35 protein-coding genes and 1 pseudogene (1 of these 36 running past the window's edge) are annotated in these 57,671 nt (G+C 49.1%); 22 read left to right on the top strand and 14 right to left on the bottom strand.

Annotation, left to right across the window (positions count from 1 at the left end; translation table 11 throughout):
- Positions 1-196: 196 nt before the first annotated feature.
- Positions 197-1,987: a hypothetical protein gene (locus tag JW984_04930; GenBank protein ID MBN1572525.1), complete on the bottom strand. Its 1,791-nt coding sequence runs from the start codon at positions 1,985-1,987 to the stop codon at positions 197-199.
- Between the two features lie 12 nt (positions 1,988-1,999).
- On the bottom strand, positions 2,000-2,800 hold the full coding sequence (locus JW984_04935) for an outer membrane lipoprotein-sorting protein (GenBank protein MBN1572526.1): 801 nt from the start codon (positions 2,798-2,800) through the stop codon (positions 2,000-2,002).
- 381 nt (positions 2,801-3,181) lie between these two features.
- Here JW984_04935 and JW984_04940 point away from each other — a divergent pair, with 381 nt between their 5' ends.
- The 13 genes from JW984_04940 to JW984_05000 all read left to right on the top strand — a co-directional run bounded on the left by JW984_04940 (position 3,182) and on the right by JW984_05000 (position 32,655).
- Positions 3,182-4,267: an aspartate carbamoyltransferase gene (locus JW984_04940; GenBank protein ID MBN1572527.1), complete on the top strand. Its 1,086-nt coding sequence runs from the start codon at positions 3,182-3,184 to the stop codon at positions 4,265-4,267.
- 182 nt (positions 4,268-4,449) lie between these two features.
- On the top strand, positions 4,450-6,174 hold the full coding sequence (locus tag JW984_04945) for a sulfatase-like hydrolase/transferase (GenBank protein MBN1572528.1): 1,725 nt from the start codon (positions 4,450-4,452) through the stop codon (positions 6,172-6,174).
- A 203-nt stretch (positions 6,175-6,377) separates the two neighbouring features.
- Positions 6,378-7,832 (top strand): 4-hydroxyphenylacetate 3-hydroxylase family protein, encoded by a 1,455-nt coding sequence (locus JW984_04950; protein ID MBN1572529.1) that lies wholly within the window; start codon positions 6,378-6,380, stop codon positions 7,830-7,832.
- A gap of 196 nt (positions 7,833-8,028) precedes the next feature.
- A complete protein-coding gene (locus tag JW984_04955) occupies positions 8,029-8,532 on the top strand; it encodes an HXXEE domain-containing protein (GenBank protein MBN1572530.1) in 504 nt (167 codons plus the stop codon).
- A 240-nt stretch (positions 8,533-8,772) separates the two neighbouring features.
- Positions 8,773-10,251 (top strand): MerR family transcriptional regulator, encoded by a 1,479-nt coding sequence (locus JW984_04960; protein ID MBN1572531.1) that lies wholly within the window; start codon positions 8,773-8,775, stop codon positions 10,249-10,251.
- 61 nt (positions 10,252-10,312) lie between these two features.
- On the top strand, positions 10,313-12,001 hold the full coding sequence (locus JW984_04965) for a thiamine pyrophosphate-binding protein (protein MBN1572532.1): 1,689 nt from the start codon (positions 10,313-10,315) through the stop codon (positions 11,999-12,001).
- 790 nt (positions 12,002-12,791) lie between these two features.
- Positions 12,792-15,107, top strand: coding sequence for a hypothetical protein (locus tag JW984_04970; protein ID MBN1572533.1), 2,316 nt, complete (start codon positions 12,792-12,794; stop codon positions 15,105-15,107).
- A gap of 65 nt (positions 15,108-15,172) precedes the next feature.
- The gene (locus tag JW984_04975; protein ID MBN1572534.1) at positions 15,173-15,415 is read left to right on the top strand and encodes a hypothetical protein; all 243 of its coding nucleotides are present in this window, start codon (positions 15,173-15,175) and stop codon (positions 15,413-15,415) included.
- 120 nt (positions 15,416-15,535) lie between these two features.
- Complete coding sequence (locus JW984_04980; protein ID MBN1572535.1) at positions 15,536-17,431, top strand: DUF11 domain-containing protein; 1,896 nt, start codon at positions 15,536-15,538, stop codon at positions 17,429-17,431.
- Positions 17,432-17,451: 20 nt separating this feature from the next.
- Entirely contained in the window at positions 17,452-30,621 is a 13,170-nt protein-coding gene (locus JW984_04985; GenBank protein ID MBN1572536.1) for a DUF11 domain-containing protein, read from the top strand.
- A gap of 909 nt (positions 30,622-31,530) precedes the next feature.
- Positions 31,531-31,950, top strand: a complete 420-nt coding sequence (locus tag JW984_04990; protein ID MBN1572537.1) for a MerR family transcriptional regulator — start codon at positions 31,531-31,533, stop codon at positions 31,948-31,950.
- Positions 31,951-31,984: 34 nt separating this feature from the next.
- Entirely contained in the window at positions 31,985-32,329 is a 345-nt protein-coding gene (locus tag JW984_04995; GenBank protein MBN1572538.1) for a hypothetical protein, read from the top strand.
- Between the two features lie 74 nt (positions 32,330-32,403).
- The gene (locus tag JW984_05000) at positions 32,404-32,655 is read left to right on the top strand and encodes a hypothetical protein (protein ID MBN1572539.1); all 252 of its coding nucleotides are present in this window, start codon (positions 32,404-32,406) and stop codon (positions 32,653-32,655) included.
- Between the two features lie 153 nt (positions 32,656-32,808).
- Here the strand turns inward: JW984_05000 and JW984_05005 are convergent, their stop codons facing one another.
- A complete protein-coding gene (locus tag JW984_05005; protein ID MBN1572540.1) occupies positions 32,809-33,336 on the bottom strand; it encodes an isoprenylcysteine carboxylmethyltransferase family protein in 528 nt (175 codons plus the stop codon).
- Positions 33,337-33,495: 159 nt separating this feature from the next.
- Here JW984_05005 and JW984_05010 point away from each other — a divergent pair, with 159 nt between their 5' ends.
- From JW984_05010 to JW984_05020, 3 genes are all read left to right on the top strand, one after another.
- Entirely contained in the window at positions 33,496-35,109 is a 1,614-nt protein-coding gene (locus JW984_05010) for a cobalamin-dependent protein (protein ID MBN1572541.1), read from the top strand.
- Between the two features lie 99 nt (positions 35,110-35,208).
- Positions 35,209-36,630: a radical SAM protein gene (locus JW984_05015; protein ID MBN1572542.1), complete on the top strand. Its 1,422-nt coding sequence runs from the start codon at positions 35,209-35,211 to the stop codon at positions 36,628-36,630.
- A gap of 61 nt (positions 36,631-36,691) precedes the next feature.
- Positions 36,692-39,019, top strand: coding sequence for a glycosyltransferase family 4 protein (locus JW984_05020; GenBank protein MBN1572543.1), 2,328 nt, complete (start codon positions 36,692-36,694; stop codon positions 39,017-39,019).
- 31 nt (positions 39,020-39,050) lie between these two features.
- On the opposite strand, the gene JW984_05025 is transcribed toward JW984_05020, so the two are convergent.
- Both JW984_05025 and JW984_05030 read right to left on the bottom strand, forming a co-directional pair.
- Entirely contained in the window at positions 39,051-40,016 is a 966-nt protein-coding gene (locus JW984_05025) for a GDP-mannose 4,6-dehydratase (protein ID MBN1572544.1), read from the bottom strand.
- A gap of 71 nt (positions 40,017-40,087) precedes the next feature.
- Positions 40,088-40,675: a winged helix-turn-helix transcriptional regulator gene (locus JW984_05030; GenBank protein MBN1572545.1), complete on the bottom strand. Its 588-nt coding sequence runs from the start codon at positions 40,673-40,675 to the stop codon at positions 40,088-40,090.
- A 200-nt stretch (positions 40,676-40,875) separates the two neighbouring features.
- On the opposite strand from JW984_05030, the gene JW984_05035 reads away from it, so the two are divergent.
- Positions 40,876-42,009 carry a glycosyltransferase family 4 protein gene (locus tag JW984_05035; protein ID MBN1572546.1) on the top strand — a complete coding sequence of 378 codons (1,134 nt, stop codon included), beginning with the start codon at positions 40,876-40,878 and terminating at the stop codon, positions 42,007-42,009.
- A gap of 754 nt (positions 42,010-42,763) precedes the next feature.
- Here the strand turns inward: JW984_05035 and JW984_05040 are convergent.
- The 3 genes and pseudogenes from JW984_05040 to JW984_05050 form a co-directional block, all read right to left on the bottom strand.
- Positions 42,764-43,099 (bottom strand): LysM peptidoglycan-binding domain-containing protein, encoded by a 336-nt coding sequence (locus JW984_05040; protein ID MBN1572547.1) that lies wholly within the window; start codon positions 43,097-43,099, stop codon positions 42,764-42,766.
- A 537-nt stretch (positions 43,100-43,636) separates the two neighbouring features.
- Positions 43,637-44,839 (bottom strand): annotated as a pseudogene (locus JW984_05045) (serine hydrolase).
- A gap of 73 nt (positions 44,840-44,912) precedes the next feature.
- Positions 44,913-45,626, bottom strand: coding sequence for an NAD+ synthase (locus tag JW984_05050; GenBank protein ID MBN1572548.1), 714 nt, complete (start codon positions 45,624-45,626; stop codon positions 44,913-44,915).
- A 525-nt stretch (positions 45,627-46,151) separates the two neighbouring features.
- Between JW984_05050 and JW984_05055 the strand changes: the two genes are divergently transcribed.
- The 3 genes from JW984_05055 to JW984_05065 are packed head-to-tail and all read left to right on the top strand — an operon-like array spanning position 46,152 to position 51,287.
- Complete coding sequence (locus JW984_05055) at positions 46,152-47,990, top strand: diguanylate cyclase (protein ID MBN1572549.1); 1,839 nt, start codon at positions 46,152-46,154, stop codon at positions 47,988-47,990.
- A gap of 20 nt (positions 47,991-48,010) precedes the next feature.
- Positions 48,011-49,099: a flavodoxin-dependent (E)-4-hydroxy-3-methylbut-2-enyl-diphosphate synthase gene (gene ispG / locus JW984_05060; GenBank protein ID MBN1572550.1), complete on the top strand. Its 1,089-nt coding sequence runs from the start codon at positions 48,011-48,013 to the stop codon at positions 49,097-49,099.
- Between the two features lie 37 nt (positions 49,100-49,136).
- Entirely contained in the window at positions 49,137-51,287 is a 2,151-nt protein-coding gene (locus tag JW984_05065) for a bifunctional (p)ppGpp synthetase/guanosine-3',5'-bis(diphosphate) 3'-pyrophosphohydrolase (GenBank protein MBN1572551.1), read from the top strand.
- Positions 51,288-51,724: 437 nt separating this feature from the next.
- On the opposite strand, the gene JW984_05070 is transcribed toward JW984_05065, so the two are convergent.
- A complete protein-coding gene (locus JW984_05070) occupies positions 51,725-51,913 on the bottom strand; it encodes a 50S ribosomal protein L28 (GenBank protein MBN1572552.1) in 189 nt (62 codons plus the stop codon).
- A gap of 86 nt (positions 51,914-51,999) precedes the next feature.
- Between JW984_05070 and rsmI the strand changes: the two genes are divergently transcribed.
- Both rsmI and JW984_05080 read left to right on the top strand, forming a co-directional pair.
- Entirely contained in the window at positions 52,000-52,857 is an 858-nt protein-coding gene (gene rsmI, locus JW984_05075) for a 16S rRNA (cytidine(1402)-2'-O)-methyltransferase (protein ID MBN1572553.1), read from the top strand.
- A gap of 156 nt (positions 52,858-53,013) precedes the next feature.
- Complete coding sequence (locus JW984_05080; GenBank protein MBN1572554.1) at positions 53,014-53,241, top strand: hypothetical protein; 228 nt, start codon at positions 53,014-53,016, stop codon at positions 53,239-53,241.
- Positions 53,242-53,406: 165 nt separating this feature from the next.
- Here the strand turns inward: JW984_05080 and JW984_05085 are convergent, their stop codons facing one another.
- From JW984_05085 to ligA, 5 genes are all read right to left on the bottom strand, one after another.
- Positions 53,407-53,958, bottom strand: a complete 552-nt coding sequence (locus tag JW984_05085; GenBank protein ID MBN1572555.1) for an RsbRD N-terminal domain-containing protein — start codon at positions 53,956-53,958, stop codon at positions 53,407-53,409.
- 65 nt (positions 53,959-54,023) lie between these two features.
- Positions 54,024-54,644: a hypothetical protein gene (locus JW984_05090; GenBank protein ID MBN1572556.1), complete on the bottom strand. Its 621-nt coding sequence runs from the start codon at positions 54,642-54,644 to the stop codon at positions 54,024-54,026.
- Positions 54,645-54,651: 7 nt separating this feature from the next.
- A complete protein-coding gene (gene amrS / locus JW984_05095) occupies positions 54,652-55,641 on the bottom strand; it encodes an AmmeMemoRadiSam system radical SAM enzyme (GenBank protein MBN1572557.1) in 990 nt (329 codons plus the stop codon).
- 9 nt (positions 55,642-55,650) lie between these two features.
- The gene (locus JW984_05100) at positions 55,651-55,926 is read right to left on the bottom strand and encodes an acylphosphatase (protein ID MBN1572558.1); all 276 of its coding nucleotides are present in this window, start codon (positions 55,924-55,926) and stop codon (positions 55,651-55,653) included.
- A 7-nt stretch (positions 55,927-55,933) separates the two neighbouring features.
- Positions 55,934-57,671: the 3' portion of an NAD-dependent DNA ligase LigA gene (gene ligA / locus JW984_05105; GenBank protein MBN1572559.1), read on the bottom strand. It continues 275 nt past the right edge of the window; only the last 1,738 of its 2,013 coding nucleotides appear in the window; the start codon falls outside the window, past its right edge; its stop codon occupies positions 55,934-55,936.

Below are 57,671 nucleotides of genomic sequence, written 5' to 3' on the forward strand. Positions count from 1 at the left end.
TAACAGGCCAAGAAAGTGTCTTGATTTTAAGACGCCTATAGAAGTATTCTTTAATCAACCTGTTGCACTAAAGAGTTGAACCCGCAAGATTTTATTATCCATCTACATAAATGAAAGATGACCTCATAATTTCCAAATATCGGCGTTACAGCCCATTTCCGATCAATCCAATCTTAGAGCGGGATTGATGGAGCGTCTAAAAGTAGTATTTTATCTCGAAGAAGAGTTGGTTATTGTTGGAAAAATACCCGAAGATGGTGTAGTCGTCCCCCTCTAATATATTCATTCCGATGGTAAATTCAAGGTTGTCGGTGTATTTATATGACGCCTTCGGCGTAATGAAGACATCCCCGTCGTTGAGGTTGTAGAGGACCCTCATCTCCAGATTCAGCTTTTCGTTGAAAAACTTCTTGTAGGTAAAGAGGGTCATGGCGCTCAAGACCTCGTCTTCCAATATCTCGTGGTCGTAATTGAAGATTATCTTTTGAACAAGCTGGAGATTTACGTAGAAATTCCCCTTGAACTGCCTGTCTATCCCGAATGCGTAAAGAAGGTAGTCCCTCTTTATCGCCTCGAAGTTTTCGGTGTACGTGTATCTGTTGAAGAAGAGGGCCGCCTCGCCGCGGAGGCCGTACTTCCCTATGTTTGACGCGAAGTCGAATCCCGCCATGTGGTAGCGGTTATATTTCAGCTCCATGATGCCCGGAATCTCCCCGGGTGAGAGGCCGGCGATGTACCCCTGAACCGTGCCGTTTTCTATGGCATCTATGAGATCGTCGGATATGTGAAGCGTAGGGAATTTGTCGAAGGCGTAGATGTAGGAGAGGGAGAAGTCGAATCCCTTGTAGGTAGAGGATATTCTCAGTCCACCCTGGGTGTTCTCGGGGCTGTCCGTGGGTTGTATGGGGGAGTACAGGCTTAGCGTCAGCTTATTCAGTATCTTTTGGGTTTCATCGTCCAGGAGCGAGGCGTAGGGGAAATATCCCCCTACGATATTAGTAAAGAGGCCGTGACGTAAAATGGCCCAATCGGAGCCGATCAGGTCGAACCTGTTTTCCTGAAAAAAGGGAACTACGATCAGCTCGAAGGTCGTGTTGTTCATGTAGTAGTCGAGCTTGACGGCGAACGTGGGGATTATCTCATCTCCTATATCTCCGGTGATGACGTTGTTGAGATACATGGCGTTCAGGTTGTCCGTCGGGTTTATCGAATCGGTCTTCCCCCAGCCGAATATCTGGTTTCCTATTCTTATGTCGAATTTGTCAAAGAAGATGTCGAGGTAGGCCTCGTCCAGCTCCACCTCGTGATCGTAGCGGGTGCTCCCTCCGGTGTAGTAGTCGAGCTTTCCGTAGGCCGAGATGAAAAAAGAGAGTTTGTCCCCGATCGGGTATTTCAGCTTGACGTAAGCCTTGGGGTGTGCCTCGAAGAGGTCTTCAAAATCGTTGTCCTTTTGAAGGTCCGCCGCAAACCTCGTCCTTATGTACCCTCCGAACTCCGGCTCCGCCCCGAAGACGTCGAATAGCCCTTTAGACGCGAGCAATCGGGACGGATTAATAAACTTCGTGTAATGTTCTTCCGGGGACTCGTTTACAAGGGACGCGAGCTTCATCTGGGCGTCCTTTACCCTCAAGTCGGCCACCTTTTGAATTGCGTTAGTGGCAATCTTAAGGCGCTCGTCCTCCAGAGACGTGAGAAGTCCCATCAGCCGCTCCCTCTCGTCCGTGTCCTCCGATTCCACTATCCTCCTTTTGACCCTTTCTATCTTGCCCGAGATCTCAGATAATCTTCGGTCGTGCTCCTTCTTTATCAGGTTTATCTCTTTTTTTGTCTCATCAAAGTGGACGGGGGGATTGAATGGATCGGGACCCTCCCTTAATATTCCGTCCTGGGCGAAGATCGGAGACGATAGGAGAATTACAAAAAAAACGAGGAGGGCCGACCAAACGATCGGCTCGACCCTCCCCTTGTCTGTCTTTAATGCCAACATCTAACCCTGAATCTAACCCTGCTTGAGGTATCTCTCGGTGAAGTAGTCGTCCTTAATGTCGAGGTTGTACTGGATGTCCTCGATGTTAAGAATGGTCTTGTAATCGGTCTGTACATTGTGCATCTCGCTGTCCTTTGTAGTCCAGATGTTCTGAATCTTTTCGATCTTCTTTACCTTGAGGACCTTGAGCAGCGCGCCTTCCTCGTCGTAGAACTCTATCTTAACGGGGACCCATATGTCCGCCCTTACCCAAGAGATGAATTTGCTGTATTGTGATTCCTCCCCATCCTTCGGGACGCTCTCCACTTTGTAGCACTTGTTTCCGTCTATTGTCTCCTCACCCAGAAGCTTGTGGACATCCTTTTCCACCTTCCTGTTCTCCATATCCTCGTAGGTGAACTCGGTCCCCATGAAGCGCTCGCTCTTGCTTGAGGACGTGATCCTTCTTACCTTTCCCGTCGCCGGCATGTAGAGGAACTGGTCGTCGTCTACGTCCTTGTTCTCCCAGATTAAAAAGCCGGTTCCCTTGACGTCGGCCGGGGCGAGAAATCTGATCAGGCTCTTGCTGAGGTCGCCGTAATCCTTCCTGACCGCCTGAACCTCCCTGACCCTCTCCTGGCCCTTGTCGTTTATTATCACCATCTTCGTCTTTGAAGCGGAGGATTTTCCGGTGTCCCTGTCGTGGACGTTTTGCATAATCTCCTTTCCTGTGAGTGCCAAAGCCATACCAGAAAGGGATATGAGGAAGAAGATTGTCGTGAACGCAAATATGGGTATCTTCCCATATGTTTTAGTTTTTCCGCCGTTTTTCATGCTATTCTCCTTGATAGTTCTTTACAATGATTCCTTGAAAGGCCCTTGAGGGGCCGATGAGCTTGAGGAGTCTACTATATAAGAAAAGACCGTTTCACTATGTTTATTTGGCCCAATTTATCTGGATATTTGCCCCCTCAAGTATGTTATCACACATCGTAAAAAAGTCAAAAAGAAATCACCATTTTTGGGAACCGAAATATATGCAATGGTAGTTTAAGCGGCTTGCGGGCCGATGGTTTTTGGGGGCCTTGTGATTTCGATAAAAATATCTTTTGACAAGGAGTGGACTTTTATAGTCTAATTATGTAAAGTATTGTATATGGTGATAATGTTATTAGGGTCTGTTCGGGGAATAAACTCACGGAGGTAATAAAAACTATGGAGGGTAAAAGAATCAGCAGCTGGAGCGAGTTTTCATCCTTGACTCCCAAGGAGAAGACGCCGTACCTCGCCACTCCCGAGGGCTACATGAAATGTTTCATATTCACTCAACAGCTGAACAGAGAGATATTGGAGGATATTTTCAGTCTCGGGGAGGTTATAAGGGGGTCGGTGGAAAATGTCGGATTTATGAGGTATCTGAAGACAATTCTCTCCACAAAGTCCTGTGTGCTCTATTTCACACAATGTTCCACAAGGACCTACACCTCATTTTCGCTCGCCTCCCAGGCCCTGGGGATGATGGTGGAGGAGATAAGGGACGCAGAGCTCTCGGCCATGTACAAGGGGGAGTCGGAGATCGACACCCTCATCACCCTTTCGGAACTTTCGGATCTGATAGTCATGCGCCAGATGGACTACAGCCTGATAGAGCAGATCGCCTTTGAGATCTATCGCCGCGATCTGCCCACACGGATAATAAACGGCGGCAGCGGGCCGGATCAGCACCCCACCCAGGCGCTGTTGGAGCTCTACACGCTCTACTCATATCTTGATATATTCGATCCTAATAAAAAACTTAAGATAGCATTTCTGGGCGATCTTAAGAGGTCGAGAACCGCAAGGTCGCTCTCCTATCTCTTGGCCCTCTATCCTCAGATAAAGCATATCTTCATCGCGCCGGACGAGCTTCAGATGGAAGAGGACATCCTCAACTACCTCGATGAAAACTCCATTCAGTACGAGCTCACAAGCTCCCTCGACGAGTATCTCCCTGATGTGGACGCGATATATTCGATGCGGATACAGGACGAGTACAGCGCCACCTCGGAGAAGGTGAGGAGGGAATACCAGAAGTACCACCTCTCGATGAAGAAGGTTAAGGAGATGAAGGAGGACTCCTGTATTATCCACCCGCTGCCGAGGCGGGACGAGCTCCCCATAGAGATAGACACCGATCACAGGGCCAAGTACTGGGAGGCGGTATACCGCGGCAAGATCATAAGGATTGCGTTGATCCTCTACATGTTCGGGTTCGGCGATGTTAAGGCGCTTCAAGAAAAGGCGAATGAGCTTAAGGGGTAACCAGTGGCTCTGGTTTGTTCTGTGTTGTCTAAGTTGACGTAAGGTTTCTCTGTTCCGATATGGTGGTTTTTCCTGGAGATTTTATTAGCGCAGATAGTGTTCAGCGATTCTTTTCACAATAAACCTTCGTGTAACAGCTTTGCAGGGATTTCTCAAAATATCTTTTTTACAGGAGGGGGAAAATGAAGGGTGAAAGGGGATTAAATCTCTTAAAAAGGATAGACCGCCGGGAATTTATCAAGGGGGCGGCGGCGACCGGGACAGCTGCGGCATCCGGCTTCATGAGTCCCTCCTTGATCTTCGGGGCGAAGAGGCCAAATATCCTGATGATCACGGTTGACGAGGAGCGCCGGAGGGTCGGCTTTCCAAAGGACGCGAGGTTTAAGAACCACGACAGGATAGCCGAGAGGGGGGTCACGTTCAACAACTACCACGTGACGTCTCCCCTCTGCGGCCCGTCCCGGTCTTCCATGTACACGGGGCTTCACGTTCCGGACACAGAGATACACGAAAATCTAATAAGCCCCGTCGCCTCGGACCTGTCCCTGGATATCCCCCCCCTCGGCCGCATGTTGAGGGATGCTGGATACTACACGGGCCACAAGGGTAAGTGGCACTTGAGCAGGCCCCGGAGGGGAAGGGGATACGACCTCGAGCCCTACGGCTTTGCCAACAACATCGAGGAACCGTACCTCTACAGGATTCAGTACCAGTCCGGTTACGAGAAAGACTCAATCCCCGCCCGGGACACCGCGAGGTGGCTTAAGGAGACGGCGCCGGAGATCGCAAGGACGAGGCCGTGGTTCATGTCTGTCGATTTCATCAACCCCCACGACATAATGCACTTCGACACGGACGGCTACGAAGGGAGGGTACAGGAGGAGGCGGAAGGGGACGAGCAGAAGACGGCGCCCGCCCCGAACGATCCCATTTACAGGAAGGTATGGAACGCGAGTCCGCCTAAAAGCTTTTTTAACGACGACCTCTCGACGAAACCGAACGCCCAGAGGGAGTACCTGAAGATGCTGAATTACGTCTACGGCGAGATACCGAGAAAGAGGGACGACCTATGGCGGGCCTACATCGACTACTACATCAACTGCACTCTCGATGTGGACAGGCGCATAGGGGAGGTGCTCGACGCCCTCGAGGAGTCGGGACAGGCGGACAACACGATCGTGATCTTCACATCGGATCACGGCGAGATGGCGGGCGCCCACGGGCTGCGCCAGAAGCTTCCGGCAATATACAGGGAGAACACGAACGTCCCATTGGTTATCTGTCACCCGGATGTATCCGGGGGTTTTTCGACGGACGCGCTTGCCTCCGGGGTTGACCTCGTCCCCACAATCATGGCGATAGCCGGGATATCGGAGGAGAAGCTGAAAGGTCGCTATGGAGACCTTCCCGGCTACGACCTCACGGGACAGATGGAAAGCCCCACGGGCGCGGGAAGGAGGGCCGAGAGGTCGGGAGGACTGATCGTCCTCTGGAGCGCCCTTCACGGCGTCGACGGCGACTTCCCCGAGAAGGTGCAAAAGCTCAAGGAGGCCAGAAGGTCGGGATCGAGGATGCCCGGCGACTTAAGCCGGGACTGGTCGAAGCGGGGGATCATGAGGGGCATGTTTGACGGCCGCTACAAGTTCGCCCGCTACTTCTCGCCGCTGGAATTCCACACGCCGACCGATTTCAAGACCCTCGTGAGAAAGAACGACCTGGAGATCTACGACACGGCAAGCGACCCGGACGAGATCGTAAACCTCGCCCACAGCCCCGAGGACAACAGGGAGCTTGTCATCGAGATGAACGGTAAGCTCAACGGACTGATAAAGAAGGAGATCAAGGACGACAAGATCGGCCCTTTCCCGACGCCGATGAGAAATCAAAATAGGGGTCCGAAGCGATAATCTTTTTTGAAGGCTTCTTTTTAAGGCGCGGCTACGAACTGTCAGGGGGGAAAGGGGAATATATGGGAAAGCAAGTTTTTTGCGCTAAAGACGGAAGCCGCTTTGGGGCGATGTGAACCGTATCTTATAATTGGGGAGACAAAAAGGGGGAGAGCGGGCGATCTTAACGTGTTTTAAAACGGGCGGTATAAAGGAGGTTAATTATGGCAATGATGGACGCAAGAGGCTACGAGGAGTCCTTGAGGAAGCTGAAGCTGGTGGTCTACATGTTCGGAAAGAGAATAGAGAACGTAGTGGACGACCCGATTATACGCCCCTCGATGGAGGCGGTTGCCGCCACCTACGAGCTTGCCCAAGCCCCGGAGCGCGGTGAAGTAATGACCGCGACATCCCACCTCACGGGCGAGAGGATAAACCGCTTCTGCCACATCCACCAGAGCGTCGACGACCTCGTGAACAAGAGCAAGATGGGAAGGCTTCTGGGCGCCCACACCGGCTGCTGCTTCCAGCGCTGCGTGGGGATGGACGCCCTGAACGCCCTCTCCATGACGACGTACGATATAGACCGGGAGCTGGGAACCGAGTATAACAAGAGGTTTTTGAAGTACCTCGGGTACGTTCAGGAAAACGACCTCACATGCGACGGGGCGATGACCGACCCTAAGGGCGAGAGGGGTCTTCCCCCCCACAGGCAGGCCGATCCGGATATGTTTCTCAAGGTTGTTGAGGAGAAAGCGGACGGGATAGTGGTCAGGGGGGCCAAGGCACACCAGACGGGCGCCGTAAACTCCCACGAGGTGATAGTCCTTCCGACGATGTCGATGAGGGAGGACGACGAGGACTACGCCGTCTCGTTCGCCCTTCCCAGCGACGCGGAGGGGATAACGTACATAATCGGCCGCCAGTCGTGCGACACCAGGAAGCTGGAGAATGGGTTAATAGATCGGGGGAATATCAAATACGGCGGGCACGAGGCGCTCGTTGTCTTCGACGACGTCTTCGTCCCCTGGGAGAGGGTCTTCATGAGTGGCGAGTTCGAGTTTACCGGAAGCCTGGTGGAGAGGTTCGCCTCGTACCACCGCCAGAGCTATGCCTGCAAGGTGGGCGTGGGGGACGTCCTTATAGGCGCCGCCCAGACGATAGCGGAGTACAACGGAACTGACAAGGCCTCCCACATAAAGGATAAGATTGTGGAGATGAACCACCTGAACGAAACCCTCTACTGCGGGGCGATAGCCTGCGCCGCGGAGGGACACAGGGAGCCATCGGGAACATATTTCGTGGACACTCTTCTCGCCAACGTCCACAAGCAGAACGTCACCCGGTTTCCCTACGAGATAGCGAGGCTCGCCCAGGACATCGCCGGGGGTCTTATGGTGACGCTTCCCTCCGAGGCGGACCTGAGGTCTAAAGAGGTGGGTAAGTGGATAGAGAAGTACTTCAGGGCGAAGGCGGACGTATCGACGGAAAACAGGATTAGGATATTGAGGCTCATAGAGAACATCACCCTGGGGGCTGCCGCGGTCGGTTATCTCACCGAGTCGATGCACGGGGCGGGCTCACCTCAGGCCCAGAGGGTCATGATAACGAGGGGGGTGAACCTGGAAGAGAAGAAGAAAAGGGCAAAGGAGCTATGCGGAGTAACCGGGGATAATTGAAAGACGATTTTAACTTCGTTTGGTGGAAATAGAAAAGTCCATTGCATTAAGGTTGTTTGTTTATACAGTTAGGCGTCAAAGCTACCTTCCAAATAGGAATCAAGGATTGCTTTGACATAGTGTCTGCATAGTATTGAAATGGTCAATTTGTAAGTAGAAGGTACTACTTTCTAATTACAATTAAAGGTAATCTTATATGTTCAAGAAAACTGTTTTTGGAAGGCTCCTATATCTCTTTCCCGTGATCTTTACCGTCCACAACATGGAGGAGGTTGTCTCCGACCTCCCGGGATGGTCTGAGAGAGCGGGCCTGTTTCATCCCATTGTGGGAACCTTTGAGTTTATATTTGCCGTTATTGTCATAACAATACTCGGTTATCTGTTTACATACCTTGCCGTAAAACGGGGGAAGGGGAGCATTCCCGCATATCTCCTTTTCAGCCTGATCCTTGTAGTCGACATAAACGTATTCTTCCCCCACCTGCTGGCAACGATAGCCACGAAGTCCCTGGCCCCAGGGACGGTGTCGGCCGTTTTGCTTAACCTGCCTATATGCACATATCTCCTGATAAGGGGTGTAAAAGAGGAGTATATCCAATTGAAGAGGCTCCTCATTATACTTATCCCATTTCTGATAGCCTCAATCGTTACGATTGCGGGCCTCTTTTTCATTGGTAAAACGATGGAAGGCCTCATTTAGGGAGCGGTCTGGCAGAAGGTTGGGAATGTAGAAAGGGATTATCTATAAAGACTGTGGCGGCATATCGTTGTCTGCACTGAAGCCGTAGGTATATAGCTGTTCTCCATATCTCGAAAAGCATCGAATACACCCCAAAACCTGCCTCAAGTTTTTTCTTGACATGATATCCGTATAGTGCTAAATTTCTCTATTGGAAAGTAGAAGGTATAACTTTCTAAATAGACAATGGAGAAAAATACCATGTCACCCGAAGAGAAGCAGAGGCCCAAGGGACTCAGGATAAGCCAGCTCGCAAAGCTCGCCGATGTGTCAATACCCACCATTAAACACTACCTGAAAGAGGGACTCCTGCCCAAGCCGGTAAAGACCGGAAGGACCATGTCCTATTACGACCAAGAGTGTGTGGATATAGTAAAGCTCATCAAGAGGCTCCAGACCGAGAAGTACCTCCCGTTAAGCGTCATCAAGGGGATTATAGACCAGGTAGGGGCAAACGAGGATGACACTATGCTGGGGGAGTCCTTGGCCGGGGTCTTGGGTCAATCGGCCGTAGGGAGCGCGGTTTCAAGAGGCGAAATAGAAAGAAAGACGAGATACCCCATATCGAAGATAGATTCATTGGAGGAAGGAGGGTTTATATACCCGAGGGTTTTGGGCGAAAAAAAGGAGTACGACTTCATAGACTGTCAGATAATATCCCTCGTTAAAGAGAGGGAAGAGGCGGGAATACCCTTTGACTATTCCGTAAAGATGCTGTCGATCTTCAAGAGGCATATTAACGGCATTGTGAGAGAGGAGGCGGGCCACTTTTTGAACAAACTGCTAAAGGAGAAAGATATCGAGGAGGTTCTTACAAATACCATAAGGGGGGACAGGGCCCTTATTCAGTTCATGCCGTTGATAAGGACAAAGCTCACCTTGGAAAACACCAAGAGGATGATAGACAGGGTAAACAGGGCGCCGGAGCTTATCAGGGAGGCCTTTGACTTCACCCTCACTTCGCAGAACAGGGGAGGTTTTTTTATCAGGAAAAAACAGCACGACGTAGAATCACCTCTATTAAAAGTCATTGAAGGAGCGCTCAGGAATGAGGGGATGGACTCGCCGAAGAGGGGCGACAACCTGCCGCTGATCTTCGAGAAAGACTCCGATAAGCTATTGAGGGGCTTTGCGGCGATTGTCGAGGGGGAGGGTGCTAAGGCCGAGGCGATATTCAACGAGGTGAATATTCCGAGTCGATTTTCATCTCTCAAATCCGCCTTTCTTGGGATTTGTGGATTGCTCAAGACCTCCGGTGCATCAGGCCCGCTTCAGATGATCGATGAGACGAGAGATGTTGTAAAACACCTGAGCGCCTCCATAGGGAAATCGGGAGACGAGAAGGTCGATCTGATCATATCCTACCTGAGGGGGGTGGGTCTTTCGCTGATACCTGAATTGTCCAATATCCATGAGCGGGCGGAGAAGGACCTCTGGTCTCTGATCTCGCCGGATGCGGAGCTGAAAAAGGAATTTGACGGCATGGAATCATCCCCCTTCGAGGAGCTCTCTCTGAAATCGCTCTATTTCCTAGCCCTGATGCAGACGGCCGACGGCAGGCTAGATGAGGCGTTGTCCACCCTCGAAAGGCTGAGGGAGAGCGGGGGCGAGGGAAATTACGGAGATGTGGCGGAGAGAGTGCTCAAGGAGGTAAGGGAGATGATCGAGAGGGGAGAGTAGTGTTTATAACAAGATCGAGTCTTTATGATGTAAGACAACGTTTTTTTAAGGAGGATATTTGATGCCTAAATCGACTGATATTGTGGCCGATACCCTGATAGAAGCGGGGATTGACCACGTCTTCGGAATGCCCGGGGGCGCCATGATATTTTTCTACAATTCCATCCTCGAGAGGAGCGACAAGATAAGGTCGGTTCTGGCCAGACAGGAGGGGGCGGCGTCATGTATGGCCGATATGTATGGCAGGCTTACCGGAAGGCCGGCGGCCGTGGTGGGGCAGGGGGCCTGGATCGGCTCTAACGCCGCCTTCGGCATAATGGAGGCGTACCTCGCCGGAAGCCCCATGCTGATCATCACCGACACCTCCGACTACGCAAACCTCTCCCTTCACGGCCCCTACCAGAACGCAACCGGAGACTACGGCGCCTTCGACCTGCCGTCCATCATGCGTTCCATGACGAAGTTCACCACGGTGGCCACAAACGCCAGCGAGTTTATCCACGGGGTCAGGCTTGCCGTGAAGCACTCGATAACGGGAAAGCCGGGGCCGACCGCCGTGATATGCAGGTGGAACGCCGTCGGCGAAGAGATCGAGCCGGGAAGTGTGACGCCGAAGCTCTTTCCCCTCAAAGGCCACCTCAACGTATCGCCCCCGTCCATATCCGATGAAGATGCGGATAAGGTCGCAGATATTCTCATCGGGGCGAAAAACCCCGTAATTATAGCAGGCAGGGGGATCCACGCCGCCAAGGCCTATGACCAGCTCCTTGAGCTGTCCGAGACGCTGGGAATTCCCGTAGCGACCAGCTATATGGGAAAGAGCGGAATACCGGAGACTCATGACCTCGCCCTTGGGACGATGGGGATCGTCGGCCAGAGGGCGGCAAACGGGAGGATAGCCGGCGCCGACGTGATTCTGGCCGTCGGAACGTGTCTCGCCCCCGAAAACACAAAGATGCTGGCGACCGATTTCATAAATCCCGAGAAACAGAAGATCGTTCAGATCGATATTGAGCCGCTGAACGTAGCCTGGACGTACCCGGTCAATGTGGGTATTACCTCGGATGCAAGGTTCGCCCTCTCCAAGATAGTCGAAAAGATAAGGGAAAATGGGGCAAAAATCGACGTTGCAAAGAGGATTGAAGAGGTCAAGAAGTTTAAGTCCGAGAACGGCTACTTCGCCCATGACCTCTTGACCTCGGAGGAGACGCCCATATCCCCCGCAAGGGTGGTTAATGATGTGGACAAACTGGTCAAGGAGGACGACATAGTCGTGCTCGACACCGGAAACAACAGGATTTTCTTCAAAAAGCTCCTCAAGTCAAAGAGGGCTGGGCAGGTCTTCGCCGGGGGGGGCGTTGCGGGAATGGGCTGGGGAATTCCGGCGGCCCTGGCGGCGCAGATGTTAAATCCCAAAAGGCGCGTAATCTGCGGCACAGGCGACGGCTGCATGATGATGATGCTTCACTGCCTCGAGACCGCCTCCCAGTACGAGCTTCCGGTAAATCTTGTGGTTCTGAACAACTCGCTTCTGGGAAACATCAACGACTTCATGGGACAGAACAAGGAGCTGATCACCGAATACCCGGAAGTCGACCTTTCCTCGACGGCGAAATCGATGGGGTGTGTGGGGATAAAGGTAAAAGAGCCTAAAGATCTCGAGCCGGCCCTGAAGGAGGCGTTCGAGAGCGACAGGCCCGCCCTCGTCGACGTGACCACGGCCAGGACGCCGCACTTCACGATGATGTGACATCTGCGGCTGAGTGGATAGACCGCCTTTATGACAAGAGCGCCGTTCTTAAGGGACGGCGCTTTTTTTTAGCTAAATCCAGACCGATAAGCCTGCGGCACCGCTAAGGAGCGGTTGAAAGTCGCTGATCCCCTGCAACGCAATTCCTGAAAATCTCGGGGCTTGTTCCTTTTTAGTGGTGTTTGTCATGTCAAATGCCCCGCTATCCTTATTCTATGCATATCTGCAGCTTTTTTCTTTTTTGTGACGCAAATCAAAGTTTCTTTTATCCATAAAATTTACGATTCATGTACGTTTTGGAGGGTTTTTAATGCTGTGGGTATTATAGAAATGTTCCGACTTGATCGGCTTATAAAATGCGGTAATGATAATCCTTTAAATTAATTTCATATCATATTGAGATTTTTATTGTACAAAAAGAGAAAATGTGCTAAATAGGCAAGTCGTAATGAAAACATCTCTGATTCGCTCGAAGTCGTTATTTGGTATGTGGTTAAGAAATCTTGAAGCTGGAAAGAGAGTTTATTCATTTTATAGGATTTTTATTAGTTTTTTTGATAAATGTGGGAAATTTTGCATTAAATATCTTGACATAATACTTCACTATGTTATATTTATGCATAAATTATACATAATAAATAATACTTTTGTAGAGTATCTTACAGAATTTTAGTTGGTGCCTATGAAATTCAGAATCCTTCAAAAGATACTTCTTTTCTCATTAGTGTTTTTTTTGATTCCCTCCTTGGCCCAATCGAAAAGAATTCAAGATGAAGATACGGAAACCGATTTGATGATTCTCGGCCTCGGGATCTTCAGGGAAGATTACGCCTCCGTAGGTGGAAACCGAAAGAGCTTCGAGGAGAGCGATCGCCAGCTTCCCGCCGAATTTTCAAACTCTACACAGCTCGACATAATGATAGACGGCATGTATCACGGATACGAACTGAACGGGTACGTGCGCTATCGGGATATCACGTACAACTACGAGCCGAACCTGAGCTTCTACCTCAAGGCAAAAAAGGACCTTAACTTCCTCTCTGTCGGAGACCACGTTGAAGGGGCATTTATGGACACCCTCTTCACACGCTTCGAGCCGGAGTTTCGCGGGGGGACGCTTCACCTGGAGGATGATTATTACGGCTTCGAGCTTCTGGGGGGGGTGGTCCGGGGAGAGCAGGCAGAAGAGGAGATAGCGGCGGACGGTTCATCTGGACCGTACACCCTGTCCAATTTCCCGGCGATCGAGGGGAGCGAAACGGTCATAATCAGGGTCAGGGATAAAAACAACCCGTCTCGGATCATAAAGGACGAGAAACAGGTAAGGGGAAAGAGCTATAAAATCGACTACGAGGACGGCGAGATAAAGTTCGCCTATCCCGTGGACGACACGGACTTTCGGGGAAACCCGGTCTATATACTTGTCCGCTACCAGTATGACGACAGCGAGGGCGGGTTCAACAGGTATATAGCGGGAAGCAGGCTGTGGGTGAAGCCGAACGAGTACACCCAGCTCGGATTTACCTATCTGACCAGCGCCCCCTTTAACGATGATACTTTTGCTGGAAGCTGGAACCGCCGGATTCAGGTCTACGGCACCGATCTGAACATAAAGGTGGAGGATACCTTCTGGCTTGGGGCGGAGTTTGCGGCAAGCAACTACCCCGACATAGAGGATTACAACAGCTACGCAGGTCGCCTCAACTTCATGTGGCATCCCACGGATGACCTGAAAATCTGGGGCGGCTATTTCAGGGTCGAGAAAGATTTCGTCACATTAGGAAACACGAGTCTCTCCCTGCAGACAATCGTGGATGAGGTTAGTTTTGCAAATCCATTCTCCTTCAAGTCCGGAAGCGACATTTACGACCTCAATCCCGATATCAGCGTCGGACTCGGCACGGACGAGGAGTCCTGGGGAATAGCCGCGGAATACGAGATCGCAAAGGATCACACCCTTTCGATGGGCTACAGGGAGATCAAGGACAACATCCCTCACGACGCCTCGATTCCGACGACGAGCACCAGAGATATATATATGTCGTACCGCTACACGCCGGTTGAGGGATTCAACTACTTTGCCGGAGCCGAATGGCTGAGGGCCACCGACGATTTCACGCCTAAGCTCACCGATAACGAGACGATGCGGATTATCGCGGGAATGAAGGGGGCCCTGGGAGAGACGAAGGTTACCGGTCCCGTCAAGATGGAGGCGGCATATGTTATGGACAACTACAGGGATTACGCCTACACCGAGGAGAGCGAAATCGCCCATTATGTTCTGGTCAGGTTGGATGCAAAGCCCACGCCCGATCTCACAATCTATCTGGAGCAGGACGAGGCCCTGGTGTCGGGAACCGAACGAAACGGCCTTACCGGAAGGGTGGATACAACCTATTTGGGAGTGCTTTACAGGAAGCCGAAGTTTGTGACAGATGTCACATACAAATTTTCCAATGAAGATGATTATGTTGCGGGAGGGAGTATATCGAGGGAGCATCTCGTTTCAACCAGCGTTACCTACAACCCAGTGGAGAACATCACGACAAGATTGAGATTTGAGGTTGGAATAGAGGATGATATGGAGGAGGATCCTAAAACAAGGTTTAACAATTACCTGGCCGAGGCCGAGTTTTCATGGGACATCACCCCCAACCTGATTTTTTCCATACTTTATGAACTCGAATATGAAGTTGAGACTACAGAACCAACCACTGATGAGACCCTTGAAGACGAGGGGATCATCAGGATCGATTATTCACCGGAGGGCGGGATTTGGGCGGTCTATCTCGAATACAGCCACGAGAGGAGCAGGGTCAGGACGTATCCCCTCTCCAACTTAGAATCGAACACCGACAACGTCCTTTTCGGAACAAAATATAATTTCGTAGAAGATTGGGAGTGGTTATCCGGATTTAAATTCTCGAGGAGCTACGGCGCCTCGGACAGCCATGATATCGACGGGTACACTGAGGTAGGCTATCAGATGTGCGAATATCTGAAATTCTCCCTCGGCTACGAATATCAAGAGTTCTACGATCATTACGACCCGGAAAGCGACTATCAGGCGCATATAGGATATTTGAAAATAACAGGTAAGTTCTAATATATATAATCTTATCTAAGCAATTTCACAATTTGAAGTATTTCCTTAATTCAAGGGTACTAAAAATGAGACCTCTAAGAAAGATCATCACATCCTTATTAACATTATTGCTGCTAATCTCCGCTTTCTTTTTAGCTGGCTCCGATTCCCTTCCCATCCTGGGAGATGTTACCACCGCAAGCGCAGTTGTCAATCAGGGACTTCGTATAGATGCGAGTCCTGATTCGATAACCATAAAACCGGGCGAAACGGCGGTATACGACATAGCGGTCTACTTCGAGGGATACACGGGCGAGGTAAAGCTCTGACTGGCGGGTAGACTTCCCGGGGGGGCCTCGGGAAAGATCGTCCCAAGCAGCGTATATTCCTACCAAAATCCGGATGAAAAACATTCGACCCTGACGATTACCACCAACAGCACCATTGCGGTGGGCAGGTACGATATAGGCATCAAGGGGGTGTGCGGTGGTAATGAAGTCACTACGTATGTGGAGCTTGTGGTTGAGCCCGATCTCGGTGACTTCGGGGTATCAGCCGCTCCGCCAACGCGTACCATCAACGCAGGGGAAGACACCTTTTACACCGTTATAACAAAATTTGAAGGGAGCTTCGGCGGGCCTGTATATCTATCCGTTTCGGGTCTGCCGGCCGGTGTTACGGGAACCTTCGACGACAACCCCGTCTCGGAGAATGGCGGCAGCGGAAACAAAGAGACGAAGCTTAGGATCTCGTCGAGCTCGAGCGTGCCCGAGGGCCACTACTATCTCACGATAACCGGCTCGAACGATGATCTGGGTGAGAGGAGCACAAAGGTCAAGCTGATAATAAACGGGGTGGCCGGATTCGTGCTTGATGCCGATCCGTCATCCGTATCAATCTTTCCCGGGGATACCGCCGCCTATGAAATAACGGGAGACTTTGAAGACAACTTCAACGACAAGGTGAAGCTTACGGTTTCGGGGGTTCCTGCGGGGGCCACAGACGAGATCACTCCCTCAACGATTGATCCAAAGAATAAAAAGGCAAAACTCGTCATAAAAACCAATTCCACGATTAAGGATAACAATTACACCATAACGGTTACCGGGAAGGGGGAAGGGACAGGCGTGGAGTCAAAGGTGACCGTAGACCTCGCGGTGGGTGTCCCGCCCGTTGTCGAGCCTGGAAGGCTCTCGGTTTCAAAATCTGCCCATCCATCCAAGTCGAAGATTGGAGGTTTGGTCTCCTATACCCTGAGAATAAGAAACAGCGGCGGCGGAGATATAGATAACGTCATCGTAAGGGACGATCTCCCAAACGGATTCGGGTATGTCAGGGGAAGCACGATCCTCTCCGGGAAAAAATACAAAGATCCATCTGGTACAAACAACATCACTTGGAATATCGGGAAATTGTCCGGCGGCTCTTCAGTAACGTTGAAATATATAGTGGTTATAAAGGGGAACGTCAAGAGGGGAGCAAATACGAACAGGGTAAAGGTCTCAGGCCGCGACGGCAGGGGGGTGAATCTGACTGCCACGGCCAGTGCGGATGTATCTATCTCTTGGGACTCCATTGAGGATTACGGAAAGATAAAGGGCAGGGTATTTTACGACAAGAACAAGAACGGGATCAAGAACGTGGATGAAGAGGGAATCCCGGGAATAACTATTTTGATGGAGAGGGGAACGAAGATAGTAACGGACAAGGACGGCCTGTTCCTCTTCGAGAAGGTGACGCCCGGAAACCACCTGGTGGCTTTGGATGAGAGGAAGATCCCGGGAAACTACTTCTTGATCTCCGATTCCAGCAAGATAGTCTCGGTCTTCTGGGGGGGTACGGCGAGGACAAGCTTCGCCCTAGGATACAATCCCCCGGCGCCTCCGGTAAAGCCGGTTGACAAAGAGGAGGAGAAGAAAAAGAAAGAGGCGGAGGAGCTTGCCAAGAAAAAGAAGGAGATGATCGAGAAGCTGAAAAAAGAGAGGGAGCTTCTCCTCAAATCGGGGGTGGTGAGCGGCCTGGTCTTTATAGACGATAATGATAATGAAAGATATGATAAGGGAGAGGAGAAGATAGAGGGAGTGATCGTAGTCTTGGACGACTCCAAAACCAGTAAATCGAACAAGTTTGGAAAATACAAGTTTGAAAAGGTAAAAGAGGGAAGACACACTATCTCGGTAAAGGAGACCAAGGAATTCAAGAAAGAATACAAGGCTCCGGAAGAGAAGATAAAGATATCGGTGAAGAGAGGGGTCAATAATCTGGCCAACATTCCCCTTGTATATAGCAAGGAAATCGGGGGCATAGTAATAAATATAGAGCTTACGACAGAACAAGAAAAATAATTCTATAATTCGGTGCTTTCATGAATAAGATAAACTTTAAAATAACGATTATCTTTCTGCTTTTGATCTGCGGTGTTTTTTCTCTGGCCCAGAATACAAATGTAACTCCAAAAAACCCTGTCATAAGTATTTGTGGGGAAGATACTTTCACAATCTCGGTCGCAAATACCTCAACAACCACACCTGTGACCAATGTGGTGGTGTCAGCCGTCGTGCCCACGGATTTTTCTTTCAGGGGCGCCACAAACGGGCTTCCCCACGGAAGTACGTATTCCGGGACATCCACCGTTACATGGAGCTCTTTTACGCTTGCCGCGAATGATTCTACTCCTGGAGGTGATGACGAGTGGTCCGCCACTATAACCATCAGCCCTAACTGTGACGCTATTGTGGGCAGGGAGTTGATAGTTACGGTAAACTATGACGGCGGAGGGCCTGACACGGCAAGCTCGGGCCCGATTACCGTTGAAAAGCCAAACCTCGTTATTAATCTGGAAGATTCTGGCGGTGGCTCTGCGATGAAACAGGAGCGCGCTGTAGGCGATACCGCCGAGTGGTATGTGAAGGTAAGAAATACTGGCGTCGGCGACCTTTATAATGTAAAGCTGATTGTTGATAAAGGCGCAGGCCTCACAAATATACGATTAGGTGCAGCACCTGGAGTACCAATCACCACGCCATACACTATTGACGTTTGTGATTACGCAAACCCAATGGCTACCGGCGATGAAGAAACTTATAGAATAACCGCTGATGTAAGTGCCTGCAAAGATATCTATTTAAATCTAAAGGGGACTTATAACGGCTGTGGCGCCGCCTACGATGTTGTCTGTGGTGAAGAGGTAGTGGAGGGAGGCATTGAATTAAATTACAAGACGCCAAATCTCGACTACAATTTCACGACTTCGGACGGAGATGGTACTGTGGATATTGAATTCTGCAGCTACGATACCGTTACCGTGAACATTACGAACACCGGAACGGATTCCGGGAAGATAAATAACCTCTATTTCGATACGTATATTCCTTCCGAGCTTAGCGTTTCAAATGTGACCAACGGCATTACGTATAATTCCGGCACGGGCCGATTTGAGGGATTCCCCGAAATAGCCGGAGGCGGCTCCGGCTCTTTTACGTTTTCATTCCAATTAAGGTGGGATCCGTTTTGTTCGCCCGTCGATTGCGAATCGATTCTATTCGAGCCCACCTTCATCGATGACTGCGGAGACATATTTTACCCCCCCGCAAAAGAGCTTCCGGTGGGAGATGCGCCCCCGAGCGCCTATTTCACCGTCAGCAAGAGCGGGCCTGGAATAGTGAACGAGAATGGCACCGGAACGTACAATTTTACCGTTACCTATCACGCTCCAAGTACTATCCCCACGGTCAGAGCCGATATCGCAGATACATGGGATTCAGGTTTTTCTTTGGATACAACAACACCTCCAACACCTTCGGGATACACACCGGGCAGCAACTTCGTAAGGTGGAATAATCAGTTGTTTGATATAAGTGTTAACGGGGGAGCCGTTGACTTTTCTGTAACGTTGAAGGCGGATGGTTACAACGCGACCGATTGCGGCATCAATGTTTTAAATACGGTTACTTTTGAAAATATTACCGGAATATGCTCTGGAAACTGTTCCGTCAGCGTTCCCGTGCCGGATCATTCCTACAATATGGTGAACGCGGCGGTCTTGACGGTCATAAAGGACGGCGCCGATTCCCTCTACGTTAATAACACCACACCCGAAACATACGGCATAACCGTTATTTACGACGGGCCGTTGTGTGATCTCGATTCAAATCCGGCAGACCTTGAGACTCCGCCCATTGTGGTTACGGACACGTACCCGGGAGGCGGTGTCGTTACAAACTACGGCAGCGGAGTTCTTGATACTGGGGCTCGCACCTTAACATGGACTATTCCGGCCTCCACCCCATTGGGAGGCCCGCCCTATACGTTCACGTTGAGCTACGACATGAGGATGTCTTCTACGGCTCCCGGTTATGACCCTTGCGTGTGCGGAACGATCGTTCAGAACAACGTGACCGCGGAAATTCTTTCAGGAACCGCATGCGTTCTCTGTACGGATTCCTCCAGCTTCGGAATCGGTATAGAGTGTGAAGATCTTACGGCGCTCTTCGATTTGGATAAGACCTGGGGGGGCGCAACCCCGGAGGTGGTATGCGAGAGCTGTAGCACATACACGAATACGATTACCTTTAACGGTCCATTAAGTCTTTGCTTAGAATCATCCGGTTCTAAATGGAACTGCATCGATTTTACGGAGGAGGGCGCCAACAATCAGGTGTTTGAGAGATTAACCGGAAACATTACAGGACAAGCCCACTTTTCATTCTATGATGCGAGTACAACTTTAACACATACAACCAACGAAGATATAACCCTTGGATCGTCGATCAACCTCGGCTTTCTGAGTTCGAGGAGTTTCCCGGATCCGGATGTAGGCGATGTGCTTACGATAACATATACGCTCTGCTTTTATACGGGCAGCGTAACAGGAAGGAACTTCGACCTGTCGACCTATTTGGTCGATGGCTATGATGCCGATACGAACTGCGGCTCGGACGACTCGTACCATGAGGGCGTTTGGATAGAGGCTTTGAACAATGCCCCAAGCATCACGATCCCGTTCTTCTGTCACTATATTACCGACCATTGCTCCAACCTGATCATAGAGTGTGAACAATCTGAGTTCAGAATAGCCATAGATCAGGATACGCCCTCCTACGACGTTAAAGCGGTAGTAAATCTTTTGGGTAATTACGGTTACATTGATGATGATACTGATCCAAATTATACTGATCCGGTATATTATGGAATATTGAACCACTTAAATACTATAAGCGGAGGGGACCCTCTCGAACCCATATACGATACTTCCACAAATACGCTCACTTTTAATATAGGGGATCTCGCTGATCCATCGATGTTGGGGGACGGTTATATACAATTTAATCTTTTCAAGATATGTGATTCCGGAGATAACATTACTACGGATATAACATATGAGGACAACTGCACAACATCTTACACAACCTCCGCTGCATATTCGGCCCCTACTGTATGGAAGGGAGATCTGCTGGTAAAGAAAACACCGGAGGTTTTCTACGTTGAGGACAGGACGACGACGAACCCAACATGGACAATCTACGTAACCAACCGAGGGAGCGGAAAAGCATACAACGTTGAAGTAGAAGATACGTTGGGGGCCGGCCTTTTTTGGGATTCTTCGACCGTTGACGGCACACCTACTGCGCCAATAATTGATCCAAATACTCTGGGAGTTGAAAACACTCTTACTTGGAATGTGGGGGATATCGATCCTGGAAATACGGTTGAAATAGTACTTACAGCAAATGTTATCGACTGCGATGGAAAAACCAACGATGTAGGCGCATACTGGGGTTGTCTGACGACTGCGTGTGCGGGTACGGCTCCTACCCAGGCGAAAGTTGAAGAGGTATACTCCAAGGTAGCCATTACGAGTGTGACCTCTGGCCCGTTGGATATCTGCGGAGCTTTAGAGACAACGGTATCGGTTACATTTAGAAACATCGGGGCGTATAAGGCCTTCGACCTTGTTCTGGGGGAGGAGCTGCCCACAGGTCTGGAATATGTTTTAGGATCGAGCGAAGTAAGCTGTAACGGGTGCGGCATAGAAGGGGTTAATACGGACCCGGACGATCCGACCGCCAACCCTATAGAATATATCTTTGACGACACGGACGGGATGGCTCCCGGCGAAGAATATACAGTAAAGTTTAATGTAAAGGTAGAGACAGACGGCAGCGGGGATCCCCTATGTAACTACACAGTGGGGGATGACATAATCTCTCACCTCTACTACGAACCGCCTTGTAATGTGGGTGGCGACAAGGCAACTCATCACCTTGACATTTCTTTGTATGAGCCCTACCTGAGCATCACGAAAAGCCAGGAATTCGGCACTCCGGGGGACACGGTAGCGTGGAGAGTGACGATTACAAATACCGGTAATGACGTGGCCACAGATGTGTTATTAACAGATACCCTGCCCGCAAATGTAACATTGCGTCCAACAAATCCAATAGTTCCTGTTGGAGGGACACCGGCGGTCGTGTCCGGTTCAAATCCATGGGTATTGGTGGACATTCCCAGCCTCACAACATATACATATGACATCTTCGGCGTAATAGGCAGTCCAATAATATGTGATGCTTCAAGGGAAAACACCGCTGAAGTCGAGTGGGGATGCTGTACAACGGAGACGAGCTCCGCCACATCAACCTTGATTTCAATACCGGATTTATCTTTTGAGACAACAATCGGCGGTACCGGAGTAATAGATAATTGCGGGGGGGTTATTGTTTTAACCATCATAAACGACGGGGCGGACGGAGTTATCAATTCTCTTGAAGATGTGCTTCCTTCCGGCTTTGTATATTCTACAGGGCACTCGGAGATAGAGAGTGACCTTCGTGGAGTCCTGAGTAGTGCGAATCCAAGCGGAACAACTACACTCACCTGGGATGGGAGCTTATTCGGAGGAATAATCCAATCTGGAGAGACCATCACAATAACCTTTGAAATCCAACACCAGGATTGGTCAACGGGAAATTGTTATTTAGATCCGGGCGGTAACAACGTGGCAACCCTCGATTGGGATTACGATGCTTTTTGTACAAATACAGAGCCGACGGATTTGACCGATACAGAACCAATAAATCCCACTGTGCCTGTTTTAGAAGTGGGAAAGGTCGAGGAAGTCCAGACATTCGTTCCTGGAGGGCCTCCTTCTACTTGGCCGCACTGGACCATTACCGTAAGCGAGACCGCCGGCGGGGTGGCGGACGGGACCATTACCATAAGGGATACCCTGGGACCCGACTATGATATGTCCTCCATCGGCCCGATACCGATTCAGGGAATAAATTGGGTTTTGGACCCTGCCGATGGAACCGGTCATACCTTGATGTGGACGGGTCTCAGCATCAGGGCGAACGGCGTAGGGGCTAGCTTCTCATTTGACCTGTCCTGCGATACCATCGCAAGTCCAAGTTTCGAAAATCTTGACAACGTCGTGGATGTATCCGGGATGTGCGGTGTTGCCTGTGTTTTTGCACACGCCACAGACACTGCCTACGTTGGACCCGGAATCACCAAGAGCATAGTGGAAGATGAAGCTACCATAGGGGAAGTGGTCCACGTGGACCTTAGGGTGAATTTCTTTGGAATTAGCTCAACTTCATATAAAAATATAAAGATTCAGGATTTTCTGCCCACGGGTCTTGCATTTTACGGAAATGATACCTACACCTGTACGTGCCCGACCACGGTAACCTTTGATAGTGGAACCATGACGTGGGACCTGACAGATTTCACAAGCTCCTCATGCTATATAGATATCGATTTCGATGCATACGTAGAGAATATTTCTTCAAACCAGGACCCCCTGAACCTGACAAATACGGTGGATGTCGACTATGATATAACTATAAGTCCAACAGAGACATATAGTTTTCATGACTCCGCCAGCGATGACGTTGACGTTATCGAGGCCGATCTTGAGGTTACAAAAGCGCATGTGCCAATCGGGATTGTTGATGCGGGAGACACGCTTTCATATACCATAAGCGTTGACCACACCGCTTCAAGTCACGCAAATGCATATGACGTGATAATAACGGATATCGTACCCCCGGGATTGACACTGGGAACGATTACTCCCGCACCGGCAAATGTTTATCCGGATACGCCAAGTGTAGGATATACGACTCTTGAATGGGGTCCCGTGGATATAGCCAACGGTTCCTTCTTTGAAGTAGACTATGATGTTACCGTGGATAACGATGTGATTCCCAACCAGATACTGGAAAACAGAACCCACGTCGAGTGGACGAGTACTTCGGGGACGCCTACAAGTCCGGCGGAGGAACGAACCGGAACGGGAGGAAGCTTAAACAACTATTTCCTCGACGAGACAGACTCTGTAACGGTGGACAACGTATCCACCATAACTAAGACTCTTAATGGAGCTCCCGGCACGGCGGATGTAACTATAGGAGATACGAGGACATATACGATAGTTGTCGAGCTTCCGGACGCTACGATACCGACCCTTGTTATTACTGACAATTTACAACCCGGAATGTTCTATGTACCGGGTACCGCAAGTATCACGTTGCCGAACGGTAATCCAGATACAACGCCGGAGCCTGATGGTGCAGTTCCCGCTCTCCCACATGACGGGTCTGTTGCCACAACTCTCACTTGGAATTACAGTTCACTCAATGCGTCCAGCGGCGGCGATCTGACAATCAGCTTTGATGTGATAGTTGCCAATGTTGTCGGCAACCAAGACAGCCCTACTCCCACTACAATAGATAACGTTGCGAGATATGACCTTACGGCCGGTACGTTTACGGACAGTGGTTCTGATGACGCGACCGATCTTGTAGTGCATGAGGCTAACATAGTAGTTACGAAGGCGGACAATACAGGCGGTGTGCCCGTGGCGGCGGGTGATGTAATTACATATACACTGACGGTAACCAATAACGGGACGAGCACCGCTTATGATTCGGTGGTATTGGATACGCTACCTGGGCAGCTCAATTTAGATGAGCTTTCCCTTACAAAGATACCCGATGTTTCGGCAGATATAGCCGTTGGTAACGCTACTGCGGGCACGGTAACGTGGACGATTGACGAGCTGCTGGTTGGAGATACCAAAACACTGACGTATGAGGCGAAGGTAGACAGCAGCGTAATACCTAACTTGGATTTAACCAACAACGTTTACGTAACGTGGACGAGCACCAGCGGTTCAAATACCAACGAGCGAAACGGCACGGACGGCGTTGGAGGCGCGCTTAATGATTATGCGGCGAGGACCGACAACACCGTGACGGTGGAGACGGGAGCGACGATCGACAAGACCCCGGACGGGGCGATAAGGGATTTCACGATAGGAGTGGTGTCTGGAATCCTTGACGTTGTTCCATACACTATAACTATGACCACTCTGCCCCACGCTACCATACCGACCCTCGATATTTCGGACCTCATGGGAGAGGGGATATACTATCAGGCTGACAGCGCTGTATTGACCCTCCCCAATGGAACCGTTATAAACTCGAACACAGGAGTCAATGCTGCAGACCCGGCGTTATTAGGGCCCACGTATGACGGGAGCACGGCATCCACGATCAGGTGGAGTCTTACGAGTGTCGACGCGTCAAGCGGAGGCTCCCTGATAATCACCTTCAACGCCGTTGTGGCGGATATAGACCAGAACGACGACAACGACACTATTCCGAACAGAGCCACTTACGTATATACGGGATCCGCTGGATATACGGAAAGCGCAAGCGACATTGCCAGCGATATCAGGGTCCATGTGCCGGCGTTTGAGACGGTAAAGAATATAACGAACATCGCAGACAAGAACGGAGTTTCGAGAGGCGTTATAGATTTCGCCGAGCCTGGAGACACCATTACGTACACTTATGCAGTGACTAATATTGGAAGCGGTCTGGCAACGGGCGTCACGATAACGGACACGCTGCCGGCGGAGCTTACATATATGGCAGGCTCGACGCTCTACAATGGAGTGCCAGCGGCGAATCCATCGGGGACAAACCCGTATACATGGGCCATACCTGATATAGCGGGCGGAGCGACATTCACCCTTACGTTCGAAGGGGTGGTTACGACAAATGTGCTCAACGCCAACCTCTACGACAACGTTGCCAGAGTTGCGGGAGAGGATAATCTCGGAAACACCATACCGACCGACAATTCGCTCCACATCCCTGCGGGAGACACCGACACGGACGACAGCGACAACGCATCGTTTACGGCTGGAGTTCCTGCCCTGACCGTTGACAAGGAGGTAGTGGACATCAACGGCGTCGCCTTCGGGCCCGGAAACAACAGCATCCAGCCGGGGGACTACGTGACCTACAGGATGAGGGTAAACAACGTGGGGGACGGTACGGCCTACGAGATAAGGGTGGTAGATAGACTGCCCGTGGGGGTCGTCTACGGATCCGGAACATCGGCACCGCCGATAGCGGCGGGACCACCACCTGTATATTCCAGCGCCACTTGGGACGCCACGTCATCGACGGCCCACCCCGCAATAACCACGCCGGGAGGTCCCGGTGTAAACGAGGTGATGGAGTGGTACCTGCCTACGTTTGACATAACACTTCCCTCTGGGGCCGGAAACACCCTCGAGATTACATACAGGGTGTATGTGAATTCAGACATAGTCGAGGGGCTGGTGGCGGAGAACTACGTTACCGGGGCGGGCCTCGACGGATCGAATGCCGCGATACATGCAGACAGGAGCGCGGATGTCCCGGCCGATACGGACGCAACGGACGACGCTGATACGACGATCTATACCCACGAGCCTTTCCTCGTCACCGAAAAGCTTGTGACGGCTATTGACGGGAATCCTGCCAACACGACGGTGGCGGTCCACGGGAGTATCGTAGATTATTCCTACACCATAGAAAACGTGGGGCTGGGAGACGCCATAAACGTGAACATCACAGACACGTTGCCGCTGGGATTTGAATACGTGGCCGGAAGCGCGAATATCGGAGATCCGACCACGATCTCCGGCAGGGATCTCATCTGGCAGAACAACTACACCATACCTCCGGCCCCGGCGGCGGGGTCAACCCTTACGATAACTTTCCAGGCAAGGGTAACTCCATCGGCGCCTGGTGGGACGCGGATAAATACGGCCGTTACAGACGGTATGGACAGAAACCTCCAGGATATAATAAGGGACGGCTCACACATAACGGTGGCGGATACCGATCACGACGATAAGGATACGGCAGAGGTCTTCATCCCCGTAAACAAGATAGAGCTTAAAAAGGAAGCCGATCCGACGAGCGTCAAGAAGGGCGGGATTGTGCGCTATACGGTGACGTTCAGGAACAACAGGAAATCCACACTGTATAACGCAACGTTTACCGACACGATGCCCTACGGCTTCAGATATGTACCGGGGACGACCCTGCTCGACGGATCGGTATTTTCAGATCCTTCCGGATCGAATCCGTACACATGGAACATCGGTACGGTCGCACCGGAAACGACGGTTGTTTTGAAGTATCACGCTGTGGTAACACAAAGCGCCAAGCGGGGGATAAACGTAAACACAGTGGTCTTGGCGGTCGCCGACAGCTCGGGAAAGATCGAGAATCTGACGGCCGAAGCGAAGGTATCGGTAAAGGGTAAGGCGCTGAGACCGGTCGCCACCCTACCGGGAATAGGTGGAATTCCCATTGATGTGGGAGAGCTGCCCGGAGAGAAGATACCCGGTGAAGTTGAAGAAGAAGAGAAGGAGAAGAAACCGGCATGTTGTCTCGGCGTGAGAAAGGTTGTCATAAAGTCCCAAGACTTCAAAAACACGCTGCCCGGATACCCGGAGATATACTATCAGACGGATATCGCCATGTACGGGGCGACCGAGCTCTTTATGGTCAATGATTACCTCAACCCGCTCCTTATCGCAAAGGGCATCGACCCCGAGGACAAGTACCTGATGACCGGCCTCTACAATAGGATAATCGAAAAGCTCGGCGAATACGCCCAGTACAACCTCGGAAACGTGGTGATGAAGTCGGAGCTGGGAATCCCGTTCGCCTATTCGCCGGCGATCCTTGAAGAGGCGAAGGAGACGGGCAAGAAGCCGGAGGACGTACTCGATCAATACCTACTTGAGATGGCCAAAGAAGCGGGCTTAAGCGAAGTTCCCGATATCGATCCCATCTTCCTGGAGTACTTCGGCTCCTATCCTTACCTCGAGGATAAAATAACCGACGGGAAGCTCGCCTGGGAAGAGGCGTTCATGGACAAGAACATCATGCCGGCGGCCCTGGGATTTACGCTTTTGAGGGCGTCCTTCCAGATAGACAAATACCTCAAGAGCGAAGACCCGACGGACAGATTCTTCGGCAGACTGCTTCTCGCCCAGTCGATGGAAAAGACGAAATCGGCCTTTGAAGAGTTGGCAGTGACCGCGGAGTTCTCGCCGCCGGTCACCTACTTCCCGCACTACAGTAGGATACAGATAGACAAGGGAAGACCGGGGCTCAAATACGAGGTGGTCGACGAGGTGAGCACCCTTTACGATCACGTGTCGATGCTTTGGGGACTCTCGAAGCTGAGAAGTGTCCTTATTCACTCCACCGATCCGAAGGCCAGAGAGAATATCGAGACCATAGATGCGAGGCTGAAGGAGACGTACAAGATAATCGAGAAGATACACTACAATGCCGATGACAAGACCTTCCTGAGCTTCCACGGACCAACGGGTGCCGGAAGCGAAAATGACAATATTATAAAGGTTTCCGACCTCGGATTTACAGTACTTGCGCTGAGATCGGTCTACAACGACAACAGGGATTTGAGGCTTAACAGCGAAGGCCCGAAGAGGAAGATCACATACATAGCGGACTTCATGCTCGAAAACCTCGTCTCCAAGAAGGACGGCGGCGTCTACACAAGCTACGATTACTCCAAGGGTCAACCCGATACGGGAACGAGGAGAACTCTTGTGGATAACGCCCTCGCTATAAGGGCGTTCCTCACGGCGTACGCTGTAACGGAGGACAAGAAATACAGAGAGGCAGCCCTGAAGGTCTACGACTGGATGGTGGAAGAGCTTTGGAAAGAGGAATACCTGATCTTCGTTGATGAAGAGGAGTACGACTACGAGGTCATACTGACACCCCAGTCGATAGGCGCGCTAATAGCGGCGTTAAGGGAGCTTACGCTTAACGGCGATCCGGACAATATATACGACTACCTCGACAAGATGTCTTACACCACCGAGCGTATCCTTGACCAGGCGCAGCTCCAGCTGTACGAGAACCGCTTCTTCCCATGGCACGCACCGCTGACTCTCATACCGGAAGACCCCAACGGAAGGTCCTACATAAAGCCGATTATAACGCCGATAAGGGATAAGGATCAGACAAGAGACCTCGCGCCGATACTTGTGCGGAAGATGGTCTTAAACCTAACCCCGGCGGGAGCTATAGCATCCGGGGACGAGCCGAAGGTATACGACTGGAAGAAGTGGAAGGCGAACCTGAGGTTCGATACTCCCGAACTGATTGTAAGCACAAAGGTGGACGATACGTTCGAGACGGATATAGGGATGTATTTCTCATCGTTGATCTACGACTACGAGAAAAACCTGAAGACAGAGCTCCCGACGTTCAACCCGTACTTTGCCGATCCCGACATACCACACTACGCCGCTTACCTGAGCTATGAGGTTGCTGGATTCAACGTGAAGAACCTCACCTTGAACTCGACCATGGGAATAAAGCTTACCGGGTCAGACGTAGTAAAGGATATGGCGAAGAAGAGGGGAATGTCGCCCGATGAGTTCCTCAAGGATTTTGTCTCCAAGAGGGCGCCCAAAGAGGGCGAAGCAGGCAAATCCTTTGCAGGAAAGGTGATAGACAAGGTCAAGGGGGCTATCGGCACAAAAGAGAGATTTGAAGATATAATCTATCTCGAATATGCGGAGGGCAAGCCCTACTACGAAGAGAAGATAGAAGAGGGATGGATTAAGGAGGAGATCGACAATTCCCTATACCCGTCATCGATCGCCCAGACGATGATAAGGCAGATGGAGCTTCTCGATCAGCTGAATGACAAGAGTGAAAAAGAGCCTTCGGACAGACTGGTTAAAGATACGATGAGGCTGGCTGTGGTTGCGAAACACCGCTTCCTCGTGGATTTGACCGAGAAGATGAAGGAAGAGAAGAGAGGCTACATACCGCACGAGTTCGTGTTCAAGTGGGATAAAGAGCTGAAGAAAGAAGTCCCGGTCGTGAAAGACAAGAACAGCGATCTCTTCGATCAGGTATCACTCATCTGGGCGATAGCCCTCTGGAACAAGAAGAGAGAAGAAGGCCTCTTCAACGAGCACGCTAATTACCTCGGGGACAAAAAGGTGGACGAAGAGCTTCTCGCATTCTACGTCAAGGCCCTCGTCGATAATCACTACGACAAGAAGAACGGTACCTTGATAACGGGAAGCGTAGATGCGGTAAAGGTGGGGATGGCCCTCGATATCCTGACGAGGATAGTAACGACGCTTCCCGAAGGACAGCTTCATGACCAGATTATGGAGATGATAAAGGCCCAGGCGGATTTCATCATGGACAAGATGATAGACGGTAGGGGAGTCATAGCGGTGGTGAAGGAGGACGGGACTCCATACAATGAGCTATGCGAGTTCGAGTCGATAGGGACCCATACGATCCCGCTAAACGCCCTCTACAGGACGTACGAGGTCACCGGTGACAAGAAATATCTCGATACGGCCTTGAACGTATTCCTCAAGCTGGACGAAAAGAAATGGGATCAGCAGTTAGGTCTCTATCTGTCATCCGGAACAATATACGACCATCAGGGAAAGACGAAGGTCGAGCTCAGCTACACGAATCTCGACCTGATATTCACCATTATGCTTATCTCGGAGCTCCAGCCGTACATGGAGCAGGAGAAGAAGATACTGACCGCATACCACATGATCACCTTCATGAACAGGATCCTCGAGATAGGAAGTCTGGAGAGGTATCCCGAAAATAATGATAAGAAGGAGGGAGTGAAAAACAGTATAGAAAAGGATGTATACTCGCCTCAGATTATAAGGAGCGTCAAGATCGTAGTTGACGAATCGCCGAAAGACGGCAAGCCGTGCGGCGTGTTCACCTTCCTCGTGATTATGGAGAACTACTGCGTGGATGAACACGACCTGGCCGTAAATAACACGCTGACAAGGATGAGGGTCGAGGATACCCTGGCGGATGACTTCCACTACGTGCCGGGAACCACCACGATAAACGGTAAGCCCTCGGCGGATCCGGTGGGAAGCAAAAAACTAAACTGGTACATACCGAGTCTGCGCTACAACAACAGGATAGTATTGAAATACCAGGCCGTCGCGGACTGCGATATAAAGCCGGGTAAATATGAAAACACGCTTGATGTCAAATCCTTCATCTACTACGAGGGAGAGCTTTACCCATGCGATGAGCTCGGCGTGCACGAGGGTGTGAAGATATCCGATGTGCTATGGACGGAAAAAGAGGAGGAGGAAAACTCCATTTGCCTGCCCTGTAACATGAAGGAATAGGAGTCTGGTAGGCGAAATTTTAAGATTGGGAGGGGAGGGGGAGGTTGGATAAGGACGGATATAATTTAGGATTGTCTGGAAAAAGTGTGGGTGGATGGATGAATGAATGATATTGGATCGACTAAAGGGGTATGGGGAAAGGGTGACGCAGATTAAGTAAAAGTGTAAATTCAAACTACAAAATATCAGGGGTGCAAAATTGAGTTTTTGCACCCCTTTTTTTCAGCAAATCCCGTATTATATGAAAAATACAATAAATAGGACTATTTAAATTTCTAGAGTTTTTAAGTAGTTAAAAACTTCATATTTTTCCTGTCTCAAAATTCAATTCATACCGCTGTAAAACTAAAAAATCTAACAAAAACATTAAAATATCTGGTAATCAAAAAGCAAAAAACAAAAAAAGTCCCTAAAAAACCTAAAAAAATCCATTTTTTTCTTGACATCCATCTTAATTCCCATTAAACTATGCCATAGCGACATAATATGCCGTAATGGCATAATAAAAAGACGGGGAGGAAAACCATTATTTTTGACGTTCGATCGATGGCAGATTGGCGAATTTGTTGATTGGAATAAGGGTTGATGGAGATTTGTTTTTGAGATAGTGGCAACCTTAATTTTAGATAAAAGATACTGTGGGTTCCAATAGTGTTTCATTAGATGTATTTGAGAAGGCCGGTTGAGGTTTTAAAATTGACGGATAAGAGTAGTTAAATCATTGTAGCAATTATGGAAGGCAGGGGAAAAAACTGGGCCATGAGTAGAAAAATGAAGGATGAATAGAAATCGGTGAAAAGGAGGGCTTATTTTAGAAAACTCGATCTTCAAAGTAGTGGAAATCGGTTATTAAAAAACTATTCAAAAAATAACTTGGTACAGCATTGAGGGCTGAAAAATATTTAGATTATGGATGACAGGGGAGAAAAAGGAGAAAAGAAAAGCGGGGCGGAGGCGGCGAGAATATTGAATATTCCATACAGGACCCTTATGAGATGGAGCGAAGGAGGACTGATAAATGTGGAGGGAGGCGGTTACAGAGGCAAGGGAACCCTATGGACTGAGTTGAACATAAGGGAGGCTTCCGTAATATATGCGCTTAGAACCGCAAGGCTCAGCCTTCAGAAGATAAGAGACATCATGGAATACCTCAAGAGCCTTGGCGAAAACCCGATGTCATCGGGGGATTTTCTGGTGGTAAAAGGAGAAGACGGCGAGCCGAGGGAGATAATAAAATTCGTAAGTACGGGCGAAGCAATATCACTTTTAAAAAGAACGAGAGGCCAGTTGGTCCTCCCCTTGTGGAAACCGGGGGATGAATATAAATGAACGTAATTTTATGACAATAAATTAGGAGGATAAAATGAGAACGGAAACGGCGAAAATAATTGAAATAGATTTTGAGGAAGAAAGTATTTTAGGGTCGGAGGTTGAGGAGATAAAAAATCTTGATGACTTTGAGATATTTGCTGAAAAGAAGGGCATCTTGGTTGCGTTTGAAAGGATGACCCACCACGGAATTCTCGCAAGAGAGAACGGGAATACCGTCATGATAATCAACAAGATTCTTCCTCAAGATCAGCAAACCCTCGTTGCTTTTCATCTATACTGTCGCTATATAATGAGCTCCGAGGAGATGTACGCAATAAACCTACCCGATAACTACGTCTTGTTGAGGCTTTTCTTGGATCTCCATGGAGACTTGTAAGAAAAATTGGCATAAACGAGACAATTAAAGTTAAAGGGGCTGTAAAGAGAAAAGGATATTTGGAGGCAATAATAATGGAAACGAGAGAAGAGAGAAACGTTGATAAAAAGCTCATAGAGACGGTAAAAAGGCAGATAATGGAGGCAAGAAATATTCTGGAGGAGAGCGGAGACGAGATCCCTCTGGACGCCTTAAAGGAGCTTCAGGATCACTGCATCCTGTTCAAGTATTTCCCCGAGCTTAATGAATTTATTTCTGAATCGGGAATAGAAGGTCTGATCTATGATCTGTTAAACGGCGGCAGGGCGGTGGCGATAATGCAGTAGGGCTAAAAAAGCTGTTTTTCATTCCTGAGGATTAATGGATAGAGGGGAAGAATTAGTAGTCTATTGCCATTTTTGACGCAAGGAAAAAATAGTTAGCCCCGGCTGAGGTCGGGGCTTTTTGTATTATAGGGCAAAGGTATAAAGATAAATAAATCATGATTTTTTTGGAGGCAGGGGAAAGATAAGGGAGACCCTATTGCGGTATTCCTCAAATTCGGTTCCGAAGTGTTCCAAAAGCCTCTTCTCCTCGATCTTCTTGAAATAGAGATAGGCGAGGGCGAAGAAAAAGAAAAACAGGAGTATCCCGGAGATCGAGCCGATGAAGATCGGTATAGAGAGATAAGCGGTAAAGGCCCCGAAGGCCATTGGGTTTCTCGTAAAGCGATAGGGGCCCGTTATAACCAGCTTTTCTGTTACCGGGCTTATGGTTACGAGACGGTGGTAGTTGAAGGGCCCGCCCTTTCCCCTAACAATAAGCATTGCATTTGCCCAGAAGACGAAGAAAAGACCGACGGCGAGAAAGATGATCCCAAAAGGGATCCTGACCTCATCGGTGCCGAAGGTCTCAAAGCCAAGGAGCCTGTCGCAGAAGATATTGACGTGATAGATCGCAAATGGAATGATGACGCCGTTGAGGCCGAAACCGAGAAAGAGGCCGAGTATGTGTCTAAACGATTTCAAAAATACTCTCTAAAAATATTAGAGTAAAATATACAACATACAGAAAGAATATTCAACACAAAATGGAATAAAGACAAGATATAAACCATAAATAGATTGATAACGGGGCTTGTTTTAGATATAATATCAAATCAATAAGGAAATTACGGAACAGGGGATATGAAGATATTTATTATAGATCCACCGCAGCAGGTTTTTAAGTATTTCATGGGACACATACCTTCTCCCGCGGTGACCCAGCTGGCGGCTTATATGGAGAGGGAGGGACACGAAGTCGAGATATTGGATGTCACCACTTTTGAGAACTGCTGGGATGACCTCGAGCGGATGATAAGGGAGGGAAGACCGAATGTAGTGGGCATATCAAACAATTCAACAAACACGATAAACAACGCCTTTCACACGGCTACACTGACGAAGATGATTGACCCTAAGATAGTAGTCGTTGGGGGAGGGGCACACATGACGGCACTTCCAGAGGAGAGCCTTAGTGTCAACGGGGATATAGACTTTATCGTGAGGGGAGAGGGGGAGGCCACGTTCGCGGAGCTGGTCAGCCGGCTGGGAGAGGGGAGAAAAGATTTTTCGAATATAAAGGGAATCGCATATCTGGACAACGGAAACGGAGGGAATTTCATTCAGACTCCGGATAGGGAGCTTGTGGAGGATATAAACGATCTGCCGATGCCGGCGTACCGCCTCCTTCCGATGCTCAAAGTAAAAAACCCGGAAGACTATGTAATGGCGTACAGGTTCCCGACCCTCGGGATGATACCTTATGAGTCGATCATGATTTCAACGACGAGAGGCTGTTTCGGCAAATGTCGTTTCTGCTCGGAGACCGCCTTTTGGCACCACACCTGGAGGTCGAGGAATGCAAAGAACATGGTCGACGAGATGGAGCTTTTGAGCAAGGAGTACAACAGGACAAACTTCTACTTCGTCGACAACGCTTTCAACTGGAAGAGGGAGAGGATAACGGAATTCATAGAAGAGCTCGAAAGCAGGGAGCTTAAAGGGATAACCTTCTGGTACCAGACGAGGGTAGAACTCTTTTTAAGGGATCTTGATCTGATCGACAGGCTAAAGAAATTGGGTCTATATCAGATGTCCTTCGGGGTAGAGACGGCGAGTCAGGATATTACGAATAAGTGGGGGAAAAATCAAAGGGTAGGTGATGTGATAAAGGCGATGAAGGCCGCCAAGGAGCGGGATCTTGTACTTCTGACAAACGTCATGTGGGGTCACAGGGAGGATACGGCGGAGACCCTGAGGGCCACCTACGAGATGATAAAGGGTTACTCCGATATATTCGCGCTCCAGATATTCACCCCGGTGCCGGGGACGCCCTATTATGAGGAATATCTGGAAAATGACATGATAAAGGAATACAACTGGGATTTGTGGGATATGTTCACGCCGGTCGTGGAGACGGATACGATCCCCCACGACAAGATGTTGAGAACAGTGGAGAAGATACAGTCGAGGTTTCACTTAAGACCTAAGATACTCTACAAGACATGGTTTTCAAAAAATCCATTTATAAGAAGAAACTACCAGACGACGATGGAGATAGTAAAGAGAACGCTTTCAAATACGCTCCACGAGGTGCAGACGAACTATCGTCCCTTCGAGGAGTTTATGGAGGAGAAGGGATATTCGATTGAGAAGACGATAAAAGGAACGTGTATTGTCAAAGATAGGAGCAAGGGAGAGGGGAACGGGAGTAGGAGGGAGGATAGAAACGGGGACGTTCTGCATGAATCGGCCTAAATTGGGAAATCGAGGCCTTGAGGATTTGTGGGGTAAAAAGGAGAAGGGTGTGGTTTGTGGTATATATTAAGTGATGACAAAAAAGGTGATGGGAGGAAGATGAGAGTACTTATTGTCTCGGCAAACAGAGAGCTGGTTCCAGATCCGGTTTTCCCGTTGGGGGCGGCGTATGTCGCCTCGGCGGCGAGGGAATCGGGTCACGATACGGATGTTTTGGATATATGTTTCGCGGATGACATTTCAAGAGAGGTCAAAGATAAAATATCGTCTTTTGGACCGGATCTTGTCGGTGTCTCGATAAGAAACGTCGATAATGTCGCCTACCCCTTGGTTCTTACCTACGCCGAGGGACATAAAAACCTCATAGACGAGATACGCTCGTCCCACTTCGGTCCCATTGTGATGGGGGGGCCTGCCTTTACGCTGATGCCGGAGGAGTTTCTCGATTTCACGGGAGTCGAGATGGGGATACTGGGTGAGGGGGAAGATGCGATTGTGAAGCTTGCAGATTCTCTGGAAAACGGGGGAAGCTTGGATAAAGTGCCCGGTCTCATTACAAGGGAGGCGGGCAAAACGCTGCAACGAAACGGAAACAAGACAAGGGTTGACGTCAACAAGATATGTACCCCCGCAAGGGATCTGCTCGATAGTGCCGCCTATCAGAAGTGGGGCGGCATGGTCGGGATACAGACAAAACGGGGATGTCCCATCGACTGTATATATTGTACGTATCCGGTCGTGGAGGGGAAGGATATCAGATTGAGAGATCCGGGGGCCATAGTAGACGAGATAGAGAAAACCAACAAGGAGTACGGGGCGGACACCTTCTTTATTGTAGACAACGTATTCAATAACCCCCCGGAGCACGCAATAGAGGTTGCCGAAGAGATAAAAAGGAGAAAGATAGGCTTAAGGTTTTCGGCTTATATGAATCCGGGTTTTGTATCGGAGAGGCTGTTGGGGGTGCTTAAAGATGCGGGTTTTACAGGGGTCGACTACGGTGTGGATAGCCTTTCGGAGGGGGTGCTTAAAAACCTGAGAAAGAACTTCACGAAGGATAATGTGGTAAGGGCAGTCGAGTTGACAAGGGGGATGGGCATAGAGTGCTGCCTGAGCATGATATTTGGAGGCCCAGGGGAGACTCTCGACACGCTAAAGGAGACCGTCGATTCGATTGACGAGATTGCCCCGACGGCAGTCTTGGCAATCGTGGGAATCCGCCTCTATTCAGGAACGGGTATGCACAAGATCGCCAAAAGGGACAGGGTGGTCGGAGAAGAGGGAGTGGGATTGAAGCCGGTATTTTATATATCCCCGGATGTGGCCGATGAGGTGGTGGGCTTTGTGGCGGAGGCATCCCTTAAGCGCAACAACTGGCTCTTCCCAGGGCACATGATTATGGCCGGCCAGCAGCTTACACCGGATCAAAAGCCGGAGAGGTACGATCAGGGTCCCCTTGCGGAATTCAGGAAGCAGGGGATCAAGGGTAACCTGTGGGAGATGTTTGGCGCTATGAAATAGTAGTGGAGACTTGACAATAAAATATAGAAGCGGACAATAACTTGTACTCGTAATATAGTATATGAACATTATCTTTATCTCATCTATCTTCCCGCCTGAATCCGGCGGGCCCGCGACCTACGTCAGGAGGCTGTCCCAGGACTTCCACAACAAGGGCCATCACGTAAAGCTCATCGCACTTTCTGAAATAGAGATCGATGTAGATGACCCCCCTTATATAATCAGGATACCAAAAAAAGGCACGATATTTAGGAGGTCATTTAGACTTTTCAGGGCGGTTCTGAAACACGGCAAGGATGTGGATATCATTTACGATAATGGAGGTCCCTGGGACACAGGCATACCGATTAGGTGGGCGAATATTTTTTTGAAAAAGAAATTGGTGACCAAGGTCGTTGGAGACAACGTCTGGGAATATGTGCGAAGAAACAGGTTGACAGATGACGGCATCAATGAATTTCAGGGTAAATTTTACGGTCCAAAGATAGCTCTCCTGAAGTACTTAAGAAATAAGACAACAATGGGCGCAGATTTAGTTATTACCCCGGGCCACTATCTGGCGGAGCTGGTGGCGGGCTGGGGTGTCAAGAGGGAAAATATCTCCGTTATTCACAATGCGGTTGATTTTAGCGAAAGGAACCAGGAGATACCAGAGATCATAAAGGGATGGGAGGGATCAAAGAAGATTATAACCACCGCGGCAAGGCTGGTGCCCTGGAAGGGTATAGACGGCATAATAAGGGTAATTGCGGAGCTTGATAATGACGTCAATCTTTTGGTGATAGGAGACGGCCCGGAGCTTTCAAACCTCAGAAAATTGACGGAAACCTTAGGGATAGACAAGAGGGTTCGCTTTACGGGACGTGTTACTCAAAAGGAAGTTCTCTCCCTCCTCTCACATTCCGACGTATTTGTCCTGAACACCGAATATGAGGGACTTCCCCATATTATCCTTGAGGCGTTCTCCGTCGGTGTTCCGGTGATTGCCACCGATATTTGTGGAAATCCCGAGGTTGTTGAGAATGGTAAAAACGGCCTGTTGGTTCCTGTAAAGGATAATAAAGCGCTGAAGAATGCGATAATGAGGCTGATCAACGACACCGGATATTCAGCGAGGCTGGTTTCAAATTCAAGAGAGAGGCTTAATTACTTTGGATGGAACAGGCTTTTTGCACAAACGGAGAGAGTTTTTGACAGGCTTCTCAAGGGAATAAAGATCTTGTTCATAGCTTCTATCTACTATCCCGAATCGGGAGGTCCGGCCACTTACGTGAGGAACCTCGCCCACTACCTTTACGGAGAGGGGCACAAGGTGAAGGTAATAGCCTTATCGGAGGTAAATAAGTTACCCGACGATCCTTTCTACCTTTCGAGAATTCCAAAAAGGGGGAGTATCTTTACAAGGTCTTTGAGCCTGTTTCTTTCTATTGTCAAGTATGGGCGGGATTACGACCTCCTCTACGATACGGGAGGAGGCCCCTGGGATACGGGCCTTCCGGTTCAAATGGCCAATTTTTTCTTGAGGAAAAGGCTCGCCATCAGGGTAGCTGGAGATATAGTCTGGGAATACGCCAGGAGAAACAGAATAACAGTGGACGGACTCGACGAGTTTCAGCTGAAGTCTTACGGTCCCATAATCATGGTGATGAGACTCATAAGAAATTACTTTGCCAGGAGCGCCGACCTTGTAATATCGGGGAGTAACTACGTTGCGGGACTGACGAAGATATGGGGTGTAGACAAGAAAAAGATATCCGTGACACATAACGCCATCGAGCTGATAAATCCGAGAAAAATACCCACGCCGGAATTTGAAAAACCGAAGGGGGCGAGAAAGATCGTTGCCACAATAGCCCGCCTCGTTCCATGGAAGGGAATAGACGCCCTTATCGAGGTTACGGCACAATTTCCGAAGGATATACACCTTTTGATAATTGGGGACGGACCCGAGAGAGAGAGACTTACGGATTTGGCAAAATCATTGAAGGTAATAAATCGGATTCACTTCATAGGAAGGGTGCCGAACGAGCAGATAATATCGTTTTTATCCTTCGCCGATGTCTTCGTCCTGAACACGGAATACGAGAGCCTCGCTCATGTAATTATCGAGGCGTACAACGCCGGTATCCCCGTAGTGGCAACAAATATCACGGGTAATCCGGAGATTATAGAAGACGGTAAGACAGGGATCTTGGTTCCGTTGAAGGATAAAGACGCGCTGAAGGCGGCGATAGAGAGGATAATAACGAACAAAAAATTCGCCTCGAAAATTGTATCGGCGTCAAGGGAAAAACTCCCCTATTTCGGGCTCGAAAGGCAGTTAAAGGAGTCCGAGGAGCTTTTCAAGGATCTAATCTGGGGAAAAGAAGAAGGGAAAGCCGTGCGTTGACGGCAGATCTATAAAATAAAAAGCCCTGCCGCTACCAAGGATTTTTAAACCACTCGATGAATCTCTCGACGCCTTCCTTCATGGACGTGTTTGGATTATAGCCTAAAAGACTCCTTGCCTTTTCTATATCCGCAAAAGTGCGTTTTACATCTCCCGGCTGGCGGGGCAGCATGACCTTTTCGGTCTCCTTTCCCAGTCCCGATTCGATCAATTCTATAAGCTCTAAAAGATTAACGGACACCGACTCCCCCAAATTTATTATCTCATAGAAGGGCGTGGTCTCGGATGATATGAAACCAAACGCGCCAATCAGCCCGTCTATTATATCATCGATATATGTGTAATCCCTGCTCCCCTTCCCCTGATCGTACACCTCTATTTTAGATCCGTTGTTTATCAGGTTTGTGAACTTGTGGATCGCCATGTCCGGACGCTGTCTCGGCCCGTATACGGTGAAAAAACGAAAGCAAAGAATCTTCAGGTTGTACAGCTTGTGATAGGTGTAGCAAAGCTCCTCACAGCATTTCTTGGTAACGCCGTAGGGGGATATCGGCTTGGCCATGAGGTCGTCCTCCGAAAAGGGGATGTTGGGACAGTCGCCGTAGACGGAGGATGAGGAGGCAAAGAGGAGGTCCTTAATATCGAGCTCCTTCATGGCCTCGAGGATATTGTTTGTGCCGAGGACGTTCACCTCCTGATAGAGGAGAGGATTCTTTATGGAGGGTCTTACGCCTGCCTTTGCGGCGAGGTGTACAACAAGATCGGGGGAGATCGACCTGAAGGAGTCGATTATAAAATCGTAGTTCCTGATATCCCCCTCAATGAGCTTAAACCCATCCTTTTTCAGGAGGGATTCAATATTTCTCCTTTTGAATTTCTCGGGATAGTAGTCGTCGAAGTTATCGATTACGAAAACCTCATTCCCAAGGGAAACGAGCCTATCCGAAAGGTGCGATCCGATAAAGCCCGCACCGCCTGTAACCACTACTTTTTTGATATCTTTTGACATATTTATCTTTGAATACAGAATTTAAATAAAGATGTGAATTCTAATTGAAAAAGACGCTGTTACCTCTTCCTTTTCAGCGTGTATATTTTGCTCTTTTCCACCCCGAGCTCGCTTAGAGATGAGATCCTTTCCTTAACCTCTTCAGTATGTAGGATGAGAATTGCATCAAATGAAAAATCCCTGATCTCAGACAGTGGTGAGATCTTCATCTCAAGGCAGAGGCCGCCTGCCCTGTCGTCCACGATTCCGACAATCTCAATTTCGTTTACCCTTGAAAATAAGACCGCAAGCTCCGCTATCTCGCCTGTGCCGTAAAGGAGTATATTATCGATGCCGTCGACCCTTATCTCACTCAGCACCTCTTGAAGGGAATCCTTGAGCTCCCTGTAGAACCTGAGGGAATACCTGAGGTACTCATAGGTGAGACGGGTCTTTTCAGCTATCCCCTTCGGAGTGAGCATATACTTGACGCGGTGGGAGGGGATGGTCGTGGCCTTGAAATACCCTTTCTCCACAAGCCTCTTTATAAAGCGGTTGACAAGCCCCACGGAGATGTCGATCTTCTGGGAGAGGGTCCTCTGGCTGATGGTATTATCCCTCTCTATCTCCTCCATTATACGGAGCGTTCTTATCTCCTCTCTGTCCACATCGATCTCCAAAACGTTCAACGAGTAAACAATATCAAATACTATAGGTTTTGTCAAAAAAAATTGTATAAAAAAGATTTAAATAAAGCGGGCCGAAAAGCGGTAATTTTGAAATATTAAGAATATCAGGTTGCAGTTAAAGTCGATATTGAGTATACTTTGAAAAATAATCTTCAGGAAAATATTTAGGGGAATATGCCTTGGCACACAGAATCCTGCACATTCAAAAGATAACGGGAATCAGCGGCTCCGAAAACCACCTTGTAGACCTCATGTCCAACCTTGACAGAAATAGGTTTGAGCCGACTTTTCTGGGGCTGGTAGAACCGAACAACCGCGTGGATGACTATTTTGACATACTTGAATCGAGGTCTGTTCAAGGAGAGAGGATAGTGATCAGATCGCACCTTGATTTATCATGCCTTATGGAGATTGTGCGGTTCATCAAGGGCGGGAGTTTCGACATAGTCCACACCCACCTGATCCACGGCGATATCTACGGCATCATGGCGGCGGTGATGGCCCGCGCCCCACACATCATCTCCTCGAAGCACGGTTACGACAACTACGACAAAACGAGCCACTTTTATAAAATAAACGGCCTGTTCAGCTTTTTCGTTAAGAGGGTGATAACGATCTCGGACGCCCTGCAGGACAAGGTCAACAAGAGCGACATGATACCGAAAAAAAAGATGGTGACGGTCCATTACGGTCTCGACTGGGAGGGGTATCTGAAAAGGTCGAAGGCAACAGGCGAAAGGGTGAGGAAGGAGCTGAACGTGGGGGAGGGGATCTTCACGTTCGCCTCGGTAGGGAGGCTGGTGGACGTCAAGGGTTACCCGTATCTGATCGAGGCGGCGGCAAGGATGAAGCGGGAGGGATATAAAGATTTTACGGTATTTATTATGGGGGACGGGCCCTTGAGGGAAGAGCTTACCAAAAAGGCCCACGACATGGGTGTAGGGGATGTGGTAAGGTTTCTGGGGAGGCGCGAGGACGTGTCGTCGATCCTTTCAATATCTGACGCCTTCGTCCTGCCGACGCTGGGGGAGGGATTCGGCCTGGTCCTTCTCGAGGCGATGGCCCATAGGCTCCCCGTCATATCAACATCCACGATGTCCATACCCGAGATCGTGGTCGAGGAGGAGACGGGCTTACTCGTCCAGCCTAAGGACCCGGAGGGGCTTGCCAAAGCGATGGGGCGCCTCATGAAAGAGCGGGCCGAGTCCAAAAGAATGGGCGAGGCTGGATTTGAGCGGCTTAAGGAGAAGTTCACGATCCCGGAGATGGTCAGAAAGACCGAACAGATTTACGAAGAAGTCCTCGGGATTTAGTCCTTCGTCCTCCTGAACTTCCTGTTCATGGCGAGGATGAAGAGGGAGAGTATGGTGGCACTAATAATAGTCTGAACTCCCCTTATAAATGGGGCCAGAGGGCTTTTTAACAAATCGTAAATAGGTTTGACCTTACCGAGTGTTAGCAAGTCAAGGCTTATCATAATTCCGTTGTAGGTGTTGAATAAGAATCCCACATCGTCTTTACCGTTGTAGTTAATGCCAATTATGAGAGAATAAATAAGGCCGAAAAGGAGCCAAAATCCAATCAACCACAGTAGCGCCCTTACCGGCCTCTCGCCGTAGAGGGAGATCCACTTGTAGAGGGTTAGCGCCTTTCTGATTATCCACTTTTCCCGCGTTCCCTTCCTTCGCATCTCCATGGCGCCGACAAAGAAGTCCCCCGCCTCGTGGTATCTGCCGCTCCTCTCGTAATTGAGCCGAAGCTGATTGTAGAGTTGTTGGACATGATAATGATTTCCTGCATCCTTTACTTTTCCCCTAAGAAACTCCTCATCGTAAATCTCAATACGTTTAAAGATGTTCTTAAGAGATGTTACAAATTTTTCCAATATATTTTTTACATCCCAACTATTAGAGGGTGAACTTTGATTGAAATCATCATTTACTGCTACTTCTTCAAATAAATCTTTTTCAGTATAAGTTTGATTAACCCAGAAAACCTCCTTAAATTTAATATAACTAATATCCGTTCCTAAAAAACGGCAACGATTTAGGTCAACACCATCGAAGGTTACTTTGTCCGGTCTCTCGAATGAGACACCAAAAAACTTTGCTTTGTTTTCGTTGTAGAAAGTTTTTCCCTCAAATTTAACCTCACCTTTGCCTGAGAATTCAGCATAATTAAAAATTGTCCAATCATTGTCTGAGTCTTCGATATCCTCCAAAGCGTCTCCCCTTCCTTGACGGTATGGTAGACCCCCGGCCCCGTCGCACAGGCTCCCAGTGTTATAAGGAGTAACATCAGGACAACAGTGGAAACGGCCTTTATTGAATTTTGCACCACTAAAGATTGTACCACCTTCGCCAGAGAATTTTGCATATCTGAAGCTTGTTCCCTCATCGCCAAAGAATTCTGTCCCAACAAAGTTTATCATTCCCTTGCCGGAGAATATTGCTTCACCGAAGTCTGTACCCATATTACCTAAAAATTTTGCCCTACTGAAGTCAGTCCCGCAATTACCGTAAAATTTAGCATCAGATAAATCTACATCGCATAGAAAGCGAGCATGTGAGAAATTTGCATTCTCGAATTCAAGGCCATTAGTTGATTTAGAGTCATTACGCAACCTTTTAAAATCAAAACTTTTTGGAAAAACAAAGCCCCTGAAATCATGTTTACCAGATTCGTACAATTTCTTGAATTCTTCATAAAATTTCTCAACGTTCTTATCTTCCCTCCAACTGTGGAAAATACATTTCTTTTTACCATCCCTATCTGCTTCTTCTATCGCAATGTGATTACAAAATTCTACAAGCCAAGGATAATATTTATATTCACACTTCGCCATTTTAAGGCCTCATTTCTGTAAATATATGATGCAAAAAGATATATTGGAGGGGGAACAGAATCTTCCTCCTTACGGACAAACAAAAAGTCAACTAACTACCTCCCCAACCCCTTCGCTATCGCCCGGAATACCTCGATCGTCTCGAGCTCCCTGTCGAAGCCGTCCACGTCGTAGTGGGCGTAAGCCGAGGTCTTTGCGATAACGACGTTATACTCCGGGTGGACGTACAAAAACTGGTTGTAGACACCTATCCCAAGGAAATCCCCCTCGGGGTTTTGAGGAATCCACCACTGGTAGCCGTAGCCGAGGACCCAGTCGGAAGCGGGATTGTCCCCCGGCATGAGGTGGGGGGCGTCCGGCGTGATAGAAGCCTTGACCTAATCCCTTGGCACGACCTGCTCGCAGTTCCAGCCGCCGCCGTTAAGATAGAGGCGGCCGAAGCGGGCGTAGTCGCGCAGGACGACGTTCAGCCCGCCGAAGGCGAGCTCCATCCCCTTGCCGTCGGTGAGGAAGTAGGCATCGGACTCCATCCCGATCTTTTTCCAGATCTTCTCTTCGAGATAAGACGACAGGTTTTGCCCCGTGGCCTCCCTCAAGACCATACCTAAAACCTGGGTGTCCATGCTGACGTAGTGGTTGTACGTTCCCGGCTCCCGCTCATTGATGAGGGACGCCACGAACTTGTCCAGCGACAGGTTCAGCGCGATTACCCTCCCCATCCTGTTGATGTCCGAGAAGAAGTCGAAGTAGTCCTCGTTGAAGCGGATGCCGGACGACATCTGGAGGACGTCCTTTATCGAGACGCCGTCATAGCCGGTGCCTTTAAGCATCGGGACATAGTCGGAGACGGGATCGGCGATGTCCTTGATGTACCCCTCGTCGACGGCAATCCCCACCAGGGCCGAGACGAACGACTTCGCCACCGACCAGGAGATCGCCTTCGACTCCTCACTGTTTCCGAGGTAGTACTCCTCGAAGACGATTTTGTCGTCCAAGATGACTACAAGTCCAGTGGTCCAGGTGTCTTCAAGAAACTTATTGATATTTTTGGTCTCCCCGTTGTAGACGTACGTCTCGGGAAGCTTCATCTCGGCCCTTCCGAACTCGTACGTGGTGTCGCCCCTGTGGACAACCCTGTAGTCGATGAAGCCTCCCATACTTCTGAAGTTCTCCACGATGACGTCCTCGTCGAAGAGGGTGATGACCTTATAGAGCCTTATCAGCTCCTTGTGATAGATTGCCCCGAGGGCGACGAGGACAACAAGGAGGATGACAACGGCCTTGAAAAGCTTTGACAGGAATACGCCTTTTTTTCCTGTTTTCTTTTTGCTCATGATTTTCTCCTTTAAAAAATAATTTCTATTATGGATATTATCTCTGAAGCACAGGAACGTCCGGCATCTTTCGCTTGAACTCAGATTTTTCTATCAGGTTTTTGATAGCAGAAATCTTTGCCTTCGGTATTCCGAGAGCCTCAATCTCGTTTTCCGCGCTCTTCAGCTCGATCAGGTGGTAAAGGATTCTGTCGGCTGTGAGATAGTCAATACCCAACTCACCCTCATCCGTCTGCCCCTCCCAGAGGTCGGCCGTTGGCGCCTTTTCGACAATTACCTTGGGAACGCCCATGAGATTTGCCATCATCCACACCTCGGTCTTGTAAATCGCCCCGAGGGGGTTGAAGGCCGATGCCGAATCTCCGTGGATCGTGCTGTATCCGAGCATTGTCTCGGTCTTGTTCGACGTCCCGAGGACGAGGGAGCCCCCCCTCTGGGCCTGATCGTATAGGATGGACATCCTCTCCCTCGCCATCTTGTTTCCTCTCCTTACGTGATCGGCGTCCGGGAAACGGACGAAGTAGGCGTCCACCATCGGCGTTATATCGATGATCATAGTCTCTATGCCGAGCTTATCCGCCGAAAGCCCGGCGTGTTCGAGGCTCGCAGGGGAAGATGATTTATAGGGCATTAGTATCCCGGTCACGTTCTCAGGCCCCAGGGCCTCCGCCGCCAGAAAGGCCCCGAGGGTGGAATCGACGCCTCCGCTCATCCCCAGGACAACCTTTTTAAATCCTTTTTCCGACATCATATTTCGTATGAAATCAACAAGGGTCGTACGAAATTCCACGACCAAATCCAAAGAAAACTCTTTCGGGTAATCTCTCAAATTGTTCCTCTCTAAAAAAATGGCAAATAGTTATATAGGAAGCCTTTATAAAGATATATTAAAATAAAAAGATCGTCAAGTTTCTTTGGAAAGATGAGAGATTATAAAAAGATGCGCTGAACCACAGTTGAAATGAGATTAAAAAGGGAGGAGAAATACGTATTGTATTGACGTAAAAAGTTTTTGTGGATAAAATATAATTGAAAGGAAAGCTCACAAAGTTACAATTTTGTTAAAAAGGCGATATATCGGAGTGTTGGATGGTGATATTTGAGGTGAATTTGTTGATCGGAAGGAGGTTGACAAACCACTAACATTAATACAAATTGTGATAATGATTACATAAAACATTAGAGCAGTATTGTAAATTAAGTTAAATTATGCTATAATTTTAAAGAATTATAAAATATTAAAAATTTACATAAAGGATGTTGCAAAGCACAGTCCATGTCAGACGACTTCAGTATCCAGAAGCATCTGGAGGCGATTAGAAATATTTCCGAGTCTTCCACGAAGAGCGGCGGGGCTATTTCTGTTTTAAGGGCTGTTTCCAAAGAGATTGTTGAGACTCTGGGCTACGGAAGGGTGATCATCGGCCTAAAGAACAGGAACTCCCTTGTCATGCGCTTTAGATTGGGAGGTGAAATTGGACGTGATGATAAAGATTTAAGGAAGACACTTCAGAATATCCCCGCCGTAACCCTGAGACCGGACAATGATGATAGGCTGAGCGCCTCGGCATATGCCCTTTTAAAAGACACCTCGGTTATCGTAGAAGATTCAAACAGGTATGGTTTTAGAGAAAACGAGACATTCCAGGACGAGGAGCTTATAAAAAGCCTGGGTTTGAAATCGTATATCATCATTCCCATTACATTAGGGAATGAATCCATCGGTGTTATCATTATTGACGACAAGTATATTTCACGTAAGCTAAATGATAATGACATAGCCAATATCAATGCCTTTTCTGATAACATTTCAGTTTCAATTGTAAATGCGAGGAAGTTCGATATTCTTAAGAGGTCTCACGCAAAGATTAATGCTGTAAAAAAGGAGCTGCTCAGATCCCAGAGGATGTATCGTCTGATTATAGAAAGGGGAACTGATGCCATATTCATTATTCAGAATTACAGGATCGTCTTCGCAAACAGGATGCTTCAAAAGCTCCTTGGGTACGAGACAAAGGAGATAATCGGCAGGGACTTCTCGGATTTCGTTTCGACTGAATCGAAACAATATCTTGTAGATTCATACGAAAACGCTTACAGAAAGAAGGCGCAGACGACCCAGTACGAATATTACGTCATCAAGAAAGATGGTTCAAAGATCGCCATATGGATGACCACATCCTTGACGCGCTACAACAATCAGCTTGCAATTCTGTGCTTCGCGAGGGATATAACCGAAAAGAAGAAATCCGAATCTGAATTGAGTGAGGCTAAAGATTACCTCGAAAACATTATAGAGAGCGCCAACGATATTATTTATGTGCTTGACAGGAGCGGGAGATTTACATACCTCAATCCAAAGATGGAGGAGTTCGGATACAGAAGGGAGGATCTCATAGGGAAATACTTTCTCGAGGTCCTCTCGAATAGACACAGGGGCAGAAGATTCAGGAAGACCTTAAGGGAAGGGGTGAGACAGGTCTACGAGGTTGAGATGCTTGAAAGTGACGGAAAAAGCATAAGGAACGTGGTAATCAGCACCTCCCCCCTTTTCAATGATAAGAGCAAAATAGAGGGTGTTCTGGTCGTGGGAAAGGATATAACCGACAGGAAGAGGGTGGAAGAGAGATTGAAACGCCTCACCATCACGGACAGCCTGACGGGTCTTTACAACCGAAGGCACTTTTTTAAGACATTAAGAGAAAATCTGGTATCGGCCAGAAAGGAATCATTTCCAATGTGTCTTATGATGCTGGACATCGATGACTTCAAGGTATTTAATGATACATATGGACATTTGGCCGGAGATGAAGTTCTTCGTACCTTTGGGAAGATTACTACGAAATCGATACGCTGTAATGTTGACCTCGCCTTTAGATACGGCGGAGACGAATTTGCAATAATTCTTCCCAATGCCAAGAAGGAAAACGCTGAAAAGATCGCATCCCGTATAACTCAGAAATTTGAGGAAAACTTCGGCGATCTGGAAATAAGTATCGGAATTTCCTCCTTGGACAACCATAAATCGATAGAAGAGCTTATCGACACCGCGGATAATGCCATGTACGCCGCAAAGAGCAAGAAGAAGACACAGATTAGAACTCATAAGAACTAAAATCCTTCTCAAAAAAACAGATGATTACAAGAAGACAAACCAGGGCCATAAGTGTCGGGGATGTGAGAATCGGCGGGGAGAATCCGGTTGTGGTTCAATCGATGACAAAGACCGACACGAAAGACGTCAAGGCGACCCTCTCCCAGATTGAAGATCTGTATAAAAGAGGCTGTGAGATTGTGAGGGTGGCGGTCAAGGATATGGATGCGACTTCGGCGTTGAAGGAGATCGTTAAGGAGTCCCCCGTTCCGATAATTGCCGATATACACTTCGATTATCTCCTTGCAATATATTCAATGGAGGCGGGGGCCAAGGGAATAAGGATAAATCCGGGAAACATCGGAGGCAGAGAGCGGCTGCTTAAAATAATCGATCGCGCCCGGTTGGATAATGTGGCGATACGTATCGGCGTGAACTCCGGGTCGCTGGAAAAGGAGATACTAAATAAGCACGGCGGGCCGACACCAAGGGCCATGGTGGAGAGCGGACTGAATTGCCTCAGGATATTTGAAGATTCAGATTATACAAACACCAAGTTCTCTCTGAAGTCCGCAAACGTAATGGACACGGTTTACGCCTACAGGGAGTTTTCAAAGGTTTGCGATTATCCCCTTCATTTGGGGGTAACGGAGGCTGGGACGGTTTTCAAGGGTGCAGTAAAATCCGCCGTGGGCATAGGCATTCTGCTATATGAAGGGATCGGAGACACGATAAGGGTAAGCCTGACGGGAGATCCCGTAAAAGAGGTGATATGCGCCTACACGATCCTTTCGGCCCTCGGAATCAGAAAGAGGGGGGTCAATGTCATATCGTGTCCTACGTGCGGCAGGACCGAGATAGATATTGTAAAGATAGCCGACGAGGTGGAAAGAAGACTTGAGGGACTGGACCTTAATATAACCGTTGCAGTGATGGGATGCGAGGTAAACGGGCCAGGGGAGGCAAGAGAGGCCGATGTGGGAATCGCCGGGGGCAAGGGTATGGGCCTTTTATTCAGGAACGGCAAGGTAATTAAGAAGGTAAAGGAAGCAGAGCTTTTGGATGAGCTCATCAAAGAAGTTGAAAAGATAAGGGCAGAAAACGAGTCTCATGAGGCCGGTTGTCACTGATACTAACAAAGTGTTTGATACTTAATGTACTTTTCAAATGATAAGGCTGAACGAAATATTAGATAAGGTTCGAGATTACAATCCCAAAGGCGATCTCGATGTTATAAAGCAGGCATACGTGTTCTCAGCCATGGTGCACCAGGGACAGGTGCGGCTTTCCGGAGAGCCCTATCTATCTCACCCCCTGATGGTGGCGTCTCTCTTGGCCGACCTGAACATGGACGTCCCTTCGGTGGCGACGGGCCTTCTGCACGATACGGTCGAGGATACCCTTACTACTATAGAACAGATAGAGGAGACATTTGGAAAAGAGATTACCCTGCTTGTGGACGGCGTTACTAAAATCAGCAGGATGAGCTTTTCCACCCAGGAAGAGAGGCAGGCCGAGAATTTCAGAAAGATGATCATAGCCATGACGAAGGACATTCGGGTGCTTCTGATAAAGCTTACGGACCGCCTGCACAACATGAGGACGATTCAATTTCACAACTCGGAAAAGCGGAAGATCATCGCCCAGGAGACGCTCGATATCTACGCGCCTCTGGCAAACAGACTTGGGATAGACTGGATTAAAAACGAGCTCGAAGACCTGACGTTCCTCGTTCTCCAGCCCGATATATACAGATACTTGCTGAAAAAAGTTGAATCGAAAAGGAGAGAGCTAGAGAAATACAGCAGCGCTGTTATGAAAATAATCGAAAAGGAGCTGAACAAAAACGGGATCAAGGCGCGTCTCCAGAATAGGATAAAGCACCTTTACGGAATACACAATAAGATGGTGATCCAGGAGATAGGGTTCGACGAGATTTATGATCTCGTCGCCTTCAGGGTCATTGTCGACACGATAAGTGACTGCTACGGCGCGATGGGGATAATCCACTCTCTCTGGAAGCCTGTCCCGGGGAGGATCAAGGACTTCATCGCGATGCCCAAACCGAACATGTATCGAAGCCTCCACACAACGGTGATCGGTCCCAAGGGGGAGAGGATAGAGATACAGATAAGGACAGAGGAGATGCACAAGATCGCCCAAAAGGGGATAGCCGCCCACTGGCGTTACAAGGAGATGAAAGGACAGGTAAAACAGCAGGATCAGGAGAGCTACGACTGGCTCAAAAGGCTTTTCGAGTGGCAGCAGGACGTGAAAGACCCCAGGGAATTCATAGCGACCGTCAAGATAGACCTGTTCCCGGAAGAGGTGTATGTATTTACTCCAAAGGGGGACGTTAAGGCCTTCCCAAGGGGGGCGACGCCGTTGGATTTCGCCTACAGTATCCATACGGACATAGGAAATACGTGTTCCGGTGCGAAAATAAGCGGTAAGATAGTGCCGTTGAAATACAAGCTCCAGAACGGCGATACCGTTGAGATAATAACGAACAAGAGCCAGAAGCCGAGCAAGGACTGGCTCCGCTCCGTTGCCACATCAAAGGCTAAACAGAAGATAAAGCATTGGTTCATAACGGAGCAAAGGGAGAGGAGCATTAGCCTGGGGAGGGAGATCCTTGAAAAGGAATTCCTTAAGAACGGTCTTAGTTTCCAGAAGAAGCAGAAATCGAGGCAGATGAACGAGGCGATGGAAAAGCTCAAGGCGAATAGTCTGGAAGAACTCCTGTCCAAGGTCGCAAATGCAAAGATAACGGTATCGGAGGTTTTGGAGTTTTTCATCCCGAAGGAAGATATCAAGGACACGGTAGATATTGAATCCATTCAGAAAAAGGAGATTAAGAAGGGGAAAAAGGAAAGGAGCAGCAGCGGAGTTTTGGTCAGCGGAGTGGACGATGTCATGGTCAGGTACGCCAAGTGCTGCAACCCGTTGCCTGGGGACAGAATAGTCGGATTTATAAGCCGCGGAAGAGGACTTACCATTCATAACTCCGAGTGCTCCAACCTTCTGGAATTTCCTTCGGAGCGCTTGATCGAAGTAGGGTGGGACACCAAGGACAAGATGGGGGTATACACGAGCAGAATTTTGGTATCGTGTGAAAACAAGAAAGGAGTTCTCGCGTCCGTCGCAACGGCGATATCTGAGGCGGACGCGAACATCAGCAACGTTGAATTAACTACCGAAGATAATAAGGCAAATTTTCTTTTTCACCTGGAGGTCGTCGACCTCGATCATTTAAACAGGGTTATTGGTTCGTTGACGAAAAAGAAGAGCGTCATAAGTGTAAAGAGGATGACCTGATATTTGGATTCAGGTTGATCGTTATTTATGAGGGGTCGGGATGTGAGGGGATGTCGTGTGAGTAAAATATCCATAAGGCCAATAGGACGTCCGCCGACGGAAATCGGGGGATAGGGTCTTATTGGGGTCAGGGAAGACGGCAGGGCCAAAGAAGCCGGAGGGCATCCAATTTCTAAAACTTTCTTACCAAAAAACAAGTACCTGTTTTCAGCGGGGGTCAAGAGAGCCGGCGGGGTGTAAGGAAGCGGAAAGCAAAATTCATCTTTTTTTAAATTGTCTCTTAAAATAATAATTGTCGCCGCCCTGAGTGGATCTGACTTGAAAAAGATTCGGAAATGTATCAACTCCTGAGGCCCGTTAGGCGGGAGGAGTACTAAAGGCTCATGCCCTCACCATCTACTACTCAGGCCCGTTCGGCGGCGGGGAGGACCGCAGGCTTAGGCCCTCACCACCTTTTCCGAGCGGAGACAGCGCGTACAGACCTTCGCCTTTATCACCTTGTTTCCGATCTTGATTCGCATGGTATGGATATTGGGGTACCATCTCCGTTTTGTCTTGTTGTGGGCGTGGCTTACGTTATTTCCAACGACGGGCCCTTTCCCGCAGATATCGCAAACTCGACTCATCGTTTGTCTCTCCTGATAGTTGGACCGATAATATATTTACAGAATTGATTATTTTACCAAATTCTATGAGAAAATCAAGATAAAATATGAAAAAAAATAAGGATATGGGCATTTTATATGTGGTTGCAACCCCGATAGGAAACCTAAAGGACATCACCATAAGGGGGCTTCAGACGCTCAGAGACGTGGATTTTATAGCCGCGGAAAACATAAAAAGGGCAAAAAAGCTCCTTTCGGTATATGACATAAAAACCAAAATAATAAGCTATCGGGAGGAGAACAGGGAGCGGGCAACAAGAATGATAATTGATAAGATAAACGACGGGAAGAATATTGCCCTTATCTCGGATGCGGGCACGCCGACTGTGTCCGATCCAGGGGACTACCTTATTAAAAAATGCGTCGAGGGGGGAATTCCCGTGGTGCCCGTTCCCGGTCCGTCTTCAATAATCTGTGCCCTCTCTGTATCAGGACTCGATACGTCCGAGTTTTCTTTTCTGGGATTCCTTGCGAGAAAGGGGAAAAAGAGGTTGGAACAAATCTCGAAAATTGAAGGTGATGGGAGAACTTCGGTCATATTTGAATCGCCGAAGAGGATTGCCAAAACCTTAAGCGATATTTTAAACATTATTGGAGAAAGAAAAGCGGCCGTTTGCAGGGAGCTCACAAAGCTAAACGAGGAGGTGATAAGAGGCTCTCTGTCCGTTATAATTGACGAGCTTGAAAAGAGGGGAGAGATCAAAGGGGAGATAGTGCTCATGGTTTCGGGAGGCGGGGGTATAAGAAGCAGGTTGGACAGGGATGACTTAATCAGTGAGGTAAAGAAGTACGTCGAGCAAAATCCTGAAAAGAAGACCAAAGAGGTCGCAAAGATATTGGCAGCAAGGCTCGGGGTCTCCGTCAAGGAAATTTATAAGATCGCGGTTGGGGAAAGGGAAGACTAAAGCAATTCTGGAAATAGTAAAGATATTGATTGTAGAGCCCGGAGTCTCTGTCAAGGATATTTATTAAATAGTAGACAAGGATAGTAGAGACTAAATCCGCTTTGGAAATCTTAAAGCTATAAGCCGTGGAGACTGATGACTTCGTCATGGGCGTTTATGAATGAAATAGAAGACAGGGAAGGGAAGAGGAAAACAGGTTCTGGAAATCGAAAAAGCATAGACCGCAAAGCTAAAGGCTTCTTTCATGGACGTTTGCAACTGAAACAGCGGTTAAGGAGGGGAAGAGGCAATAGGATTTTGAAAATTGCAAAGATGAAGGACGCAGAGCCTGGAGACTCCGTCGTGGAACTTTATGAAACAGCAGTTAAGGAGATGAGAGACTAAATCTATTCAAAAAGTCGCAATGATGAAGACCGCAAAGCACGGGGTTTATTTAAGGGACATTTGTGACTGAAACAACACCTTAAAGCCAGGGGATTTCATAAAGGGCATTAATTAGTGAAACAGCGGTCAAGGAATTGAAAAAACAAACAGGTTTTTATATGGAGTCTATTTGTCCTCTTTATCTTCATCCTTTTCCTTCTTTTTTTTGTCCTCTTCCTTCTTTTGTGTACTAAGGAATTTCCCGAAGATATTCTTATAAATTTTCTTGTCCGATTTCAATTCAAGTCTTATTGCTTCTTCATAACCGATGATTGTGTAATATATCGCCCTGTCGAAAAACAGGACAACGCGGTTGTTCAGCTCCAGAGACTGGTAAAGCTCGAAGGCCGTTGACAACTGACCGTCGGAGAGGATATGGATCCAGAGGTGTCTTTTGAGAAGAACAATGGCGCTGACTACCTCGTGAAGGGCAAAGCCCTCCTTAAACCTTTCCAGACCCAGTTTTGTGTAATAGTTTCTTATCTCCTCCTTGCTCGTTTCCCTCGATATCCAGTGGCTGAGCTGGCTGTATACAAGGTGAGCCCGCTTGTAAAGCTTCTCTTCATTAAATTCGTGATATGTCGGGGTTGATGGATTAGCCCTTACGTTGGTTAGCCAATGTTTGGTAAGTATATCGGCATCATTTTCTATTAATGTAACAAGTTTTTCAGATATCATAGGTTACTCCATAAATATATAATATCAATAAATTATCATCAGCGGTTTGTGTTGTCAATAAAAATCTATTTCATTTTAAATTCAAATGGAATGGCAAAGGAGCGGTCGCTTATGTAGACGTCCTGAACCATCACAACGAACCTGTTTACGGAGTTCGGGAGCTCCGGAAAGACCAGCAGTCCCTCGACGGCGGTCCCGGGGGGAATATCGAGGTATATATCGTACATGGTCTTTTTGAATGGCGCCGGGTCGCCCAGCGGCGCGTAGCGGTTAAAACGCACCAAAACCTCAGAGTAATCCAGGGAGCCCCTGAAGTACTGCCCGCTTACATAGACGCTCGATCTCTTCGGATTAAACCGCATCATACTCTTGGTTTTATTCGTTATTGTGACCTCGAAGAGGAAAAACTTCTCCCTCATAGAATAGTAATTCAAAAAAGGATTTGTGATCTCGTGCTTCAGAAAGAAGAGGTCCGTGTCGGAATGATCCATATATCTGATTTTTATTACTGCGTCCAATACGGTAAAATAAATGGTGTTCCCGTCGAACCTGAATCCCTTCGGCAGATCCTTCCCGTCTCCGACGGGGATGACCATGACGGCTCCTTTTTTATTTCCCATCCCCGCACAGGAAAAAAGGAGCAAAATGATTGCCGATGCAAATAGAATCTTAAAAGTACGCTTCATGAATATCTCAACCAATAAAATTAAGTTTCGTATTACACTTAATACAGATGTCTTTCGAGAGGCTGTGAACCTTTGTCCTGTATCCGCTCCTCTCGACGAGGAGCGCGTTACAGTTGGGACAGTATGAATTGCTACCGACGTCGGTCACAAGGTTTCCTAAGTAGACGTAGTTGAGCCTCTCCCTTGCGATATCGTAGGCCTTGAGCATCGTTGACGTGGGGGTGGGCGGTGCCGTAAACGAGCGGTGAGGGAAGTACCTGGAGAGGTGAAGAGGGATGTCCGGATTGACGCCGGCGATGAAATCTGAAAGGGTCTTGATATCGTCGTCCGAGTCGTTCTCCCCGGGGATTATCAAACACGTCACCTCGACAAGAGCGGAACTGCTCGCGAGCCTTATCGTCTCTTTAACAGGCTCCAGTCTCCCCCGGCAGTTTTTCCTGTAGAAAGAATCGTGGATCGACTTCAGGTCGATATTCATCGCGTCGATGATCGGAAGAAGCTTCTCGAGGGGTTTTTTGTTTATGAAGCCATTGGTGACGAGGACATTGAAAAGGTTGTTTTCCTTGTTTACCTTTCCCGAGTCGAGTATGTATTCGTACCAGATAAGGGGCTCGTTGTAGGTATAGGCGATCCCTGTTGAGCCGTGCCTCTTTGCCAGCTCCGACACATCTTCGGGGGATGTGTATGAATGCGGTACGTCGGCCGTGACGAGAGACCAGTTCTGGCAGAAGGCGCAGGCGAGGTTGCAGCCGACGCTCCCCAGCGACAGTATCTGTGAGCCGGGGCTCATGTGATATAGGGGCTTCTTCTCGATGGGATCCATCTGGACGCTGGCTATGCGGCCGTAGGTAAGGGCGAGGAGCTTTCCCGACCTGTTCTCCCTGATTCCGCAGACCCCCCTGCTTCCATCCTTGATCGTGCACTCGTGGGGGCAGAGGGTGCACCTTACCCTCTTGTCGCCGTCAGCGTCTTCGTAGAACAAAGCCTCTTTTGTCATAGGAAAGTCTCAATAAGTTATGGAAAAGTCTGAAAACTCCCCCTTGTAATCCCCCCAGTCGGTGATCACGTCGGTTACCAAGGAGGAGGGGGGGCCTTTACGGCACCACTCGATGAGCCTGTTGACCTTCACATCGTCCCCTTCGACAAGCACCTCTACATCTCCGCTGGGGAGGTTTCTCACCCAGCCGGTGAGGCCACCGATCCGTTTGGCCTCCTTTTCGGTGGAGTACCTGTAGAAGACCCCCTGAACCCTACCCTTGATAATGAGTCTTGCGCGAACCATGTATAAATCACACCTCAAGAATTTTTATAAGATCTTCTTCTGAGATCACCTCAACACCAAGCTCTCTCGCCTTGTCTAACTTCGAGCCGGGATTCTCCCCCAAGACGAGGTAGTCGGTGTTCTTGCTCACCGAGGAGGAGGATTTGCCTCCCAGGGCGGTTATCCTTTCCTCCGCCTCGCTTCTCGACATGGAGTCCAGTGTCCCGGTGATGACGAACCGTTTCCCGGAAAGGGGTCCGTCTTTGGGTTTCTCACTTCCCTTGACAACGACGCCGGCGTTTTTTAGGCTCTCGATAAGATCGAGGTTTTTCTTCTCCGCAAAAAACTCGACGACGCTCTGGGCGACCTCCTCCCCGATCCCTTCAATCGCCGTGAGGCCGTCCTTGTCTGCTCTCATCAACGAGGCAAGTTCGCCGAACTCGTAGGCTAAAACCGAGGCGAGATGTGCCCCCACATGCCTTATGCCGAGGGCGTGTATGAAGCGGTCGAGCCTGACCTCCTTTGAGCTCTCGATCGATTCGAGAATGTTATCGGCGGACTTGTCCGCCATCCTCTCGAGGCCCGACCACTCTTCCCTTGTTATCCTGAAAAGGTCTGAGAAGTTCCTAACCAGCCCCCTGTCCACGAGCTGCCCGATAAGCTTGATCCCCAGGCCGTCTATGTCCATGGTGCCCTTCGATGCGAAGTGAAAGAGCCCCTCCTTGAGCTTGGCGGGGCAAGAGGCGTTGATGCAGCGGTAGGCCACCTCGCCTTCGAGCTTTACGACGTGCCCGCCACAGACTGGGCAAGCCTTCGGCATTTTAAATTGAACCTCGGAGCCGTCGCGGGACTCCTTCATCGATCTAACGACATAGGGTATAACCTCGCCTGCCCGCTCGACGACCACCCGATCGCCGACCCTGATGTCCTTCCTCTCGATCTCGTCCTGGTTGTGGAGCGAGGCGCGGCTCACCGTAACCCCGCTCAGCCTTACGGGCTCCAGCAAGGCCGTCGGAGTCAAGACACCTGTCCTACCCACGTTGACTACTATATCCAACACCTTCGTCTCGGCAGTTCTTGGGGCGAATTTGTAGGCGGCGGCCCATCGGGGAGCGCTCGATGTGCTCCCCAGTCGTCTCTGAAGAGAAAAATCGTTGACCTTTATGACGACGCCGTCTATCTCGTAGGGGAGGGAGTCCCTCATGGCTTCCATCTCTACGTGGTATCTTATAGCATCGTCGGCGCCTGTGAGAAGGCTGTACCGGTCGTTTACCTTTAGTCCCCAGCTTTTAAACGCTTCAAGCATGTCGCTCTGGGTGTTGAATGAGGCCCCATCGACGGCGCCCACGCCGTAGCAGAAAAAATCGAGGGGGCGGCCCGCCGTTATCGAGCTGTCGAGCTGCCTCAACGATCCCGCCGCGGCGTTTCTCGGGTTGGCGAAGGGGGGCTGGCCGTTCTCCTCCCTCGATGAGTTCAACGCCCTGAAGTCCTCGACCCCGATAAAAACCTCGCCCCTGACCTCAAGGAGGCTGGGAACGGGATTTCGCTCGCTTCCCAAAAGGCTCAACGGAATCGACTTTATAGTCCGTAGGTTGACGGTCACGTTTTCGCCGGATACGCCGTCTCCCCTTGTTGAGCCGAGGGCGAATACGCCGTCCCTGTATATCAACTCCACGGCGAGGCCGTCGAGCTTCGGCTCGCCCACATATTCAATATCCCCGTCCGTCTTCAACAACCGCTTCACCCTGTCGTTAAATTCCCGGAAC

It is taken from the genome of Candidatus Zymogenus saltonus (assembly GCA_016929395.1).
In the GTDB taxonomy this organism is placed as follows: Bacteria; Desulfobacterota; Zymogenia; order Zymogenales; family Zymogenaceae; genus Zymogenus; species Zymogenus saltonus.

Bases quoted from the DNA above. Each gene is read 5' to 3' on its own strand.
- JW984_04930 (MBN1572525.1), bottom strand. From the start codon at position 1,987: ATGTTGGCATTAAAGACAGACAAGGGGAGGGTCGAGCCGATCGTTTGG.
- JW984_04935 (MBN1572526.1), bottom strand. From the start codon at position 2,800: ATGAAAAACGGCGGAAAAACTAAAACATATGGGAAGATACCCATATTT.
- JW984_04940 (MBN1572527.1), top strand. From the start codon at position 3,182: ATGGAGGGTAAAAGAATCAGCAGCTGGAGCGAGTTTTCATCCTTGACT.
- JW984_04945 (MBN1572528.1), top strand. From the start codon at position 4,450: ATGAAGGGTGAAAGGGGATTAAATCTCTTAAAAAGGATAGACCGCCGG.
- JW984_04950 (MBN1572529.1), top strand. From the start codon at position 6,378: ATGGCAATGATGGACGCAAGAGGCTACGAGGAGTCCTTGAGGAAGCTG.
- JW984_04955 (MBN1572530.1), top strand. From the start codon at position 8,029: ATGTTCAAGAAAACTGTTTTTGGAAGGCTCCTATATCTCTTTCCCGTG.
- JW984_04960 (MBN1572531.1), top strand. From the start codon at position 8,773: ATGTCACCCGAAGAGAAGCAGAGGCCCAAGGGACTCAGGATAAGCCAG.
- JW984_04965 (MBN1572532.1), top strand. From the start codon at position 10,313: ATGCCTAAATCGACTGATATTGTGGCCGATACCCTGATAGAAGCGGGG.
- JW984_04975 (MBN1572534.1), top strand. From the start codon at position 15,173: ATGAGACCTCTAAGAAAGATCATCACATCCTTATTAACATTATTGCTG.
- JW984_04985 (MBN1572536.1), top strand. From the start codon at position 17,452: ATGAATAAGATAAACTTTAAAATAACGATTATCTTTCTGCTTTTGATC.
- JW984_04990 (MBN1572537.1), top strand. From the start codon at position 31,531: ATGGATGACAGGGGAGAAAAAGGAGAAAAGAAAAGCGGGGCGGAGGCG.
- JW984_04995 (MBN1572538.1), top strand. From the start codon at position 31,985: ATGAGAACGGAAACGGCGAAAATAATTGAAATAGATTTTGAGGAAGAA.
- JW984_05000 (MBN1572539.1), top strand. From the start codon at position 32,404: ATGGAAACGAGAGAAGAGAGAAACGTTGATAAAAAGCTCATAGAGACG.
- JW984_05010 (MBN1572541.1), top strand. From the start codon at position 33,496: ATGAAGATATTTATTATAGATCCACCGCAGCAGGTTTTTAAGTATTTC.
- JW984_05015 (MBN1572542.1), top strand. From the start codon at position 35,209: ATGAGAGTACTTATTGTCTCGGCAAACAGAGAGCTGGTTCCAGATCCG.
- JW984_05020 (MBN1572543.1), top strand. From the start codon at position 36,692: ATGAACATTATCTTTATCTCATCTATCTTCCCGCCTGAATCCGGCGGG.
- JW984_05050 (MBN1572548.1), bottom strand. From the start codon at position 45,626: ATGATGTCGGAAAAAGGATTTAAAAAGGTTGTCCTGGGGATGAGCGGA.
- JW984_05055 (MBN1572549.1), top strand. From the start codon at position 46,152: ATGTCAGACGACTTCAGTATCCAGAAGCATCTGGAGGCGATTAGAAAT.
- ispG (MBN1572550.1), top strand. From the start codon at position 48,011: ATGATTACAAGAAGACAAACCAGGGCCATAAGTGTCGGGGATGTGAGA.
- JW984_05065 (MBN1572551.1), top strand. From the start codon at position 49,137: ATGATAAGGCTGAACGAAATATTAGATAAGGTTCGAGATTACAATCCC.
- JW984_05070 (MBN1572552.1), bottom strand. From the start codon at position 51,913: ATGAGTCGAGTTTGCGATATCTGCGGGAAAGGGCCCGTCGTTGGAAAT.
- rsmI (MBN1572553.1), top strand. From the start codon at position 52,000: ATGAAAAAAAATAAGGATATGGGCATTTTATATGTGGTTGCAACCCCG.
- JW984_05080 (MBN1572554.1), top strand. From the start codon at position 53,014: ATGAATGAAATAGAAGACAGGGAAGGGAAGAGGAAAACAGGTTCTGGA.
- JW984_05085 (MBN1572555.1), bottom strand. From the start codon at position 53,958: ATGATATCTGAAAAACTTGTTACATTAATAGAAAATGATGCCGATATA.
- JW984_05090 (MBN1572556.1), bottom strand. From the start codon at position 54,644: ATGAAGCGTACTTTTAAGATTCTATTTGCATCGGCAATCATTTTGCTC.
- amrS (MBN1572557.1), bottom strand. From the start codon at position 55,641: ATGACAAAAGAGGCTTTGTTCTACGAAGACGCTGACGGCGACAAGAGG.
- JW984_05100 (MBN1572558.1), bottom strand. From the start codon at position 55,926: ATGGTTCGCGCAAGACTCATTATCAAGGGTAGGGTTCAGGGGGTCTTC.